This window comes from Mesorhizobium sp. M2D.F.Ca.ET.226.01.1.1 (assembly GCF_004022705.2).
GTDB lineage: Bacteria > Pseudomonadota > Alphaproteobacteria > Rhizobiales > Rhizobiaceae > Mesorhizobium.
Genome location: NZ_RZOY02000011.1, coordinates 166,229 through 222,325, shown reverse-complemented (window position 1 = coordinate 222,325; position 56,097 = coordinate 166,229). Strand labels below are relative to the sequence as shown.

General features: G+C 63.9%; 53 protein-coding genes, 1 tRNA gene and 3 pseudogenes (2 of these 57 only partly in view). 28 read left to right on the top strand and 29 right to left on the bottom strand.

Going from position 1 to position 56,097, the window contains the following annotated elements:
* Window positions 1-701: the start of a glucan 1,4-alpha-glucosidase gene (locus tag EN869_RS25135; RefSeq protein ID WP_127228973.1), read on the bottom strand. 1,717 nt of this gene lie to the left of the window's left edge; 701 of the gene's 2,418 nt are visible here — the first part of the coding sequence; it begins with the start codon at window positions 699-701; the stop codon falls past the left edge of the window.
* A gap of 197 nt (window positions 702-898) precedes the next feature.
* On the opposite strand from EN869_RS25135, the gene EN869_RS25130 reads away from it, so the two are divergent.
* From EN869_RS25130 to EN869_RS25115, 4 genes are all read left to right on the top strand, one after another.
* The gene (locus tag EN869_RS25130; protein ID WP_127228974.1) at window positions 899-1,912 is read left to right on the top strand and encodes an ABC transporter substrate-binding protein; all 1,014 of its coding nucleotides are present in this window, start codon (window positions 899-901) and stop codon (window positions 1,910-1,912) included.
* Between the two features lie 141 nt (window positions 1,913-2,053).
* Window positions 2,054-3,517: a sugar ABC transporter ATP-binding protein gene (locus tag EN869_RS25125; protein WP_127228975.1), complete on the top strand. Its 1,464-nt coding sequence runs from the start codon at window positions 2,054-2,056 to the stop codon at window positions 3,515-3,517.
* 1 nt (window position 3,518) lies between these two features.
* Complete coding sequence (locus EN869_RS25120; protein ID WP_167498657.1) at window positions 3,519-4,496, top strand: ABC transporter permease; 978 nt, start codon at window positions 3,519-3,521, stop codon at window positions 4,494-4,496.
* A gap of 3 nt (window positions 4,497-4,499) precedes the next feature.
* On the top strand, window positions 4,500-5,447 hold the full coding sequence (locus tag EN869_RS25115; protein ID WP_127228977.1) for an ABC transporter permease: 948 nt from the start codon (window positions 4,500-4,502) through the stop codon (window positions 5,445-5,447).
* Here EN869_RS25115 and ppa read toward each other — a convergent pair whose 3' ends face one another.
* From ppa to EN869_RS25090, 5 genes are all read right to left on the bottom strand, one after another.
* Window positions 5,448-5,984 (bottom strand): inorganic diphosphatase, encoded by a 537-nt coding sequence (gene ppa / locus EN869_RS25110; protein WP_127228978.1) that lies wholly within the window; start codon window positions 5,982-5,984, stop codon window positions 5,448-5,450.
* A 225-nt stretch (window positions 5,985-6,209) separates the two neighbouring features.
* On the bottom strand, window positions 6,210-6,719 hold the full coding sequence (locus EN869_RS25105; RefSeq protein WP_127228979.1) for a GNAT family N-acetyltransferase: 510 nt from the start codon (window positions 6,717-6,719) through the stop codon (window positions 6,210-6,212).
* 99 nt (window positions 6,720-6,818) lie between these two features.
* Window positions 6,819-7,457: a TPM domain-containing protein gene (locus EN869_RS25100; RefSeq protein WP_127228980.1), complete on the bottom strand. Its 639-nt coding sequence runs from the start codon at window positions 7,455-7,457 to the stop codon at window positions 6,819-6,821.
* 6 nt (window positions 7,458-7,463) lie between these two features.
* Window positions 7,464-8,264, bottom strand: a complete 801-nt coding sequence (locus EN869_RS25095) for a YgcG family protein (RefSeq protein ID WP_135907149.1) — start codon at window positions 8,262-8,264, stop codon at window positions 7,464-7,466.
* A gap of 222 nt (window positions 8,265-8,486) precedes the next feature.
* Window positions 8,487-9,134 carry a LemA family protein gene (locus EN869_RS25090; RefSeq protein WP_127228981.1) on the bottom strand — a complete coding sequence of 216 codons (648 nt, stop codon included), beginning with the start codon at window positions 9,132-9,134 and terminating at the stop codon, window positions 8,487-8,489.
* Window positions 9,135-9,287: 153 nt separating this feature from the next.
* On the opposite strand from EN869_RS25090, the gene EN869_RS25085 reads away from it, so the two are divergent.
* The 6 genes from EN869_RS25085 (at window position 9,288) to EN869_RS25060 (ending at window position 14,556) form a co-directional block, all read left to right on the top strand.
* On the top strand, window positions 9,288-9,539 hold the full coding sequence (locus EN869_RS25085) for a hypothetical protein (protein WP_127228982.1): 252 nt from the start codon (window positions 9,288-9,290) through the stop codon (window positions 9,537-9,539).
* 12 nt (window positions 9,540-9,551) lie between these two features.
* Entirely contained in the window at window positions 9,552-10,436 is an 885-nt protein-coding gene (gene pdxY, locus EN869_RS25080; RefSeq protein WP_127228983.1) for a pyridoxal kinase PdxY, read from the top strand.
* Window positions 10,433-11,200, top strand: coding sequence for a DUF429 domain-containing protein (locus EN869_RS25075; RefSeq protein WP_127228984.1), 768 nt, complete (start codon window positions 10,433-10,435; stop codon window positions 11,198-11,200). The genes pdxY and EN869_RS25075 overlap by 4 nt, the downstream gene beginning before the upstream one ends.
* 152 nt (window positions 11,201-11,352) lie before the next feature.
* The gene (locus EN869_RS25070) at window positions 11,353-11,994 is read left to right on the top strand and encodes a carbonic anhydrase (protein ID WP_127228985.1); all 642 of its coding nucleotides are present in this window, start codon (window positions 11,353-11,355) and stop codon (window positions 11,992-11,994) included.
* A gap of 10 nt (window positions 11,995-12,004) precedes the next feature.
* On the top strand, window positions 12,005-12,421 hold the full coding sequence (locus EN869_RS25065) for a nuclear transport factor 2 family protein (protein WP_127228986.1): 417 nt from the start codon (window positions 12,005-12,007) through the stop codon (window positions 12,419-12,421).
* Between the two features lie 86 nt (window positions 12,422-12,507).
* Window positions 12,508-14,556, top strand: a complete 2,049-nt coding sequence (locus tag EN869_RS25060; protein WP_189341261.1) for a M3 family metallopeptidase — start codon at window positions 12,508-12,510, stop codon at window positions 14,554-14,556.
* 115 nt (window positions 14,557-14,671) lie between these two features.
* Here the strand turns inward: EN869_RS25060 and EN869_RS25055 are convergent, their stop codons facing one another.
* From EN869_RS25055 to EN869_RS25040, 4 genes are all read right to left on the bottom strand, one after another.
* Window positions 14,672-16,216, bottom strand: coding sequence for a M81 family metallopeptidase (locus tag EN869_RS25055; RefSeq protein WP_127228988.1), 1,545 nt, complete (start codon window positions 16,214-16,216; stop codon window positions 14,672-14,674).
* Between the two features lie 19 nt (window positions 16,217-16,235).
* A complete protein-coding gene (locus EN869_RS25050) occupies window positions 16,236-17,060 on the bottom strand; it encodes a carbohydrate ABC transporter permease (protein ID WP_127228989.1) in 825 nt (274 codons plus the stop codon).
* Window positions 17,057-17,926: a sugar ABC transporter permease gene (locus EN869_RS25045; protein ID WP_127228990.1), complete on the bottom strand. Its 870-nt coding sequence runs from the start codon at window positions 17,924-17,926 to the stop codon at window positions 17,057-17,059. Before EN869_RS25045 ends, EN869_RS25050 begins: the two co-directional genes overlap by 4 nt.
* A gap of 399 nt (window positions 17,927-18,325) precedes the next feature.
* On the bottom strand, window positions 18,326-19,552 hold the full coding sequence (locus tag EN869_RS25040; protein WP_127228991.1) for a sugar ABC transporter substrate-binding protein: 1,227 nt from the start codon (window positions 19,550-19,552) through the stop codon (window positions 18,326-18,328).
* Window positions 19,553-19,727: 175 nt separating this feature from the next.
* Here EN869_RS25040 and EN869_RS25035 point away from each other — a divergent pair, with 175 nt between their 5' ends.
* The 3 genes from EN869_RS25035 to EN869_RS25025 are packed head-to-tail and all read left to right on the top strand — an operon-like array spanning window position 19,728 to window position 22,454.
* The gene (locus EN869_RS25035) at window positions 19,728-20,498 is read left to right on the top strand and encodes an SDR family oxidoreductase (RefSeq protein WP_167507073.1); all 771 of its coding nucleotides are present in this window, start codon (window positions 19,728-19,730) and stop codon (window positions 20,496-20,498) included.
* A gap of 2 nt (window positions 20,499-20,500) precedes the next feature.
* Window positions 20,501-21,565, top strand: coding sequence for an ABC transporter ATP-binding protein (locus EN869_RS25030; protein WP_127228993.1), 1,065 nt, complete (start codon window positions 20,501-20,503; stop codon window positions 21,563-21,565).
* A 7-nt stretch (window positions 21,566-21,572) separates the two neighbouring features.
* Window positions 21,573-22,454 carry a MurR/RpiR family transcriptional regulator gene (locus tag EN869_RS25025; RefSeq protein WP_127228994.1) on the top strand — a complete coding sequence of 294 codons (882 nt, stop codon included), beginning with the start codon at window positions 21,573-21,575 and terminating at the stop codon, window positions 22,452-22,454.
* A gap of 203 nt (window positions 22,455-22,657) precedes the next feature.
* Here EN869_RS25025 and EN869_RS25020 read toward each other — a convergent pair whose 3' ends face one another.
* Together EN869_RS25020 and EN869_RS25015 are read right to left on the bottom strand one after the other, a co-directional pair.
* Window positions 22,658-22,969 carry a DUF167 family protein gene (locus EN869_RS25020; RefSeq protein ID WP_127228995.1) on the bottom strand — a complete coding sequence of 104 codons (312 nt, stop codon included), beginning with the start codon at window positions 22,967-22,969 and terminating at the stop codon, window positions 22,658-22,660.
* A complete protein-coding gene (locus EN869_RS25015) occupies window positions 22,969-23,268 on the bottom strand; it encodes a YggT family protein (RefSeq protein ID WP_127228996.1) in 300 nt (99 codons plus the stop codon). Before EN869_RS25015 ends, EN869_RS25020 begins: the two co-directional genes overlap by 1 nt.
* A gap of 165 nt (window positions 23,269-23,433) precedes the next feature.
* Here EN869_RS25015 and EN869_RS25010 point away from each other — a divergent pair.
* The 5 genes from EN869_RS25010 (at window position 23,434) to EN869_RS24990 (ending at window position 26,251) form a co-directional block, all read left to right on the top strand.
* Window positions 23,434-23,509 (top strand) — tRNA-Ala (locus EN869_RS25010).
* A 177-nt stretch (window positions 23,510-23,686) separates the two neighbouring features.
* Window positions 23,687-24,130 (top strand): hypothetical protein, encoded by a 444-nt coding sequence (locus tag EN869_RS25005; RefSeq protein WP_127228997.1) that lies wholly within the window; start codon window positions 23,687-23,689, stop codon window positions 24,128-24,130.
* Window positions 24,131-24,667: 537 nt separating this feature from the next.
* Complete coding sequence (locus tag EN869_RS25000) at window positions 24,668-25,105, top strand: curlin (RefSeq protein ID WP_127228998.1); 438 nt, start codon at window positions 24,668-24,670, stop codon at window positions 25,103-25,105.
* A gap of 56 nt (window positions 25,106-25,161) precedes the next feature.
* Window positions 25,162-25,563 (top strand): curli-like amyloid fiber formation chaperone CsgH, encoded by a 402-nt coding sequence (gene csgH / locus EN869_RS24995; RefSeq protein WP_127228999.1) that lies wholly within the window; start codon window positions 25,162-25,164, stop codon window positions 25,561-25,563.
* A 271-nt stretch (window positions 25,564-25,834) separates the two neighbouring features.
* Window positions 25,835-26,251, top strand: coding sequence for a curlin (locus tag EN869_RS24990; RefSeq protein WP_127229000.1), 417 nt, complete (start codon window positions 25,835-25,837; stop codon window positions 26,249-26,251).
* Between the two features lie 259 nt (window positions 26,252-26,510).
* Here the strand turns inward: EN869_RS24990 and EN869_RS24980 are convergent, their stop codons facing one another.
* Together EN869_RS24980 and EN869_RS24975 are read right to left on the bottom strand one after the other, a co-directional pair.
* The gene (locus tag EN869_RS24980; RefSeq protein ID WP_127229002.1) at window positions 26,511-26,843 is read right to left on the bottom strand and encodes a hypothetical protein; all 333 of its coding nucleotides are present in this window, start codon (window positions 26,841-26,843) and stop codon (window positions 26,511-26,513) included.
* A 208-nt stretch (window positions 26,844-27,051) separates the two neighbouring features.
* Complete coding sequence (locus EN869_RS24975; protein ID WP_127229003.1) at window positions 27,052-30,096, bottom strand: AsmA family protein; 3,045 nt, start codon at window positions 30,094-30,096, stop codon at window positions 27,052-27,054.
* A gap of 297 nt (window positions 30,097-30,393) precedes the next feature.
* Here EN869_RS24975 and EN869_RS34570 point away from each other — a divergent pair, with 297 nt between their 5' ends.
* A complete protein-coding gene (locus tag EN869_RS34570; protein WP_167498660.1) occupies window positions 30,394-30,570 on the top strand; it encodes a hypothetical protein in 177 nt (58 codons plus the stop codon).
* A 171-nt stretch (window positions 30,571-30,741) separates the two neighbouring features.
* A complete protein-coding gene (locus tag EN869_RS34565; protein ID WP_167498661.1) occupies window positions 30,742-30,909 on the top strand; it encodes a hypothetical protein in 168 nt (55 codons plus the stop codon).
* Between the two features lie 21 nt (window positions 30,910-30,930).
* On the opposite strand, the gene rtcR is transcribed toward EN869_RS34565, so the two are convergent.
* Window positions 30,931-32,532, bottom strand: a complete 1,602-nt coding sequence (gene rtcR / locus EN869_RS24970; protein WP_127229004.1) for an RNA repair transcriptional activator RtcR — start codon at window positions 32,530-32,532, stop codon at window positions 30,931-30,933.
* Window positions 32,533-32,741: 209 nt separating this feature from the next.
* Here rtcR and EN869_RS24965 point away from each other — a divergent pair, with 209 nt between their 5' ends.
* Complete coding sequence (locus EN869_RS24965; protein ID WP_127229005.1) at window positions 32,742-34,301, top strand: TROVE domain-containing protein; 1,560 nt, start codon at window positions 32,742-32,744, stop codon at window positions 34,299-34,301.
* A gap of 1,220 nt (window positions 34,302-35,521) precedes the next feature.
* Window positions 35,522-36,924, top strand: a pseudogene (locus tag EN869_RS24960) (RtcB family protein).
* Window positions 36,925-37,005: 81 nt separating this feature from the next.
* Here the strand turns inward: EN869_RS24960 and EN869_RS24955 are convergent.
* The 5 genes from EN869_RS24955 to exbB form a co-directional block, all read right to left on the bottom strand.
* Window positions 37,006-37,497: a hypothetical protein gene (locus EN869_RS24955; protein ID WP_127229006.1), complete on the bottom strand. Its 492-nt coding sequence runs from the start codon at window positions 37,495-37,497 to the stop codon at window positions 37,006-37,008.
* A 95-nt stretch (window positions 37,498-37,592) separates the two neighbouring features.
* A complete protein-coding gene (locus tag EN869_RS24950; protein WP_127229007.1) occupies window positions 37,593-38,987 on the bottom strand; it encodes a multicopper oxidase family protein in 1,395 nt (464 codons plus the stop codon).
* A 73-nt stretch (window positions 38,988-39,060) separates the two neighbouring features.
* Complete coding sequence (locus tag EN869_RS24945; protein ID WP_127229008.1) at window positions 39,061-40,050, bottom strand: energy transducer TonB; 990 nt, start codon at window positions 40,048-40,050, stop codon at window positions 39,061-39,063.
* A complete protein-coding gene (exbD, locus tag EN869_RS24940) occupies window positions 40,047-40,550 on the bottom strand; it encodes a TonB system transport protein ExbD (protein WP_127229009.1) in 504 nt (167 codons plus the stop codon). The genes EN869_RS24945 and exbD overlap by 4 nt, the downstream gene beginning before the upstream one ends.
* Before the next feature lie 5 nt (window positions 40,551-40,555).
* On the bottom strand, window positions 40,556-41,509 hold the full coding sequence (gene exbB / locus EN869_RS24935; RefSeq protein WP_127229010.1) for a tonB-system energizer ExbB: 954 nt from the start codon (window positions 41,507-41,509) through the stop codon (window positions 40,556-40,558).
* Window positions 41,510-41,616: 107 nt separating this feature from the next.
* On the opposite strand from exbB, the gene EN869_RS24930 reads away from it, so the two are divergent.
* From EN869_RS24930 to EN869_RS24920, 3 genes are all read left to right on the top strand, one after another.
* Window positions 41,617-41,838 (top strand): hypothetical protein, encoded by a 222-nt coding sequence (locus EN869_RS24930; RefSeq protein ID WP_127229011.1) that lies wholly within the window; start codon window positions 41,617-41,619, stop codon window positions 41,836-41,838.
* Between the two features lie 181 nt (window positions 41,839-42,019).
* Window positions 42,020-42,334: an antibiotic biosynthesis monooxygenase gene (locus tag EN869_RS24925; protein ID WP_167498663.1), complete on the top strand. Its 315-nt coding sequence runs from the start codon at window positions 42,020-42,022 to the stop codon at window positions 42,332-42,334.
* Window positions 42,335-42,343: 9 nt separating this feature from the next.
* The gene (locus tag EN869_RS24920) at window positions 42,344-43,240 is read left to right on the top strand and encodes an RNA polymerase sigma factor (protein ID WP_245489556.1); all 897 of its coding nucleotides are present in this window, start codon (window positions 42,344-42,346) and stop codon (window positions 43,238-43,240) included.
* Window positions 43,241-43,333: 93 nt separating this feature from the next.
* Here the strand turns inward: EN869_RS24920 and EN869_RS24915 are convergent, their stop codons facing one another.
* From EN869_RS24915 to EN869_RS24895, 5 genes and pseudogenes are all read right to left on the bottom strand, one after another.
* Complete coding sequence (locus tag EN869_RS24915) at window positions 43,334-44,272, bottom strand: LLM class flavin-dependent oxidoreductase (RefSeq protein WP_127229013.1); 939 nt, start codon at window positions 44,270-44,272, stop codon at window positions 43,334-43,336.
* Window positions 44,273-44,426: 154 nt separating this feature from the next.
* Window positions 44,427-44,582, bottom strand: coding sequence for a hypothetical protein (locus EN869_RS24910; RefSeq protein WP_127229014.1), 156 nt, complete (start codon window positions 44,580-44,582; stop codon window positions 44,427-44,429).
* 761 nt (window positions 44,583-45,343) lie between these two features.
* Window positions 45,344-45,499: pseudogene (locus tag EN869_RS35190) on the bottom strand (GMP synthase); the annotation flags it as partial.
* 65 nt (window positions 45,500-45,564) lie between these two features.
* Window positions 45,565-45,795 (bottom strand): hypothetical protein, encoded by a 231-nt coding sequence (locus tag EN869_RS24900; protein ID WP_127229015.1) that lies wholly within the window; start codon window positions 45,793-45,795, stop codon window positions 45,565-45,567.
* Between the two features lie 139 nt (window positions 45,796-45,934).
* The gene (locus EN869_RS24895; protein ID WP_127229016.1) at window positions 45,935-47,005 is read right to left on the bottom strand and encodes a cyclic nucleotide-gated potassium channel; all 1,071 of its coding nucleotides are present in this window, start codon (window positions 47,003-47,005) and stop codon (window positions 45,935-45,937) included.
* Between the two features lie 443 nt (window positions 47,006-47,448).
* Between EN869_RS24895 and EN869_RS24890 the strand changes: the two genes are divergently transcribed.
* The 3 genes and pseudogenes from EN869_RS24890 to EN869_RS35185 all read left to right on the top strand — a co-directional run.
* Window positions 47,449-48,555 carry an efflux RND transporter periplasmic adaptor subunit gene (locus EN869_RS24890; protein ID WP_167498668.1) on the top strand — a complete coding sequence of 369 codons (1,107 nt, stop codon included), beginning with the start codon at window positions 47,449-47,451 and terminating at the stop codon, window positions 48,553-48,555.
* Window positions 48,552-51,755, top strand: a complete 3,204-nt coding sequence (locus EN869_RS24885) for a multidrug efflux RND transporter permease subunit (RefSeq protein ID WP_127229018.1) — start codon at window positions 48,552-48,554, stop codon at window positions 51,753-51,755. Before EN869_RS24890 ends, EN869_RS24885 begins: the two co-directional genes overlap by 4 nt.
* 41 nt (window positions 51,756-51,796) lie before the next feature.
* Window positions 51,797-51,947: pseudogene (locus tag EN869_RS35185) on the top strand (MFS transporter); the annotation flags it as partial.
* 121 nt (window positions 51,948-52,068) lie between these two features.
* Here the strand turns inward: EN869_RS35185 and EN869_RS24875 are convergent.
* The 4 genes from EN869_RS24875 to EN869_RS24860 all read right to left on the bottom strand — a co-directional run.
* Window positions 52,069-54,153 (bottom strand): adenylate/guanylate cyclase domain-containing protein, encoded by a 2,085-nt coding sequence (locus EN869_RS24875; RefSeq protein WP_127229019.1) that lies wholly within the window; start codon window positions 54,151-54,153, stop codon window positions 52,069-52,071.
* Window positions 54,154-54,803: 650 nt separating this feature from the next.
* A complete protein-coding gene (locus EN869_RS24870; RefSeq protein ID WP_127229020.1) occupies window positions 54,804-55,520 on the bottom strand; it encodes a glutamine amidotransferase in 717 nt (238 codons plus the stop codon).
* An 18-nt stretch (window positions 55,521-55,538) separates the two neighbouring features.
* A complete protein-coding gene (locus tag EN869_RS24865) occupies window positions 55,539-56,018 on the bottom strand; it encodes a TerB family tellurite resistance protein (RefSeq protein ID WP_127229021.1) in 480 nt (159 codons plus the stop codon).
* 44 nt (window positions 56,019-56,062) lie between these two features.
* Window positions 56,063-56,097, bottom strand: the 3' end of a protein-coding gene (locus tag EN869_RS24860) for a heme biosynthesis protein HemY (protein WP_127229022.1). It continues 1,534 nt past the right edge of the window; the window shows 35 of its 1,569 coding nt (coding positions 1,535-1,569); its start codon lies off the right edge, out of view; its stop codon occupies window positions 56,063-56,065.

Here is a 56,097-nt window from a genome sequence, read left to right as displayed (position 1 = left end):
AGCAAGGTGGTGGTCTTGCCGGCCGAAAAGCCAATCTCGCCGGCCAGCGCGACATTGCCGTTTTCGGCGGCCTGGCAGGAAGGGTCGAGCGCGCCGTTGTCGTGCAGTTGCTGCCAGCCGTCCGAAAAACCGACATAGCCGGCCGAACCTTCGCCCCAGGGCAAGGACGAGCCAAGCGCCAAAGAGACACCGCGTCCGGTGGCGAAGAGAATGCGCTGCCCCTTATGCTCGCCGAACCAGGCAGTGTTGCCCATGCCGGCATTGACCAGATGCGGCGCCAACAGCGCGTAAACGCGGTAGTCGGCGGCCGTACCTCTGAGCGCGGTGAAAGTGGTTTCCTGCAGCAGCACAGGGCGTTTCGGATCCGTAACGATGCGTTTTTCAATCCGGTAAGCGCCGTCGGAAGCGATGTTGGCCAGCCTGTAGCCAGGCACTCCGTCCTCGAAGTGTTCGACGGCATGGGCCGCATCGCGCTTTTCTTCGGAAAAATAACCGCCGGGACCGGTGACGACCAGCCCCAGGTCGCGCGTGCAGGCGCTGTCGAGGCGCGGATAATAGATCTCGTTAAGAATGCCATGGCTGATGGTGAACCAGAGCCGGCTTTTTGCTGAAAGCGCGGTGCCGACGCCGCTTTTGGCGCTTGACGTCCAGCGCGCCGGAATCCCGGGCGCGCCTTTTGCAACGGTCGGCGTCACTGCCATCAAATTCTCTCTCCTGCCGCGTTCCTAGACCATCCGCCTGAGGTTTTTCAATCGGCGCACCGCAAGTTGATCGCGTGGCCCAAATGCTTTGCAGTTGACAGCTTGCGGTTCCTCTGAATTTGTCTGACAATAGATAAAAAACAGGCAATTTGCGTTATGACTATCCATTAAGACCAGCAACCTCGGGAGGAACCGACATGAAGAAACTGCTCGTATTGAGTGTATTCGCAGCGATGCTCGCCTCGGGCACCGCGCTTGCCGACACCAGCGGCAAGAAGATCGCCTTCTCCAACAATTATGCCGGCAATTCCTGGCGCCAGGCGATGCTCGACAGCTACGGCATCGTCACCAAGAAGGCGGTCGAGGACAAGGTGGTCGCCGCCGCCGACGTTTTCACCACGGCTGACAAGGAAGTGCCGACCCAGGCCGCCCAGGTGCAGAACCTGATCCTGCAGGGCTATGACGCCATCGTCATCAACGCCGCTTCGCCCGATGCGCTGAACGGCGCCATCAAGCAGGCCTGCGATGCCGGTATCGTCGTGGTCTCGTTCGACGGTATCGTGACCGAGCCTTGCGCCTATCGCGTCGTTGTCGATTTCAAGGACATGGGCAAGCAGGAAGTCGAGCAGATGGCCAAGTTCCAGCCGAAGGGCGGCAATCTGCTGGAGATCCGCGGCCTCGCCGGCACCTCGATCGACGATGCCATCCATGCCGGCATCCTCGAGGGCGTCGCCGCCCATCCGGAGTTCAAGATCGTCGGCTCGGTGACGGGCGACTGGGACCAGACCACGGCGCAGAAGGCAGTGGCGACCATCCTGCCGTCGCTGCCGGATGTCGTCGGCATCGTCGACCAGGGCGGCGACGGCTATGGCGCAGCGCAAGCCTTCGCCGCCGCCAAGAAACCGCGCCCGACCATCATCATGGGCAACCGCCAGGACGAATTGAAGTGGTGGAAGGAGCAGAAGGAGAAGGACGGCTACAAGACCTGGTCGGCCTCCATCGCGCCCGGCGTGTCGACGCTGGCCTTCTGGGTGGCGCAGCAGGTGCTCGACGGACGCAAGGACATTCCGCACGACCTCCTGGTGCCCTATCTCGCCTTCACGCAGGACGATTTCGAGGCCGCGCTGCCGAAGATCAAGGAAGGCGGCGTCGCCACCCACGAATACACGCAGGAAGAGGCTATCGCGGCGATCAAGGCCAACATTAAATAACAGGGCATGATCCCGAAAAGTGTGCGGCGGTTTTCGGAAAAGATCATGCTCAGAAGAGAAGTGGGATGACGTTTCGAAGAAAGGTCATCTCACTTTCATGATCGCATTGCCGTCCGCATCGCCAGCCGGGTATCGTTGAGCATGCTCAAGGCAAACACCGACATCGTCCGGCTGAACGGCGCCGAAAAGCATTTCGGCGCCGTTCGAGCCCTTAACGGCGTCGACTTCCATGTCGGCGCCGGCGAATGCGTCGGCCTGGTTGGGCACAACGGCGCCGGCAAGTCGACGCTCATGCATATGGTGGCCGGCACGCTGCGGCCGGACGGCGGGCAGATCGCGGTGCGCGGCAATGCCGAGGCAAGCTATTCGGTGGCGCGCGCGCTGGAGCTCGGCATACGCTGCGTGTTCCAGGAATTGTCGCTCTGCCCAAATCTCAGCATTGCCGAGAACACGCGGATCAACCATCCCGCGCTCAAGGGCTTCGGCTGGCGGCGCAAGGCCGCCGATCTCATTCGCGCCAAGCTCGACGAGATCTTTCCGGATCACGGCATTTCGGAGGACGACATCGCCGGCGACCTTTCGATCGGAAGGCGGCAGATGGTCGAGGTGGCGCGCGCCTTCACGCTGACCAGCGAACCACTGCATCTGGTCATCCTCGACGAGCCGACCTCGTCGCTCGACGCACATACGGCAGGGCAGTTGCTTGCCTTCGTGCGACGCTTCGTGGCCGCCGGCGGCAGCTGCATCCTGATATCCCATGTGCTTGGCGAGGTGCTACAGAACGCCGACCGCATCGTGGTGATGCGCGACGGCAAGGTGGTCGCGGCGGATGCCGCTGATGTCTTCGACCGCGACAGGCTGGTTGCCGCCATGGGCGGCGCCGAAGGCCATCAGAAGGCTGCCGCCGAGGCCCGCAAGACCGAGCCCGGCGCGCTCAGGGTGCGGGCGCGCCCGGCCAGGCAGCAGGACGGCAAGGAGCTCGTTGCCCGCGCAGGCGAGATCATCGGGCTGGCCGGCCTCGCCGGCCATGGCCAGACGGATCTGCTGCTGGCGATTTTCTCGGCGGCCGCCCGCGCCAAGGCCGGCATCGAGGTGACGGCGCCCGTGGCGCTGGTCGCCGGCGACCGTCAGTCGGACGGCATTTTCGCGCAATGGTCGATCGCCCAGAACATCGGCATCCGCTCGCTGACCCGGCTGCGCAACGGCTTGCTGATTTCGCCGCAGCGCGAGGCCGATCTCGCCGAATTCTGGAAGAACAAGATCGGCATCCGCACGCCGGACATGAACAACAACATCTTCTCGCTGTCGGGCGGCAACCAGCAGAAGGCGCTGTTTGCCCGCGCGCTCGGCTCCGACGCCGAGATCGTGCTGATGGACGACCCGATGCGCGGCGTCGATATCGGCACCAAGCTGGAAGTCTACGACCTCGTGCGCGAGGAGGCCGCCAAGGGCCGCACCTTCCTCTGGTACACGACCGAAACCGAAGAGCTCGACAATTGCGATCATGTCTATGTCTTCAAGAACGGCCGCATCGTCGCCGATCTCGGGCGCGACGAGCTGACGGAGGAAAAGATCATCCAGTCCTCGTTCGGCGATGCGGGTTGATATGACCGCGATTGCTCCCGGCACGATCCCAAGATCCTCGCCGCGCGGCGGTGCCGCCAGGGCACGCATGTTGCGCGGTCTTTTGCCGGCTTTGTCGCTGGCGCTGGTGCTGATCGCGATCGCCTGGCTCAACCCGCGCGCCATCAGCTATTTCGGCTTCAACCTGATGCTCAATCTGGCGATCCCGATCGCGCTGGCGACGATCGCGCAGATGTTCGTGATCGCCGGCAACGAGCTGGATCTGTCGATCGGCACGTTCGTCGGCTTCGTCGGCTGCGTCACAGCGACATGGCTGAGAGATGCGCCGCTCATCGGCATTGTCGTGCTTTTGGGCTCGATCGCCGTCTACGCGCTGCTCGGCGCGCTGATCCATCTGCGCAACCTGCCGTCGATCGTGGTGACGCTGGGCATGAGCTTCGTCTGGCAAGGGCTTGCCATCCTGGTCCTGCCCAAACCCGGCGGCAAGGCGCCGGACTGGCTGCTTTCGATCCTGTCCTTCAAGCCGCCTTACATCCCGTTCCCGATCCTGGCCGCGCTCATCATCGCGGCGATCGTGCATTTCGGCCTGATGCGGACCTCCTATGGCGTGATCCTGCGCGGTTCCGGTGGCAACGCGGCGGCGCTCAGGCGCGCCGGCTGGTCGCTGCTCAGGACCAAGATCGTGCTCTTCGCGCTGACCGGGCTGTTCGGCGTGCTTTCCGGCATGGCGCTGATCGGGATCACCACCTCGGCCGACGCCAATATCGGCAATGGCTACACGCTGTTGTCGATCGCCGGTGTCATCCTGGGCGGCGGCGAGTTCGTCGGCGGCCGCGTGTCGCCAATCGGCGCGGTGCTCGGGGCGCTAACGCTGGCGCTGGCCGCCTCGCCGCTGCTCACCTTCATGCATATCCCGCCCGACTGGCAGGTCGCCGCCAATGGCGCGATCCTGATCATCGTGCTGGCGGCGCGCGTCCTGATCAGCCGCAGGGAGCGGTAAGCGATGACCTCGGTGCGCACGCTGCTGGAAAAACCCTGGATCTGGTCCTTCGTCGGCGCGCTCGTCGTCTGGCTGGCGACGGTCGCGTTCACCGGCGGCTACGGCGCCGGCGGCATGGTCACGGCTGCCTTGTCGCTTGCCGTCTTCACCGTCATCGTCGGCGTCGGCCAGATGTTCGTCATCACGCTCGGACCCGGGAATGTCGACCTGTCGCTGCCCGCCAATATCGGGCTGGCGAGCGCCGTCGCCATGAAGGTGATGGGCGGCAGCGATTCCATGATCGTCGTCGGTCTGCTCGCGGCACTTGCCACGGGTGCCGCGATCGGCGCCATCAACTATCTGCTGATCTGGGCGCTTCGCATCCCGCCGATCATTGCGACGCTGTCGGCCAGCTTCATCATCCAGTCGGTCGACATCAGCTATGGCCGCGGCCTGCAGATCAAGCCGCCGCCCGGCTTCGCCGACTTCACCAACTGGCAGGTGCTGGGCATCCCGGTGCTGGCGATGCTGACGGTGGTCTTCACCGTCGGCGCCGCACTTGCGCTGCAGCGCATGATCTATGGCCGCTCGGTGCTGGCGATCGGCCAGAACATCCGCGCTGCGTGGCTGGCCGGAGTCCATGTCGGCCGCATCCGCTTCCTCACCTATACGTTGTGCGGCGCGCTGGGCGGCATCGACGGGGCGCTGCTTGCCGGCTATTTCCGCGGCGCCAATGTCGATATCGGCAACGAATATCTGCTCGCCTCGATCGCGGTCGTCGTCATCGGCGGCACCTCGGTCGCCGGCGGCAAGGCCAACGTGCCCGGCGTGTGGGGCGCCGGACTGTTCCTGGTGCTGCTGCTCACCATGCTTAACACGTTCGGCGTCAGCGCCGGCGTGCGGCTGGTGCTGACGGGGCTGATCATCGTCGGCGTGATCACCGCGGCCGGCGGCGAGAAGGCGGTGCGGTAATTAGGCTTTAGCCGCCTTTGCCCGCTCGATCGCATCGACGATCATCTTCTTGGCGTATTTGGAATCGTGCCAGCCCTCGATCTTGACCCATTTGCCGGGCTCGAGATCCTTGTAGTGCTCGAAGAAGTGCTGCACCTGCTGGCGCGTTATGTCGGGGAGATGCGTGTATTCGGTGACGTTCTCGTAGCGCAGCGTCAGCTTGGGCGAGGGGACGGCGATCACCTTCTCGTCCTGGCCGGCATTGTCTTCCATGATCAAGACGCCGATCGGCCGCACATTGATGACGCAGCCCGGCACCAGCGCGCGGGTGTTGCAGACCAGAACGTCGATCGGGTCGCCGTCGCCCGACAGCGTGTGCGGCACGAAGCCGTAATTGCCGGGATAGCGCATGGAGGTGTGCAGGAAGCGGTCGACGAAGAGCGTGCCGGCTTCCTTGTCCATCTCGTATTTGATCGGCTCGCCGCCGATCGGCACCTCGATGATGACGTTGACGTCGTCAGGCGGGTTCTTTCCGGTTGGCACGGCTTCAATACGCATGGCTAAATCCCTCTCTCGATTGACAAGACCGATAGCGGGGGACGCGTCATGGTGCAATGCGTCGAATAGCGCCGGACGCTAATAGAAGCGCACAGTTTGTGATCACTTGTAACTTAGAGGCGATGCAAGAGCGGTTCACCGTTCCACGGAACGGCGAACCGCTCTATCTCATCGTTTTCACGCAATTCCGGGCGGAAAACCGCCCACACTTTTGCTGGAATTGCTCTAGTCGTTCCAGACGAAAGCGACTTTCTTCAGCGCCTTGTGCTCGAACACCTCGACGCCTTCGGCGATATCGCGGCCGCCATTGCCGGCATAGAACGCCAAGGCGTTGTGATTGTCTTCCAGCGCCCACACCACAAGGCCCCGCAGACCGTGGTCGGCGAGCCGGGCCTTGGCCGCCTTGAATAGCCGGCTGCCGAGCCCGATGCCCTGATATTCCGGCCGCAGATAGAGCTCGTAGATTTCGCCCTGCTGGCGGAGCTCGCGGGCGCGGTTCTTGCCGATCGTGGCGTAGCCGGCGACGGTTCCGCCGATCTCGACCACCAGCACGGTGGCGGCGCGGCGGATCGCGTTGGCCCACCAGTCGACGCCGCGGCGGTTGATCATCGAGGTCAGCGTGCGGTGCGGGATGATGCCGGAATAGGCACCGCGCCAGGCCTGCTGGTGCACCTCGGCGATGGCGCTCGCGTCGCGAGGCTCTGCTTTCCGGATGTCGATCGTCAGCGTGTTCATGATTGGTTAACCATAGACCCGCATCGGCCGATTGCAAAGAGTCCGGCATGCCACGTTGGCGATTTCGCACAGGCGAAAAAGTCGTGGGCAGGAGAGATTTCAGATTTCGACGAGGTGGTCGTCGAGCTCGTTGGTGTCGCCTTCGGTGACCGGGAAATGCTGGGCGAGCACCGCGCCGACAGCCTCGATCGCATGGACAAAACCATCGGCCAATCGGTCGTCGGCGGCATGTTTGGTCAGGTCGCGTACCACGCTGTCCCAGACATGCTGATCGACCTTGGCGTTGATGCCGGCGTCGGCGACGACCTCGGCATAACGCTCGGCAATGGAGACGAAGACGAGCACGCCGGTGCGCGCGCTCGTGCGATGAACGTTGCGCGCCAGGAACTGCTTCATCGCATTGGCGTGCGCCGCCTCATAGCGCAGCCTTCGCGGCACGAAATGAATACGCAAGGCGGGCAGGAACCAGAGCAAGGCAAGCGCCGAGACGAACGCGAGCAGTTGCGCCAGCACGAAATGCGGCAGCCGGATGGTCAGCCACAAACCCTCTAGCCCGTAGGCGACGGCGAGGCTGGCAACGAACAGGCCGAGTGTCGCCGTGAAGGCGGCCGGGAAGAAATAGCCGTCGCTCGAATGCGCGACGACGCAGTAGATTTCGCCGTCGGTCTTCAATTCGGCGCTGCGAATCGTCTCGGCGATCCGGTCATGATCCTCAGCGCTGATCGATCGCGTTGCCATGGTGCCTCACCAGCTTCCCGAGGAGCCGCCGCCGCCCGACGAGCCGCCGCCGCCGGAAAATCCGCCACCACCGCCTCCCGAGGACCAGCTCCCGCCGCCTGAGGACCAGCCGCCGCCACCCGACGACCAGCCACCCGAAGAAGAGCGCCGGTTCTGATCGAAGGTCATGCCGAGCCAGCGGTAGCGGCCGGGTCCGATCTTCTGGCCGAAAATCGGCGGCAGCACCGTCATCGCGATGCCGCCGAAGAAGATCAGCGCCCAGATGGTGATGAAGATGGCGAAGAACAGGTCGTCGGAATTGAACGGCGCCTGCTCGCTGCGCTTGCCGCGCGCCTCCAGCTCCTCCGGATTGCCCTCCAGCACCATGATCATGTCGTCGACGGCCTTGGTGATGCCGCCGGAGAAATCGCCGGCGCGGAAGGCCGGCACCATGTCGTTCTCGATGATCAGCTTGGTGTGCAGGTCGGTCAGCGTGCCTTCCAGCCCATAGCCGACCTCGATGCGCATCCTATGGTCGTTCGGCGCCACCAGGAGCAGCACGCCGTTGTTTTGCTTGGCTTGGCCGAGTTTCCAGAAGCGGAACAGCCGGTTGGCGTAAGGCTCGATCTCCTCGCCGCCGAGGCTGGGAATGGTGGCGACGACGATCTGGTCGGAGCCTTTGGTTTCGAAGTCGGCGAGTTTTTGCGTCAGCGCCACGCGGGTGCCGGCATCGATGATGCCGGCATTGTCGACGACGCGGCCGGTGAGGGCGGGGAGATCGGCGGCCAGGGCGGCGAGGGGGAGGAGAAGCGAGAAGATGCTCAGCAAAACGCCATAGAAGGCATTCTGTCGCGCCCCCCTCTGGCCTGCCGGCCATCTCCCCCACGAGGGGGGAGATTGGCGGTTTGGCCGCCGGCTCTCCCTTTCAGACCTTGGCGATTGGCGAAAGCCGACGCGACATCCGATCTCCCCCCTCGTGGGGGAGATGTCCGGCAGGACAGAGGGGGGCGCGAAGGAACGCAAAGCTGACAAACTCAATTGAATGTCCGCTCACCCGCCCTGCTTGGTGGTGCTCGTGCCGAAATCGACCTTCGGCACCTGCATCTTGTCTTCGTCGACGGTGAAGTTGGCGAAGGGCTCGTTGCCGCGGAACCAGAAGGTCGCCCACAGCACGGACGGGAAGGTCCTCAGCGTCAGATTGTAGTCCCTGACCGCCTGGATGTAGTCACGGCGCGCGACGGCGATACGGTTCTCCGTGCCTTCGAGCTGCGCCTGCAGCGCCAGGAAGTTCTGGTTGGCCTTGAGATCGGGATAGGCTTCCGACACCGCGATTAGCCGCGACAGCGCGCTGGTCAGCCCGGCCTGGGCATCCTGGAACTTCTTCAGCGCTTCGGGATCCTTCAGCGTCTCCGGCGTCACCGTGATCTGCGTTGCCTTGGCGCGCGCCTGAACAACCGCGTCGAGCGTGTCCTTTTCATGCGAGGCATAGCCCTTCACCGTCTCGACCAGATTCGGGATCAGGTCGGAGCGGCGCTGATATTGGTTGAGCACCTCGCTCCAGGCCGCCCTGGCGTTCTCCTCCGCCGTCGGAATGGTGTTGTAGCCGCAGCCGGCAAGCAGCGGCAGCACGAAAGCCATCATCAGCAAGGCAGGCAGGGCGCGGAAAAGGGAGGGCGGTGAGAGGCGCTCGGTAATCATGATTGGTCCCTCGACAGAAGTTGCGTGCGAAGCATTACCACAATCCACGCGCAAGAAAATGTCCGGCTCATGACACCGGCTCCGGCTCGTTCATGCGCCTCTGTGAATACTTGCGCGAACAGGCTAAGCTGCGGGCAGGAAAGGGCAATTGCCATGGCTGAGCGCCGGGACGACGAGACCGAATCGCGCCGCATCCTCGAACGCGTCGAGCGCGAGACGGCGCCAGGCGGCGCCTCGTTCATCGTGCGGGCGGCGAAGGACGCACGCGACCGCGTGACCGCCGCCGATGCCGACCGTGCCGACCCGATCGAATATTGGGGAACCCGCATTGGCCGAACACTCGGCTTCATCATCGCCATTGGGCTATTGGTCTGGCTGGTGTATGTCGCAACGCGTGGCGGCTAGGACTCAGATTCCATGAATGCAGAAAAAACCGACGCGCCGCGCGCGGTCATCGTCATCTCCAGCCATGTCGCGCGCGGCTCGGTCGGCAACCGCGCCGCCGTCTTCGCGCTGGAGACCCTGGGCTTTCCGGTCTGGGCGGTGCCGACCGTCATCCTGCCCTGGCATCCGGGTCACAGCCGCGCCACGCGCATCGTGCCGCCGTTCGATCAGTTCAAGGCGCTGATGGCCGATCTCGAGCGCGCGCCCTGGTTGGGCGAGGTGCGGGCCGTGCTGTCGGGCTATCTCGGCGAGGCGGGCCAGGCGGAGGCCGTCGCCTCGCTGGTTGCCGCAGTCAAGGAGAAGACGCCGAACGCGCTTTACGTCTGCGACCCGGTGATGGGTGATTCCGGCGGGCTTTACGTTCCGGAGGCGACGGCCGCCGCCATGCGCGACAAGCTGATGCCAATCGCGGATATCGCGACGCCGAACCGCTATGAGCTGGAATGGATGGCGGGCGCGCCGCTGCCCGACATCAAGGCGGTGACGGCGGCGGCCCTTCACGCCGGCCCGTCCACCATGCTGGTGACTTCCGCGCCGGCGATGATGACCGGTGGCACCGGCAATTTCCTGCTCGACGGCAGCCAGGCGCTGCTCGCCGAGCACCGCGTGATCGAGAAGCCGCCGAACGGACTCGGCGACCTGACCGCCGCGGTCTATCTGGCGCGCGTGCTTTCCGGCCAGCCGCCGGTCAAGGCGCTGCAATCGACCACGGCGGCCGTCTACGAGATCCTCGCCCGCACCGCGAAGCGCGGCGGCGATGAGCTGCAGCTCGAAACCGACGCGCAGAGCCTGTCGCATCCGATGGCGATGGTGCAGCTGCGTCATCTTTTGCATCCTGGACGGGACAAGCGGGCGTGAAACCGGCCGGCCACGCGCTGGCCGGCGTCGACGGCTGCAAGGCCGGCTGGATCGCCGTCCACCGCATGGCGGGCGCGCCGCCTTCGGTTTCCGTCTTTCCGAGATTCGAGGCGCTGCTCGACGCGCTGGCGGATGCGACCATCGCCGTCGACATGCCGATCGGACTGCCGGATTTTTCCAGCAAGGGCGGACGCGGACCGGAGGCGCTGGTGCGGCGGCTGCTCGGGGCGCGGCAATCAAGCGTGTTCGCCATCCCGTCACGCGCGGCGCTCTACGCCGATACCAGCGACTTCACCACGATCGAGGCCTGGTATGCAGCGCACCGGCGGGCAAGCGCGGTGGCGATGGGGACCTCCGACCCGCCGCGCGGCGTTTCCATCCAGGCCTTCGGCATCTTTTCGAAGATCCGCGAGATCGACGCTTTGCTGATCGCAAAGCCGGATTTGCGCGGCCGTGTCTTCGAATCGCACCCGGAAGTGGCCTTCTGCCGGCTGAATGGCGGCACGGCGATGGCGCTGCCGAAGAAGATCAAGGGCTCGGTCAACCCGGCCGGCATGGAGGAACGCAAGGCGCTGCTTTGCCGGCATGGCTATGAAAAAGCCTTCCTCGATCAGGCGCCGCCACGGGGTGCTGCGAGCGACGACTTCCTCGACGCGGCGGCGATGATGCTGATTGCCGGGCGTATCGCCAGCGGCGTGGCGCGGCCTTCGCCCGATCCGCCTCTGACCGACCGCTTCGGCATCCCGGTCGCCATCTGGGCTTGAGGCAAAATCGGCCTGTGCAGCTTTTTGCGGCATGCGATTGCGACGCCGCCATCCGCAATTCGGCATTGCCCGCGACCGGCATTTGCCGCTAGAGGCTTTTTTCGATCGCAACGAGCTGCCGCCTCCAACCCCCGGAAAGGCTCTAGCCGCCCATGCCTCACCTCCCCGAGCACCTCCTCGCCGGCTATCGCAACTTCATGAGCGGCCGCTACCCTGCCGAAAGCGACCGCTACCGCTCGCTGGCGCGCGACGGCCAGGCGCCCGAGACGATGATCGTCGCCTGCTGCGATTCGCGCTCGGCGCCGGAAGCGATCTTCGATGCGGGGCCGGGCGAGCTTTTCGTGCTGCGCAATGTCGCCAATCTGGTGCCGCCCTACGAGCCGGACGGCGAGTATCACTCGACCTCGGCCGCGCTCGAATTCGCCGTGCAAAGCCTCAAGGTGAAGAACATCGTGGTGATGGGCCATGGCCGCTGCGGCGGCATCCGCGCTGCGCTCGACACCAACTCCGCGCCGCTGTCGCCCGGCGATTTCATCGGCAAATGGATGAGCCTGATCGCGCCGGCCGCGGAGACCGTGGCCTCCAGCACGATGATGACGGCGACCGAGCGCCAGACGGCGCTGGAGCGTATTTCCATCCGCTATTCCATCGCCAATCTCAGGACTTTTCCCTGCGTCTCGATCCTCGAAGGTAAGGGCAGGCTCTCGCTCTACGGCGCGTGGTTCGACATCTCGGCCGGGGAGCTGTGGGTGATGAACAAGGAAACCGGTGATTTCGAGCGGCCCGAACTTTAGCGGAGGCGTGATGCAGCGCAGCTGGTGGAGGATCTTTGTCGCGGCGGCGCTGCTGTTGACGTCGATCGTTAGCGCCAGCGCCGATGACGGCGCCATCATCGATCGCTGGTATTCGGCGCTGCTGGCCGCCGACCGCACCGAATTGTCCGATCTCCTTTCCGACGACGTGCGCATGAAGCTAGACGACATCGGCGTCGTCCAGACCAAGGAAGATTTCATCGCTTCGATCGACGAATGGCGAGCCACGGTCGCTGGCGCCGCGATCCGCCATCGCATCGAAAAGAGCGAGAACGGCGAGACCACGGTGCTCGCCTGCTACGATTTTCCCAACAACGACGCGCTGATGCGCGAGACCTTCACCGTCGCCGGCGGCCGCATCACAGCGAGCACGCAGACGACGGTGGCGCAGGATTGCAGCGGCTACTAGTGCGAAGCCCGAGTTGCGCGATGCGCGGCATCGCCCTACATCCGGGACTGCCCGCCGCCTATCGAAACTCCCAATTGGATTTACCCATGTCAAAAGCCGTCGACCTAGCCGCCCATCCGCTGACCCTTTGGCAGGGGCCGCTCGGCCTGCCGGATTTCTCGCGGATCGGCGACAATGATTTCGGACCGGTGTTCGACGCGGCGCTTGCGGCGCACCAGGGCGAGATCGACGCGATCGCCGGCAACAGCGAGGCTCCGACCATCGAGAACACGCTGGCCGCGCTAGAGCTGGCCGGCGATGCGCTCGACCATGTCTCTTCGATCTTCTGGTGCCGGGCCGGCGCCCACACCAACGACACGATCCAGGCGATGGAACGCGAGGTTTCGCCAAAGATGTCGCGGCATTTCTCGGCGATCTCGATGAACGAGAAGCTGTTCGCCCGCATCGACGATCTCTACCAGCGACGCGAGAGCCTGAAGCTCGACGCCGAAACGTTGCGCGTGCTGGAAAAGACCTGGAAGGGTTTTGTCCGGTCGGGCGCCAAGCTCGATGCCGAAGGCAAAAAGCGGCTCGCCGCGATCAATGAGGAGCTTTCCTCGCTCGGCACCAATTTCGGCCAGAACGTGCTTACCGACGAGCGCGACTGGGCGCTGTTCCTCGACGAGGCCGATCTGGCCGGCCTGCCGGATTTCCTGAAGAGCGCGATGGCCGAAGCGGCCGAGATGCGCGGCCAGAAGGGCCGCTATGCGGTGACGCTGTCGCGCTCGATCTACGAGCCGTTCTCGACCTTCTCCGAGCGCCGCGACCTGCGCGAGATCGCCTTCAAAGCCTTCATCATGCGCGGCCAGAATGGCGGCGCCTCCGACAACACTGATGTCGTACGCGACATGCTGAAGCTGCGCGCCGAGAAGGCGAAGCTTCTGGGCTACGATTCCTTCGCGGCGCTGAAGCTCGACGACACGATGGCGAAGACGCCGAAGGCCGTGCACGACCTGCTCGATCCGGTCTGGGAAAAGGCGCTGGAGAAGGCCGCCGCCGACCAGAAGGAGCTGGAGCGGCTGGCCGCGGAAGCCGGCAGCAACGAGAAGTTCGCGGCCTGGGACTGGCGCTTCTACCAGGAGAAGCTGCGAGCCGAGAAATTCGCCTTCGACGAGGCGGAGCTGAAGCCTTATTTGCAGCTCGAACGGGTTATCGAAGCCTGTTTCGATGTGGCGACACGCCTGTTCGGAATCACCTTCGAGGAGAAGAAGGGCATCGCCGCCTGGCATGCCGATGCCAGGGTCTTCGTCGTGAAGAACGCCGATGGCAGCGAGCGAGGTCTGTTCCTGGCCGACTATTTCGCGCGACCGTCAAAACGCTCCGGCGCCTGGATGAGCGCGCTGCGGTCCGGCTACAAGCTTGGGCCGGGCGCTAAGCCGGTGATCTACAACATCATGAATTTCGCCAAGCCGCCGGCCGGCGAGGCGGCACTTCTGTCGGTCGATGAGGCGAAGACGCTGTTCCACGAATTCGGCCATGCGCTGCACGGCATGCTGACCGACGTCACCTGGCCGTCGGTTTCCGGCACGTCTGTCAGCCGCGATTTCGTGGAATTGCCCTCGCAGCTTTACGAGCACTGGCTGACGGTGCCGGCGGTGCTGGAAAAGCACGCGCTGCATGTCAAGTCCGGCAAGCCGATGCCGAAGGCGCTGCTCGACAAGATGCTCGCCGCCCGCACCTTCGGCGCCGGCTTCGCCACGGTCGAGTTCACCGCCTCGGCGCTGATCGACATGGCCTATCATGCGCGGCCAGACGCGCCGCAGGAGCCGCTTCGGTTCGAGGCCGAAACGCTGGAAAAACTGCATATGCCGGAGACGATCGCGATGCGCCACCGCACCCCGCATTTCGGCCATGTCTTCGCCGGCGACGGCTATTCAGCCGGCTATTATTCCTACATGTGGTCGGAAGTGCTCGACGCCGACGCCTTCTCGGCCTTCGAGGAGACGGGCGATGCCTTCAACCCGGACCTGGCCGAGCGGCTGCTGAAGAACATCTACGCCGCGGGTGGGTCGAAGGACCCGGAAGAGCTCTACACGGCGTTCCGGGGGAAGATGCCTTCGCCTGAAGCGATGATGGTGAAGCGGGGGCTGGTATGATTGGCTGATCTCCCCCTTGTGGGGGAGATGGCCGGCAGGCCAGAGGGGGGCGCTGTCCCGCCGACGTTTCAGGCCCTCAAAGTCGCGCCGACACGTCGGTTGGTTTTTACCCAAGCTACGCAAGGTCGCGATCCTTCGCGCCCCCCTCTGCCCTGCCGGGCATCTCCCCCACAAGGGTGGAGATTGGCTGTTTCCACGGATCCGCCACCCGCGGCCAAATCGGCCGCGTCAGCTTCCTGTAGTCCGTCACCGCCGGATTGCTCGGATAGGAACTCGGCGCCGCGACATAGATGATTTCGGCGGCGATCGGTTCGAAGCCGGCGTAGAAGTGGTTGGTCGACTTGATCAGCAGAATATCCTTTGCCATCGGATCGATGCCGATGTTGGAGAAGATATCCGGCTCGAAGGTCTGGGTGCGGTTGGTGTTCAGGATGATTTCGACCTCGGTGCCTTCGATGCGTACCACCGCTGACGGCCCCAATGTCACCCGACTCGGGCCAAAGCTTTGCCAGCCTTCGCTGACAGCCTTCAACACCGTGACACGCGCATCGATCGGTTCGCCGGCCTGAGGGCCGGCCTTGCCGCCGAAGCGCAGGTCGATGACCGCGCCCTCGCCGGCGGCATGGCAGAAGGTCACCGCGATCGGGTCCCAGATGGTCGCGACGCCGACCCTGTTCACACCGCGCTCAAGCAGTTCGCGCAGCACGAAGGTGCCGTCACCCGGCACGCCGCCGCCTGGATTGTCCCAGACGTCGGCGATCACCACCGGCTTGTCCTTGCGCTTGGCCCGGACTGCAAGCGCCTGCTCAATGCCTGCTGCTGCGGACAGCATCGTCATCGCCGTCTGTTCGCGCAGCGCATAAAGCTCTCGCCCCAGCGTTTCCGCGAGCTTGTCGCCCTTTGCCTTGTCGTTGTCGGTGACGACGAGGACGCGCGTGCCCATCTCCGGCACGTCGGCGGCCATGAAGCCGTGGACGACCGAGATAGACAGCACGTCGTCCTTGCCGTGCAGCGTCTTGATCCTGTCGACGAAGGAGCGCATCGGCTCGCGGCTGGTCGGCAGCACCTGGATCATGCGACAGTCGAAGGTGGAGATCACCGGCTTGATATCGCCGCGCGCCGCGGCAAGACCGAGCTCGACGACATGCTCGCCCCGCTCGTAGAAGTCGGTGTGCGGGAATTCGAGGAAATAGGCCATGACATCGCAGGCCGCGACGCGTTTCGGGGTCAGGTGGCTGTGCGGATCGAATTCCGATGCGATCACCACTTTCGGCCCCACGATGGCGCGGACACGCTCCAGCAGATCGCCTTCGCAATCGTCATAGCCTTGCGCGACCATGGCGCCGTGCAGGCCGAGGATCACCGCATCGACCGGCAGTGCGGCCTTGAGCTGATCGAGTATCTCGTCGCGCAGCGCCTCATAGGTCTGCCGCTGAACCAACCCGCCGGGCTCCGCCCAAGTCGCGGTGCCTTCGATGACGGTCAGCCCTTCCCTGTCCGCGCGCTTGCGTAAAACCACGATCGGCGAGGAGCAAAGCGTCGGCGTCTCCGGGTGCTTGCCCGGACCGGCATAGAAGGCGATCTCGAACGAGGCCCGGTCGGTCGGCACCGGCGAGAAGGTGTTGGTTTCGGTCGCCAGCGAGGCGGTGAAGATGCGCATGAACTTTTCCTAAGTGGAGCTATTTGACGGCCCCGAGCGCGAGGCCTCGGACGAGGTAGCGCTGCAGCCAGATGAAGAGGATCGCCACCGGCAGCGTGGCCAAGAGCGTGGCCGCCATGACGTGATGCCATTCGATCGTGTAGCGGCCAGCGACGAGCGAGAAAACCTGGATGGGCAGCGTATAGCTTTCCTGGCTGCGCAGCATGGTGAGCGCGACCACGAATTCGTTCCAGGCGTTGATGAAGGTGAAGATCGCCGTCACCGCGATGGCCGGCAGGCAGAGCGGCAGGAACACTTTGCGCAAGGTCAGCCAGCGGCCGGCGCCTTCCATCCAGGCTGCCTCCTCGAGGTCGCGCGGGATGGTGTCGAAATAGCTCTGCAGCATCCACACCGTGAAGGCGACGTTGAAGGCCATGTAGATGAAGCCGAGCGCGGTGGTGCTCTCGACCAGGCCCCAGGCGGCCATCAGCCTGAAAAGGCCGAGCACCAAAACGATCGGCGAGATCATCTGCGAGATCAAAAGGAACTGGCGGAAGGCGCCATAGCCGGCAAAACGAAAGCGCGACATGGCATAGGCCGCCGGCACCGAGATCAGGATCGCGCCGATCGTCGCCAGCGCCGAGACGTAAAGCGAATTGAGCAGCGCCTGGCCGAAACCGGTCGCCACCCACATGTCGGCAAAATTCGACCAGTGGAATTCCCTCGGCCACCAGGTCGGCGTCAGCACCTCGGTGCGCGGCTTGACGGCGGTGAGGAACATCACCGCGAAAGGAAAAATCGTCACGACGATCAAGGGAGCCAGCAGCAGCCAGGCGATGACGGTGCGCTTCAGCTTCGGCGTCATGCGCGCCGCTCCCGCATGGCGAGCCGCACATAGATCATGGTGAAGACGAGCAGGATCGCGAACATCACCAGCGACACGGCGGAAGCCTCGCCCAGCTTACCGATGCGGAAGGCGAGCTTGTAAAGATGCGTGACCAGAATGTCGGTCGAGTTCGCCGGCCCGCCTTGCGTCATCACCCAGATGATCGGGAAGGAGTTGAAGACATAGATGGTGTTAAGCACGATCGCGATGTTGATGAAGGGTTTCAGGAGCGGAAAGGTGATCTCGCGGAACTGCTGGAAATGCGTCGCGCCTTCGAGCGCCGCCGCCTCATAGAGATCGTCGGGGATCGACGACAGGCCGCCGAGAAAGATCGTGGTGGTGAAGGGCACCGTCACTAGTATGCCGATCAGCACCTGCATCGGGAAAGCCGTCTCGGCGCTCGCCAGCCACTGGATGTTCTGGCTGATCAGGCCGAGTTTCATGAGCGCCGAATTCAGCATGCCGCTTTCGCCGTTGAGGGCCCAGCGCCAGACCACCGCCGTCATAGTCAGCGACACCGCCCAGGGCAGCATGATGATGACGCGGGCAAGGCCGCGGCCATAAAAATCCATGTTGAGGATCATCGCCACCGGGATCGACAAGAGCAGCGCGCCGCCGACCACCAGCACGGTCCACAGCCCCGTGCGCCAAAGTGCTGCGACGAAATCCGGATCGGCGGCGAGCGCCCAGAAATTGGCCAGCCCACTAAACTCGCGCAACTGGCCGAAGCGATTCACGTCATGCGTCGAAATCTGAACGAGGTCCCAGACCGGCCAAAAGATCACCACCGCCGCCAAAAACAGGCTGGGCAGCGTCAGCAGATAGGGCAGGAGACGATTTTGCATCGGCGGTTTGTACTGCGTTGCGAGGCATCAATGCGCTGGCTTGCCAGCTAACTAATCCTGACCTGTTCTTCCTGGGCGCTCAATCTCGAGCCTTCCGGCGTCGGAGCTACCCCTCATTGTCTGCCCTCCTCCGCGGCGGTTGCGGAAGGAGCCCTTCCTCTCCCCCGTCGATCGGGGGAGAGGTGTCGAGCGAAGCTCGACGGAGTAGGGGTCGACCCCTGGGCGCAAGGCGATGTTTGCGCCTAGCGCCCTTCGTATTTCTGTTCGCCGCGGTTGCCAGGTGGTTCCCCGACTCCGTCTCGGCTTCGCCGAGCCACCTCTCCCCTTCCAGAGGGAGAGGAAGAAGGGGTGGCGCGCCCCGCGGGGGTAGGGCGCGCCACGGGCGCAGGGAGGTACGCCCTATTTCTTCAGCACGCCATTGGCCTTCACCGCAGCGTCCTTCAAACCAGCCTCGGGGTCGCCGCCGAGATAGATCTTCTGCATGGCGTCCGACGTGATCTGGGCAATCTCTTCCCAGCCGGGGATGACCGGCGCGAAGCGGGCGTCGGGCAACAGCGCGGTAAAGGCGGCGAGGTCGGCATTGTTGACGTAATAGTCCATCTTGGCCTCTTCCTTGTTCACCGGTAGGAAGCCTTCGCCCTGCGTGAACTTGGCGCGCTGCTCCTTGGTGAACAGGAAGTCGAGCACCTTCCAGGCCTCGTCCTTGTTCTTGGAGTTCTTGAACATGATGATGGAGTCGGTCACGCCGTAGGTGCCGCGCGCGCCGGTCGGGCCGGCGGGAATGGCGGCGACGCCATATTTCAGGCTCGGCGCTTCTTCCTTGATCTGGTTGGACAGGAAGGGCGCGGTGATCATCATGCCGACCTTGCCCTGCTTGAACAGGTTCTGCACGTCCTCGCGGTTGTTCGAGGTAACGCCCGGTTCTGTCAGGCCTTCGTCGATCATCGACTTGTAGAGCTTGGCGGCTTCGAGCGCGCCCGGCGTGCCGAGGCCCGACGTGCCGTCCTTGTTGAGGATCTCGGTGCCCTGCGACCACATCGCGTAATAGTAATAGACGTCGGTCTCGATCTCCTTGCCCTGCAGGCCGAAGCCGAAAGCGCCTTGAGCCTTGATCTTGCGGGCATCATCCTGCAGTTCGGTCCAGGTTGCCGGCGGCTTGGCGATGCCGGCCTTCTCGAACAGCTCCTTGTTGTAATACATTGCGCGCGCCGAGGCGGCGATCGGCAGGCCGTAGGTGTGGCCATCCATGATCGAGGGCGACAGGAAGGTGTCGATGAAGCGGTCCTTGAACTCGGGCTTGATGTAGCTGTCGAGCGGCTCTGCCACGCCCTGCTGGACGAAGTCGATCAGCCAGCGTGTACCGATGATCGAGAGGTCGGCATTGGTGCCGGCGGTGATGTCGGTGGTGAGCTTCTGCAGGAGCACGTCCCACGGCACTACTTCGTACTTGATGGTGATGCCGGGATTAGCCGCCTCGAATTCCTTCTTGACCGCTTCGAAATAGGGGCCGGTCTTGGCGCTGTATTCGGCGACGGTGACGCGCACTTCGCCCGCATAGGCCGGCGCGGCAAAAGCCAGCATGCTCATTCCGGCCAACAGGCCGACAGTCCATTTCGCAAGGCTCATCTGATCTCTCCCATTGATGCGCAGTCGCGCCCCTGGCTCTTATGAACTCAGGATTTATGTGACTTTCCTACATTATCCCTCATTTCGCGATACGCAAGCAGTTTATCATGTTGCTTAATTACATTTGCTTGGCTAGCTTTCTAGGCTCAAAATGAGGAATGGAGGAGCGCGCAGCGTGGGTTCGACAGTCGAATTCGAAGGCAAGACCGCGGTCGTCACCGGCGCCGGTGGCGGCCTCGGCTCGGCGATCGTCGCGCTCATGGCCGGGCGCGGCGCGCGCATCGTCGGCTGCGACCAGTCGATGGAGGCGCTGGTCGGCCCGCACATCGCCTCGCGCCATGTCTTCAACCTGCTTGACCGGGCCTCGATCGAAGCGGCGATCCCCCGCCTGCTCGACAAGGACGGCGTGCCCGACATCCTGATCAACAATGCCGGCTGGACGCGCGCCGAGACGTTGAAGGCGCTGACGACGGCGAAAATTGAGCAGGAGCTCGATCTCAACCTGACCGGCGTCATGATTTTCGCCGATCCGTTGATCAAGGCGATGGCCGCGCGCGGTTCGGGCAGCGTCGTCTTCATCTCCTCGGTCAATGCCATTTCGCATTTCGGCAACCCCGCCTATGCGGCGGCCAAGGCCGGCATCAACGCCTATGCCAAGTCGATCGCCGTCGAGCTCGGCCGCAGAGGGTTGCGCGCCAATGTGGTGTGCCCCGGTTCGATCCGCACCGCCGCCTGGGACCATCGCCTGGCCAAGGATCCGGAAATCCTCGGCCGGCTCAAGCGGCTCTATCCGCTTGGCCGCATCGTCAATGCTTCGGAGGTGGCGGAAGCCGTGGCTTTCCTTGCCTCCGACCGCGCTTCGGGCATAACTGGCGCCGTGGTGCCGGTGGACGCCGGACTGACAGCCGGCTACCTGCCTTTCATCGACGACATATTGGGAGCGTGAGCATGACCGACGTCCAGTTCCGCAACCTGTCGAAGTCCTTCGGCCAGCACAAAATCCTCGAGGACATCAATCTCGACATCCGGACTGGCGAGTTCGTCGTGCTGGTCGGCCCGTCCGGCTGCGGCAAGTCCACGCTTTTGCGCATGCTGGCCGGGCTGGAGACGATCTCCTCCGGCGACCTCGTCATCGGCGGCACGCGTGCCAACGACCTGCCGCCGCAGAAGCGCAATATCGCCATGGTGTTCCAGTCCTACGCGCTGTTCCCGCATCTGAAGGCGTCGGAAAATATCGGCTTCGGCCCGAAGATCCGCGGCGAGAACCGCGCCGCGATCGACGACAAGGTGAAAAAGGCCTCGGGCGTGCTCAACCTCTTCTCCTATCTCGACCGCTATCCAAGGCAATTGTCGGGCGGCCAGCGCCAGCGCGTCGCCATGGGCCGCGCCATCGTGCGCGAGCCATCGGTGTTCCTGTTCGACGAGCCGCTCTCCAATCTCGACGCGCAGCTGCGCGTGCAGATGCGCACCGAGATCAAGGCGCTGCACCAGCGGCTGAAATCGACCATCGTCTATGTCACCCACGACCAGATCGAGGCGATGACCATGGCCGACCGCATCGTCGTGATGGATCACGGCCGCATTCAGCAGGTCGGGCAGCCGCTGGAGCTCTATGACCGGCCGGCCAACAAATTCGTAGCCGGCTTCATAGGTTCGCCGTCGATGAGCTTCGTTTCGGGCGCGCTGAAGACGACCGGAGCTCAGTCCTGGTTCGAGACGAAGAGCGGCCGGCTGGCGCTCGCCGGCAGGGCCGCTTCCGCCGGCGACACGATTGAGGCCGGTATCAGGCCCGAGCACTTCGTCGTCGGGGCAACTGACGATGCGATTGCGATCAAGGTCGATGTCGTCGAGCCCACCGGCTCGGAAACCCATGTCTATGGCTCGGTCGGTGACGATACGGTGCGCGCGGTGTTCCGTGACCGGCTGCAGGTCAAGCCCGGCGACCGGCTGCCGGTGAGCGTCGACCCGCGCAACATCCACCTGTTCGACAAGGCGACGGGCCTGCCGCTGTGAGAAGACGATGAAGAGCCCGGCCGACATCATCACCCGCCTGCAATTGATGTCGCAGGACGGCACCAAGTCGGACCGCCGGCTGGCCGGGTTGGTGCTTTCCGACCTCGACTTCGCCTCCAAGGCGGCGATCTCCGAAATTGCCGCTCGTGTCGGCGTCAGCGAGCCGACGGTCACCCGCTTCTGCCGCAATCTCGGCTGCGAGGGCCTGCGCGATTTCAAATTCTATCTGGCGCAGGCGATCGCCATCGGCGGCCAGTATCTGTCGCCGGAGCCGCTCAGCCGCGACGCGCGCGAGCAGCGCATTGCTTCGGCCATCACCGAGGCGGCGATCGCCGCCATCCAGCGCGCCAGCGAAAACCTCGACATGACGACGCTGATGGCTGTCGCTGCCCGCATCGCCAGCTCGGGCAACATTTTGTGCATCGGCTCCGGTGGCATTTCCTCGATGATGGCGACAGAGATGCAGAACCGGCTGTTCCGGTTGGGGCTTTCGGCGCTGGCCCAGGTCGACGGCCAGCTGCAGCGCATGTATGCCGCCGTCGCCACGCCGGAAACGACGCTGGTTGCCTTCTCGGTTTCGGGCTATGCGCGCTCGGTGATCGAGGCGGTCGAGGTGGCGCAGCAATATGGCGCGGCCACCGTCGCCATCACCGCGCCGGACTCGGCGCTGGCCAAGGTCGCCGACACGGTCATCCTTCTGCAGTCGGTCGAGGACGGCAACATCTACAAGCCCACCTCGTCGCGCTACGCGGTTCTGGCCATCGTCGACATGATCGCCACCACGGTGGCGGAATCGCGCGGGCCGAAAGTCTTGGAGAACTTGCGCCGCATCAAGCAGAGCGTGAACACGCTGAAGGTGGACGATCCGAGGCTGCCGCTGGGGGATTGAGTGATTGCAGCGGCTTTGCGCCGTCGAAGTAGGCGATCCTTCGCGCCCCCCTCTGGCCTGCCGGCCATCTCCCCCACGAGGGGGGAGATCAGATGTCACGCCGGCTTTCGCCAGTCTCCAACGTTGCTGAATAAGCAGGACGCCGAAGCTGCCAATCTCCTCTCGTGGGGACGCCGTCCCGCCAGCATCTCGAAATTTTGGATTTACCCGATCAGCGCCTCGACGCTTTTCGCCAACTCAGCCGCATCTCCCACCACCCGTACCGTCTTCAGCCGCGAGGTGCCGCCGGCAACCACCGAAACGGCCGACACAGGCACACCAAGCACCTTGGCCATCATCCGTTCCAGCGCTTCATTGGCGGCGCCGTTCTCCGGCACGGCGCGCACGCGGGCTTTGAGGTGGCTGCGGCCGTCGGCGGCGGTCTCGACACCGTCGACCCAGTCGAGCGCCGCCTTCGGCGTCAAACGCACGAAGAGGTCGATGCCATTCTCGCGCAGCCGAAACGGCGTGCTCATCAGGCGCTGGTCACGACCCAGGACCAGACGGTGGTGACCAGAAGCTGGCGGATGAAGAAGATGATCAACAGCAGGATGATCGGCGAAATGTCGATGCCGCCGAGATCGGGCATGAAGCGGCGTATCGGGCGCAATGCCGGCTCGGTCAGCCGATAGAGCATGTTGCCGACGGTGCCGACGAACTGGTTGCGCGAATTGACGACATTGAAGGCGTAGAGCCAGGAAAAGATCGCCGAGGCGATGATGATCCACCAGTAGATATCAAGCGCCATGACGATGGTCTGAATAAGGGCAATCATGCCGGTCTCCAAATTGTCGCCGACATGTAGCCATTGCTTGGCGTGCGGGCAAGGCCCGCGGCTTGGCGAGCGGGCAAGGCCCGCAGGCTTCGGCACATAGCATCAGGCCATCGTTTCGCCTTGACATCAAACGGCCGCGACCGATACAAGCCGATCCGCTGGAACGGGGCTGTAGCTCAGCTGGGAGAGCGCATCGTTCGCAATGATGAGGTCAGGGGTTCGATCCCCCTCAGCTCCACCAGCCAGCACAAGCATTTGCCTCCCGGGCGGCTTCGTCCCCGCTCCGCATTTCGTGAATGTTGGATTTCAGGCCGCATGCCTGGAACCAATGGCGGGTCGAGACTGTTCAGCTAAGGTTTGATACGACGCTGACGCGCCCGGCCGGTTGGGCATGCGGCGATCCCCGAGGAGGTCCATCATGCAGATTTCATCCAGGTTCCGTTCCGTCGCGGTAGCCGCAATCGCCGCCGCAGGCGTGAGCTTTGCCAGCGCCGCGCATGCCGACAGCGGCTCGATCCGCTTCTCCGTCTACAAGGCGGCCTTCTTCATCGGCGGCTCCGGCGGCGAAGGCACGCTGACCTTCCATGGCAAACGCTATCCGATCTCGATCGGCGGCGTCTCGGGCGGGCTCGCTTTCGGCGCGTCCAAGACCTATTTCCAGGGCACGGTGCGCCACATCCGTCGCGCCAGCGATGTGACGGGCGTATATGGCGCGGCCGGCGGCGGCGGCGCGGTCGGCAAGGGCGCCCAGGTGATCGTCATGACCAATGACAAGGGCGCCCAGCTCGAGCTCACCGGCAGGCAGGTCGGCCTGCAGGTCAACGCCGATCTCAGCGGCATCAGCATCGCGCTGAAGCGGTAAGAGCCGCAGCTCCGCTCGTGCTTCCTAGGGGGGCCGGCAAGGGCGCTGCCTGGGCGCCGAATGTCGGCCATTGCGGGCCAAGAGACCGCAAGCAGGTCGCTTGGCAGACGAAGGGCGACTCCCGGCTTAGAGCGGTTCACCGTTTCGCGAAAACGGCGAACCGCTCCATCACTTTGTTTTGTCGACATTTCCAGGCGGAAAACCCGCCGCTCACACTTTTCCTGAAATTGCTGTAACCGAATATGCTGCGCATTTTCAGGGTGGTTTGAAATCAACTTTGTTTTGTCGCGCGGGTGGGTCAGTGCGCCACCAGCGCAGCCCCTCCAGCGCCAATTCTCAGTCAAACGCCTCATCGGCAGAGTGTTCCTTTATCGTCGCCTCGCCTCACCGAATGGCTGAGTGCTCCGGTCCTGGAACGTCTGAACGAAGCGGTCATGAACTTTCGCTGAATGGAGCCTTCAGCCTCCGTTCCGAGCGACTTCCCTACAAAGGGGCCGTTCAACCCGCGGTCCCCTGCCGCATCGAAGGAGAAGTCCTATGACCCGCACATCGATCATCGCCACGGCCTTTGCCGCCCTCGTCGGTTTCACCGCCGTCGCGCCCGCCATGGCCAACGACGTCAACATCGAACAATATGGCTGGCGCAATTCCGCAGGCGGCGCCCAGCACGGCTACCGTAATCGCGTCCATTTCCACCAGGATGGCCGCTTCAACACCGCGATCGGCCAGCAATACGGCCATCGCAACCTGTCGGTGATCGGGCAGCAGGGCGTAAACAATTACGGCGCGACCTACCAGTACGGCAACCGGAACGCCGCGGGCATTGCCCAGTTCGGCTCGAACCATACCGCGATCCTGACACAGGACGGCAACGGCAACATCGCCGCCGGCGTTCAGGTCGGCCACGGATGCAATGCCGATGTCAACCAGGGTGGCAGCGGCAATGTAGCCGCTTTCGTCCAGGATTGCCCCTGAACCATGGTGGCCGGCAATGGTTTGCCGGCCATCCTGAATGGCGAGGAGATCCATCCATGACCAAAATGGACAGACATACGGCAGCGGCATCGGCCGCGCTCCTGGCTGTGATCGCCGCCGGCGCGACCGGCGCGACGGCCGGCAAGGATGGCTCGACTTCCGGGCCGCTGCGATGCGAGATACGAGATACGATTGAAGCAGACGCCATCCGGCTGGAGCCCCTGGCCTATGCCGACAAGAGCGCCAGCGGCACCTACACGGTCAGCGTCTCCGGAGGTGGCGCGTCCGGCTTCGCCAACATCCGGCAGGGTGGCGCCTTCGAAGCCGGTCCGGGCAATCCCGCGTCGCTCGGCCGGATGAGCCTGGCGTCAGATGGTGCTGCCTACGACGTCAAGCTGAAAGTGACCGCAGGCGGCACGAGTGTCAGCTGCGTCAAACAGGTGCCCAGCGCGACCTGAACCTGGTTCTCCGGGTCGGTCAATCGAAAGAACGGCTCCGGGCAACCGGAGCCCTTCGCCATTTCCGGCAAGCCTTGAAGTAGTCCCTGAGAAGGAGCGGTGCCTTGCCGTCCGGATTTACACAAAGACAAATGTCTGGAGCCGCCGGCGATCTGTCGAAGGCTGAACCACTCAGGGTCTTGAATGGCTGCTGAACGACCCCTTCCGTCATTGTTCAGCTTGGTTACGCGACTGTCCCTCATCAACGGTCGAACCCGCCAGGAGACGTAACATGAACCGCCAGATCACGAAGCTCATCCACGCCACCGCGCTCGCTGCCGCCATCGGTCTGCCCGTTGCTTGCGCTCCGGCAAAAGCGGGCGGTTCAATCGGGTTTTACTACTCGCCTCGGACGGCCCGCGATGCGCGGGCGCTGGATCTCGGTCTGCGCGCCTATTCGCTCTATAGCGGGCTGCGCAGCGGCGCCCATATCAGACAGTTCGGGCGGAACAATCGCGCGGGCATAGGTCAGGACGGCGCCGGCAACCTCGGCATAATTCGACAGGAGGGCAGCGGGCACTCCGCCACCTTGCGGCAGGGCGGCGACGACAATTCCTACGGCATTTTCCAGTTCGGCAGAAACACCGACGCCAACGTCGCGCAGGACGGCGACGGCCAGAGCGGTGCGGCCGTGCTGTTCGGCTGGTAGGCGAGAAATCGCCGGGTCGCGGATACGTGGCGACTGTCCGGCCTCATATCCGCCGTCGATCGTCTTCGTCACATCCCGCCAGGCCTGCAACCGACCTCCGCAAAGCGCAGGGCGGCTCCGGGCTTGGAGCGTTTCACCGTTTCACGGAAACGACGAACCGCCCTATCTCTTTGTTTTGACGCAATTTCCGGCGGAAGGCTACGGCGAAGTCGCCGGGCCTAACCGCTTCACACTTTTCCTGGAATTGCTCTAGACGGGCTCAATCGTCCCAATCATCCCAATTGTCTTCGTCTTGCGTCGGGTAGTTGGGGACGACCCGGATGATCGGCCGCGGACGCTGATAGCGCCAGTAATACTCGTCCGGCTGCGGCTCATAGGTGCGGTAGGCGGGCCTGTAGTAATGTTGCCGCTTCCAGTACTTGTGCTTTTTGTGCGGCCGCACGCAGTAGCCGTCCTCGGTCAGATAAGCGCATGTGACATGCGCCTCCTGCACCAGGTTGTTTCGAGCCGGCACGCCAATCATCGGCGCCGCCTCGACCGCCGGCATCACCGCCAGCATGGTCCCGGCAATGGCAAGAACAGATAATTTCATCGACCTCTCCAACGTCTCCAGATCAAGGCCGGAAGAACGTCGTGATTGGGGGCGATTTGCGGCAGCCGAGATCACTTTGATTTTCGGCCGCACATATGAGCGTTAGATGATGTATTGCGCCGGCATGCCCGAAGCCCGCTTCAGCGTGCAACTCGCGCGAGCGACCGGTGTCACGCCATCCCCGCGAGCCGGGCGAAATCCCGCAATGCTAATTCGCCAGCTGATCGAGAAGCGTGTCTATTTCCCCTTTCTTTGGAGGCTCGGGCGAAGCAGGGTCGGCTTGCGGCGAGGCTTGCGGGTCGACTGCGGCGGGTTCCACCGCCGGCGCGGTGGCCTCGGCTTCGGTCTTACTGCTGGTGTCCGAACCTGGCGGCGGCGCTGCGTTTTCCGTATTGCCGTTGTCTGGCGCCGCGGCTGCTGCGGGAGCGGCGGGCGGCGCTTTGGGCCGGGGCGCGGCGTTGCGCAGAATGTTGCCGATCAGATCCGCCGCTCCCTTGCCGGAGCCGTCGCCGTCTGTTTGGCCCGGAATCAGCTTGTCGAGTTTCAGTTTTCCGGTCGGCAGCCCAAGGCGGCTCAACATGTCCAGCGCGCCCTGCGGGTCCTTTGCCAACGCGCTCAGGTCCGGATAGGCTCGGGGCGCGGACAGCGGGCCCTGGACCACGATCGGCACCCCGATGCCCTTCACGCCAACGTCGCCGCCCTGGCCGGCAAGGGAAGCGACGACGCGAGGGTTGAGCCGCATGTCGAGCGTCTGTTCGGCGAGGTCCATCTTGCCCGAGCCGTCCATTCGCACCAGCGGGCCCAGCAGGCTGATGTCCGTCGTCTGCGCGACGCCGTTCTCGATCGCGAACGAGGCGCCGAGTTCCGTGAACGTCGTCTTCTTGGCCTGATCCTGCTTGAAACCGCCGGCGAGCAGTCCGACGAGGTTGTTGTAGACCTCCGCTATGTCGATGCCGCGGAAGGCGCCGTCGCTGAATTTGGTTGCCGCTTTGCCGCCGAGAGAACGGGCAAGCGATTTCGTGGTCTTTCCAGCGCCTGAAACCGCGACCGTCGCATCGAGCGTTCCTTCGATGCGGTCAAAATCCGCTGCGTCATGAAGCAAGGGCGCCGCGGCCGCGCCGGCGATTGCAGTGTTAAGGTCCAGGGAAGCTGCGTCGCCGGAGCCGTCGGCGGTCATTTCCGCGGCAATCGTGCCGCCGTAGAAGGGGCTTTGCGGCACATTCAGGTGGGTTTTGCCGTCAGCCACCGTCAGGACGGTCGCGACCGGCCCCGCGAAAACCTTGCCATAGCCGAGCTTGTCCGCCGCGACCTCGATCCTGGCATCGATTCCTTTGAGGAAGGAAAGATCGACCGGGGCGTCGGCTGCGCCGCCCGCTTTCTGCTTGCCGCCAGCCGGGACTCCGCCGCCGGCAAGCGCCGCAAGGTCGAGTTTGGCGAAATTGAGTGATGTCCGGATGGTGAGAGGCTGCCCCAGTTTCACCGAGCCTTGCCCCGCCGCCTTGACGCCGTTCAAAGCGACGGTGGCCTTCTGGAAGGAGAATTGCCTTGGGCCGGCATCGACATCGCCTTTGAAGGCAAAGTCCTGCAGGCCGCGCGAAGCGCCTTGTCCCAGCCATTGCGTCAGCTTGTCGAGTGAGGGCGATGTGGCCGAGACCTGGCCCTTGAACGTGCCGGCGCCCCCGGCAACGCCGTTTATGCTGCCTTCGAGGTATTTGGAGGAAACCGAAAGGCTGATCGGCCCGGACGCATCGGCGACCGAGGCGCGGCCAAGAAAAGATGCGGGCGCGATCTGGGACTTGAACGCAACGGCCTGTCCCCGCCAGGCGAGCTTGCCTGTCAAATCGATCGGTTTGCCGATACCACGAACCTTCGCGTCAAGATTGAGCCCGGTGATGTCGTTGGCTGTTCGGTCCTGGGCATCGGCAAATGCTGCAAGCGGAAGCTTGCCCTCGCGAATCCCGACCGTTCCCTGCAGATTGACGCTGTTGTGGATGCGTTCCGCGGTGAACCCGCGAAAAGCGAATCCCATATTGGCCGTGAGCTTGCCGGACAGCGGCACGGATTGTCCGGCCAGCTTCGCTATCGAGCCGATGTCCAGTCCTGAACTCGCAATATTACCCCGTATGGTGAGAGGTGTTTCACCGACATTCGTCGACGCATTCGCGGTGAGGCTTCCCGCGTCGAGCCCGAAATGCTCCAGCTTTGCCTCGAGATGGCCGTCCCTCAATATTGCTGCAAGCTGGACGTCGGAAGCCCGTATCTTACCGCCGATCAGTTCATCGATTGTCACGCTGATGTCAGCGTCGAAAGCGGCCAGCATGGCAAGCCTGGGCTCTGCGGAACCGGCCGGAGCTTTGCCCGCACTGAAATTATCCTCTCCAAGATCGCTCAAGGCGTCGATGTCGACGCGCTTGGCCGCCAGGTCGGCGAAGAAGTGATGCCGCGTCCCAGGCTGAAAGAGCGCGTCCATCTGGAGGCTCTGGTCGCCAATATCGAACTTTCCGCCCTTGATCTGATAGCTGCCATTGCCGTTGAGCTGAATCTCGCCGCTGGCATGCAAGGAAGAAAATTTGGAAACCGGCGCCGGGTCTAGCCGCGCCTCGACGGTGATTTGGGCCGGGAGCTGCCGCAGGATCGGCCGCAGCGCGGAAAGGCTACCGCTCATTTCAACGCGGCGGCCGTTGCTGGTGCCGGCCAATGAAAACGAAGCCTCCCGGTCGAGGTCCGGGACCCTGAAATCGGCGTCGATCGCCGTCACCGTGGCGGACTTGCCGGTCGAAGCGCCGGAGGTAAGGGTGCCATTCGTTATAGTCAGTTGGTTGATCGCCAGCCGTTCGAGCGTGTTGACAATCGCCGCGAACGGATCGGCCTGAACCTGCGTCGGTTCCGGAGCCGGCCCCGCGTTCGCCGAAGCCTGGATCGCGATTGTCGGTTCCGTCAGCGCGACGGACTGTATCTCGAGCTTTTTCGACCATAGCGACGACAGGGTTATCGAAGTCGAGAAGCGCGGAGCGGATATGGCGATTTCGCCCGTGCCGGTCGAGAGCGAGATATCATCCGCGACCACCGCCAGCCTGGGCAGCAGCGACAGTCTGACAGGTCCGTCCAGCCGAATGGTCATTCCGGTTGCGGACGACAGTTGCCGGCTCAATTCGGCACGAACCCAGTCAGTCGAAACTAGTGCGGGCAAAAGCAAGAGCAGCCCGACGACAAGAACCACAGCTACGGTGAGTGCAGCGACGATTTTTCTCACATCGACCCGCCAAAATGATCGGAAGAATCAGTATTGTTGAGCATACATGCTTCCGGCGCCCGACTGAATCCTGCCGAACCACGGGCTTCGCGCCGGACGAATTTCGGACTGCTCCACCGGTTCGCTGACGCTTCGCCGTGAGTCCTCGCGGCCAGGCCATTTGCATGCAAATGTTTCGAAGCGCACGTGTTTGGAAACGATCAGCCGTTCTCCGAGCCATTCCCGCGAAACAGACCGGACGCATTCATCCCACTTCCGACGGCCCTACGCGGTCTCAACGGAACAGGAAATGCGACGATGTCGATGCTCGGAAATCTCGGCCGCTCCATCATGCGCCAACATAGAAACGCCAAGACCAGAAACCTGATGAACAGCCTGTCGCCTGAGCTTCAGAAGGATGTCGGTTGGGAGGTCACGCCGAACGACCGCGAAAAGTCGCGGCTCGCGCAGATCGCTTTTGCCGGCAAACGTTGAGTTGCTCCAGCCCCTCGCCCGATTCGACGGGGGGCTCCAACTCTTTGTTTTTTAAGAAATTCAGGACGGAGGGCTACGGCGAAGGCCCCGAGCCTGGAATTAATCAAGACCGGCGGTCCCGCCACGCCCTCGGACAGCGACATATCAGCCAATCCAATGGAGGAAGTGCCAATGTCAGTGCTCGGGATCCTGCTTCATTTCAGCCGCACGGTCATTGAGGCTCACAACAATGCCAAGGTCAGAAACCTGATGGATGCGCCGCACGCACGGACCGAAGCCGGCAAAGAAAGGCCAGCGACGGACGGCGAGGGGCTGTCCGCGCAGCGGCGCGACCGATGATCGAAGTAGCAGCCAGGCGCTTCACTGCCGGGCAAGGTCTTCGAAGCTCAGGTCGAATCGCATCAGATATTTGCGCAGCCGGTCGGCATCGTTGCCGCTGGTCTTTTTCAGGCGCGAGACGGCGAAGAGCTTGCGTCCGGCGGCGCTGAGCGAATTGCTGTCGCGACAGGCCTCGACCACCGTGGCGAGCTGAGCGCGGTCGAACGGATCGATTTCGGCAAGGCGATCGGATCCCAGCACGTCGCGCAGCAGCGCGTCCGGATCGTTGTCGCCGCTGCCGCCGTCACGCCAGAGCTGGCCGAGCCGTGCGATCTCGTCGCGCACCGCTTCCTCGTTGATGCGGCCGAGCGGGGCAAGCGTGGCCATGCGCGTCACCGAGGCGGACAGGTCGCGAAAATTTGCCCGCCACTGCGCTTCCGGCGTCATGGCGAATTTCAGATAGAGCTCGCGCGCTTCCTTGTTGAAGGTGACGTTCTGTCCCTCACGCTCGCCGAAGCGGCGCAGCTCGAATTCGAGGTTGGGCTCGATGTCCTCCTTGCGGTCGCGCAGCGCCGGCAGCTGGAACGTCCAGAGGTTGAGCCGCGCGAACAGGTCCTCGCGGAACTTTCCCGCCTTCACGTCGATCGAGAGATCGCGATTGGTGCCGGCAAGCAGCTGGAAATCGGAGGTCACGTCCTGGTCGGCGCCGACCGGGAGGAAGCGCTTTTCCTCGATCGCCCTTAGGCACATGGCCTGTTCGTCGGGGCCGAGCTCGCCGATCTCGTCGAGAAAGAGCACGCCCTTGTTGGCCGACTTCATCAGGCCGGCGCGTTCGTTCTGCGCGCCGGTGAAGGCGCCCTTCACATGGCCGAACAGTGTCGACATCGCCTGGTCGCCACGCAGCGTCGCGCAATTGACCTCGATGAAGCCGCCCGACACCTGGCGCTGCGCCTTCTTCAGCTCGTAAATGCGCCGCGCCAGCTGCGATTTGCCGGCGCCAGTCGGACCGGTCAGCAGCACCGGGGCGCGCGAGCGGATCGCCACCTTCTCGATCTGGTCGATCATGCGGTTGAAGGCCACATTGCGGGTGGCAATGCCGGATTTCAGGAACGAGGTCGCCTCGTCGCGTTCGGCGGCGAAGCGGGTGGCGATCGCGTCATAGCGCGACAAGTCGAGGTCGATGATCGAATGGCTGCCGGTGGGATAGTCGCCTCCCTCCTTGCGCGGGGAAAGCTGCAGCAGCCGCGCCGGGATGAAACGCGCTTCGGTGAGCAGGAACCAGCAGATCTGCGCCACATGCGTGCCGGTGGTGATGTTGACCAGATAATCTTCCTTCTCGGGGTCGAAGGCATAGGCGCGGGCAAAGTCGCGCAGGCCGGTATAGACCTCGGAAAAGTCCCAGGGATCCTTCATCGGGATGACATGCCGCCTGACCTCCGTCGCCGGCGAGACTTCCTCGATGTCGGCGATGACCTGTCTGGCCAAACGCTCCGAATTGTCACCATGGATCAGCTCCAGCCGGTCGATGAACAGGCCGGGCTGCTGGCAGAGCGCGACCGTCGGTCGCCATCTTTTCCAGCGGTCCTCGCGCCCGCTGGCGTCGAGCGTCGTGCCCAGTATCCCAATCGCTACGCGTCGTCTCATTCTTATCTCATCGTATAAGGGTCGATATGCATGTATCACATATTGGTGTAGCCGGAAATAGAGCTTGCGGGTGGCAGCTCGAATGCCTGGATTTTTTAATTATTTGAAAACAATAGTTTAATGGAAATAAACCGGTTCGCCAGCGCCACCGCGCTCAAACTGGCACGCGGCTTGTAATGATCCTGGCGTTGACAAGAAGGATCACGACAATGGCAAACAAATCCGTGTTTGCGACGTTTGCAGGAAAGCTGCTCCCGCCGGCTGATGCCAGGAACCATGAGGGCGCCCAGGCCTACCGCCTGTCGCCCGAGCAGGCCCTGGCTCAGCTGGCGGCGACGGGAACGTTCAACGCCACGTTCTACGCCGAGCCGCGCGAGCAGCTCGACGAGGTGCTGAAGCTCGCCTGGCAGGTCGAGCCGGCCTTTCTGGCGAAGACCGCCGTCCATGCTTTCGAGCAGGGCTACATGAAGGACATGCCGGCGCTGTTGCTGGCCGCGCTGTCCTTGATGCAGGGCGACGCGTTCAACCGCGCCTTCGTCCGTATCGTGCGTAACGGCAAGATGCTGCGCAACTTCGTGCAGGTGATGCGCTCCGGCGCCACCGGGCGCAAGTCGCTCGGCTCGCGGCCGAAGCGCCTGGTCCAGGCGTGGCTCGAGCATGCGTCGGACTTCGAGATCATGCGTGCCGCGGTCGGCAACGACCCGTCGCTGGCCGATGTCGTGAAGATGGTTCACCCGAAGCCGGCTTCGGCCTCGCGTGAAGCGCTCTACGGCTATCTCATCGGCAAGCCGCATGACGTCGCCGCGCTGCCGGACGTGGTGAAGGCCTTCGAGGCCTTCAAGCGCGATCCGTCGCTGCCGGTGCCGGCGGTGCCGTTCCAGATGCTGACCTCGATGCCGCTGTCGCGCGAGCATTGGGTGCAGATCGCCGAGACGGCCAGCTGGCAGATGCTGCGGCAGAACCTCAACAGCTTCGCGCGCAATGGCGTGTTCGAGGTGGAGGGTTTTGCCGAGAAGCTCGCGGCGCGCCTCAGCGATCCGGACGAGGTCCAGCGCGCCAGGGTGTTCCCGTACCAGCTGATGGTGGCCTTCACCATAGCCGAGGCGGGTGTGCCCGGGGTGGTCAAGGATGCGCTGCAGGACGCGATGGAAGTCGCGCTCGGCAACGTGCCGCAGGTCGAAGGCAATGTGGTCGTCTGCCCCGACGTATCGGGGTCGATGGCCTCGCCGGCGACCGGCTACCGCAAGGGCGCGACCTCGGCCGCGCGCTGCATCGACGTGGCTGCCCTTGTGGCCGCCGCGCTGCTGCGCCGCAACCCGACGGCGAGGGTGTTGCCGTTCGAGAACGATGTGGTGGATGTCCACCTCAACGCTCGCGACACGGTGATGACCAACGCGGCGAAACTCGCGGCCATCGGCGGCGGCGGAACCAACTGCTCGGCGCCGCTGGCGCGGCTGGTGCGTGAGAAGGCGAAGGTCGACCTGGTGGTGTTCGTTTCGGACAACCAGTCCTGGGTGGACGCGACGCAGAACGCGCATCAGGGCACGGCGACGATGCAGGAGTGGCAGAAGCTTAAGGGGTTGAACCCGAAAGCCAAGCTGGTCTGCATCGACATCCAGCCCTACGCCACGACGCAAGCGAAGGGGCAGGCCGACATCCTGAATGTCGGCGGCTTCTCCGACCGGGTCTTCGACGTGGTCGGCGCGATGCTCGCCTCCGGCGGCGACCCTGACCATTGGGTCCGCGCGATCGAGGCGGTGGAGCTTTGAGAAATGGTGTCGGCGGCGCGTCCGCCGGCACCGCAAGAACAGGGCATGACGAATGCCGATGGAACTACAGGCTGTCACCCTCCAGGTCGCGGGTTCGAATCCCGTCGGGTCCGCCATCCTGCTTCGCTTTTCGAGCTTCGCAGGACAAGTCCAAGCCTTCGCACGAAGCAGGATGCCCTCCGAAGCTTCAGCGAAGGAGGGCAGCTATGGACCCGTAGCTCAGCGGTTAGAGCAGGACCTGCCGCAAGGCAGGGAGATGTTTCATCACCCTTGTCGTCATGCCCGACGACTTTTGCACGGCTCCATCGAGCCTCGAAAAGAAAGGAAACTGAACAAAAGGCATGACGGATGCCGGTGGAACTACAGCTTCAGGTGCTCCTCACGCGGGTTCGATTCCCGCCGCGCTCGATCGAGCGCGTGGCCGAATGGTTAAGCGGGAAACGTTTCACCAACACCTTGCCGTCATGACCTTCGAACAAAGCCGCGGCGAATGCCCGATGGAACTACAGTAGCAACCAAGCGGGATGCTCCGTGAGGTTCGACTCCTCACCTTGCTGGCGCTCTCTGGCACGAGCGGGACTCCCGGGTTTCATCCTATTTTGTCGCCGCGGCACGACGAACGAATGGCGAATGCAGGCAGGACTACAGGTAGCGCGTCCGCCGCAAGGCGGGAGGTCGGGTGTTCAAATCACCCCCTCGCTCTCTCGAGCGGGGTGGCGCAGTCAAGCGTCGTCTTGCCGATCCTTGTCGCCAGCCGATCGGATAGGGCGAATGCCTGCGGGAATACATCTGGTAGCCAGGTGGTTCAAATCCACCGTCGATCCCCGGATCGATCGGTTTCTCGCATCGACTTGTCGCCCGCCCTTGGAATGCAGTTGAGAGTTGAATGACGAATGGCGAATGCAGGCAGGACTACAGGGATAGAGCGTCCGCGACGGATGTCGTGGAAGGTCGGGTGTTCAAGCCACCCCTTCCATCCTTCGGGTGGAAAGTAGCTCAGTAAATTGTCTTGTCGCCCCTTGTCGCCAGACCATCGAGGACGAATGCTACGGGACTACAGGTAGACGCAGCCTGCTCAGAAAGTGAAACGCCGAGAGCGGGCGCCGAAAGGCGTGAGGGTTCGTGTCCCTCCTTCGCAGGACACTGCGACGTGGCGGAAAAGCGTCTCGTGACCCTTGTCGTCCGTTGATTTCAATGACGACCGACCGAAAGTGAAAGACATGACCGAGATCGTAAGCGGACAGGATTTGATCGACGCCGGAATGCGGCAGGGCAAGTGGTTTGCCCGGGCGCTCGTGGCGGCCAATGACGTGCTGGAGAAGGGCGGGTCGCATGCGGATGCGATCGAGGCCGCGCGCGCCTTCGCGCCGCCGCCGGCGATGCCGCTGCACGCGAGGGGCGCGCTGCCGCTGCATCTCAACATCCTGGCCGAAAACCAGCATGAGGCCGACAATGTCGAAGCGGTCACGCGCAGCATGACCGAACTGATGCGCACGCCCGTGGTTCGCGCCGGCGCCGTCATGCCGGATGCCTGCCCGGCGGGCTCGCCCGGCACCATCCCGGTCGGCGGCGTTGCCGTGTCCGAGGCCATCCATCCCGGCATGCATTCGGCCGACATCTGCTGCTCGATGGCGATCTCGGTGTTTCCCGGCGTGGCGCCTGCCGTGCTGCTCGACGCCGTGCACGCCGTGACCCATTTCGGGCCAGGCGGGCGCCAGCGCGGCCAGCAGTTCCGGCCGGCGGACGCGTTGTTCCAGCGCTTCGAGGCGAATGACATGCTGCGCGACCTGAAGAGCGCGGCGATCGAGCATTTCGGCACGCAGGGCGACGGAAACCATTTCGCTTATGTCGGCACGCTGAAGTCGAGCGGCGAGACGGCGCTGGTGACCCATCACGGTTCGCGCGCGCCGGGTGCCCGTCTCTATGCCAAGGGGATGAGGATCGCCGAAGGCGTGCGCAAGACGCTGTCGCCGGAGACCTTGCCGCAGAACGCCTGGATCCCGGCCGACACGCGGGAAGGCGATGAGTATTGGGAAGCCCTGCAGGTGATCCGCGAATGGACCAAGGGCAACCATATGCTCATCCATGATCTCGCGGCCGAAAAGCTGTCGGCGAAGGTCTCGGACCGGTTCTGGAATGAGCACAACTTCGTCTTCCGCCGCTCGGACGGGCTGTTCTACCACGGCAAAGGCGCCACACCGGCCTTCGACGGCTGGGCCGGCGACGCGACCGATCTGACGCTGATCCCGCTCAACATGGCGGAGCCGGTGCTGATCGTGCGCGGCAAGAAAACGGGCTTGGCTTCTCGCCGCATGGCGCCGGGCGCAATTTCTCGCGCACCCAGCACCGGCGCATGCAGGCCGGGCGCAGCGATGCCGAGATCTTCGCCGAGGAAACCCGGGGTATCGACGCCCGGTTCTTCAGCGGGGTGACCGACATTTCGGAGTTGCCCAGCGCCTACAAGAACGCGGCTTCGATGCGCCGCCAGATCGAGCATTTCGGCCTGGCGGAAATCGTCGACGAGGTGCTGCCTTACGGCTGCATCATGGCAGGAGACTGGGAGGCCAACGCGCCGTGGCGCAAGAAGAGGGAGCGGCGCGAGGCCGAGGCCCGCCGCCAGTAGTCGCCAAAGGATGCGGGCAGGAATGCCCGCATCCGGGTGGTGGCGAATACATTTGCTCGCCGTAGCTTCCCCTCGTTCCACTCACCTTACCGCCGTCGCTTTGTGATTGCGTTGGCGCGCATAGGCCACGCAGGCGTCGACCGTGCTGACACAGAGCGCATCGACGCTGTTCGGCAGATTGTTGTCGCCGGCGTAGGCCACTTCGGCGACATGGCCGCCGACCATGCGAATCTGCGTATTGCAGTAACCGCCGGGGGCGACATTGACGGACCCGCCGACAGCGGGGATCGCGCCCACGGCCATGGTTGGCACCGCAATGCTGAGATTGCCGCGCTGCACGGTGCGCTGATAGGTCCAGATCTGGCCGGACGCTCCCATATCGGCTGTCGCGGTCGGAAAGCCTGCGCACATGCGGACATCGGCCTCGCTGAGACCGACCATCTCCTTGCGGGCAGCGGCCGTGGTGGGGTCTACCTTGGCGATGCTCGACGTATCGTCGGGAATGACGCAGGAGGACAGGATGGGAATACCCGCCGCAACAAGGGCAAGTTTTCGAATGCGCAAAAATGTCATGCCGTCGGTCGGAGTTGCGTGTCGCCCGCATGCCCAGTTGCCTACCTAGGCAATCAGGCGGCGCGGTCAACCCACCTCACAAAAACGAGACGCCGTCACGCCACCCGAAGATAGCTCGTCATGCCCGTCTTCTGGTGCTCGATGATGTGGCAGTGCAGCAGCCAGTCGCCGGGATTGTCGGAGACGAAGCCCAACTGCACCTTCTCATTGGGCTGGATCAGATAGGTGTCGGAGACGAGCGGCTGGACCGCCCGCGTCGAAGACGACAGCACCTTGAAACTCATCCCGTGCAGGTGGATCGGGTGCGCGTGCGGGGTGAGGTTTTCCATGTCGATGATGTAGCTCTGGCCGAGCTTCAGTTCCGCCAGCGGTGCGGTCGGGTCCGGCGTGTCGCCCGGCCACGGCACCTTGTTGATCGCCCAGAAACTGTAGCCGAGCGAGCCGCAAATGCCGTCGGCGGGCACGTTTTCGGCCGTGGCGCTCAGCGCCAGCGGAATGCGCTTGGCGCCGGCGACGTCTACCTCCGCCACCGGATTGGCTTCGAGCGGGCCGAGATCGCGAAGGTCGCGCTTGAGCGATTTGCCGACCGAGCGCAGGGTCGCCAGGATCTTCGGCTTGGTGCCGCGCACGTCGCGCAGGCTGACGATCGCGCCTTCCTCGTCCGGCATGCGGATGGCAAGCTCCAGCCGCTGGCCAGGACCAAGCTGCAGTGCATCCGGGGCAAAGCGTTGCGGCACAAGGTTGCCGTCGAGCGCGATCACGGTCGCCTCGGCGCCGTCGACGCGAAAGGCATAGATGCGGGTGAGGTCGGTGATGGCGACGCGCAGCCGCACGAGACCGCCGGCCGGGGCGTCGAATTGCGGCTGGTCGAGCCAGTTGGCGGTGCGCACCGTGCCGAACGTGCCGGCCTTGGCCGCGTCGCGCGGCCTGAATGGCTCGATGAATTGGCCGTCGTCACCGAGCCGCCAGTCGCGCAGGTTGACGACCATCTCGGCGTCGAAGACCGGGTCCTTCGGGTTCTCGACCACGATCACGCCGGTCAGCCCGTGTCCCATCTGGATCAGTGTGTTGCAATGAGGATGGTACCAGAAGGTGCCGGCGTCGGGCGGCGTGAACGCATAGTCGAAATGGTCGCCCTGATAGACATAGGGCTGCACAAGGAACGGCACGCCGTCCATCTTGTTGGGAACCCGGATGCCGTGCCAGTGGATGGTCGTCGGATCGTCGATACCGTTGATCAAGCGCGCGGCAAACGCCTCACCTTTGCGCATCCTGACGACCGGCGGCATGCCCGCTTCGCCGTAGGTGAGCACGTTGTTCGTCGGTGCGCCGTCCGTCAGCCGCGCCTCAATTCTTGCGGTCTTGAGGACCAGCGGCTCGGGCTTTGCTGCTGCCCAGCCGGCAAATTTGCCGGCTGCCGAGAGGCCGACGCCGGCCGCGCCGGCGACAGCGGCGGTTTTGAGGAGGTTGCGGCGAGTCAGCATCATCATCTTGATTTCGGCGGGGAGCATGCCGCGGCAAAGTTGAACAATTCAGGCGCGTACCACCATCCGTCGCGCCGGCCTAGTCCCGCAGGCTGAACACAAATGGTGCCGTGCGGGTGACGCGAGCGCCAAGTTCCGCCGGCGGCGCCGGCACCGAGGCGCCCTGCAAGGCGGCGAGGGCTGCGCGGTCGAGATCGCCGTCGCCCGAGGATCGCGCCAACCTGGCCGAGACCACCTTGCCGGACGTATCGACCGTGAAGGTCACGATCGGCGTGCCTTGCACCCGCCTGAAGCGCGCCGCGCCCGGATAGCGCGTGTGCCGCGTGATCCAGGCCGCCAGGCTGGAATTCCAGCGCGACGGACTGACGCTCGATCGCTGCGCCGCATTCGAGGACTGCGGCGCGGCGACCTTTGCCGCCACCTTGGTGTCGATGCTGGCGGTGGTCATCGTCCTGGATGGCGACGCCTTTTCCTTCCCGACCCGTTCCTTCGGCTTATCGACCGGTTTCTTCTCGGTCTTTTTCCTAGCCTCGACCGGCTTCTGCGCCTTCACCTCCGCGTCCACAGCTTTCGGTTTGGGCAGCGGGATGACGACGTCCGGAGCGACCGCCTCGACGGGATCCGGCACAACCTCGTCCAACGGCGGCTGCTCGCTCAGCGCGGCCATCGCCTGCTCAGCTGGGTCGGCCTCTTGCGCCTTGTCGGCATCGATCGGCGGTTCGGTAGCCGGCTCTGTCCGCTCGATCATCGGTTCCGGCAGCGGGTCGGCCACCGGTCTCACGACGGCCGGCTTTTCCGTCTCCTCGGCTGCATCGGGCGGTCCGGATGTCACCCTGTCCAGCATCGCCGCCTCTTCCGGCACCGCGGGCGCGACGACTAGCGGCGCCATCTCGACCGCCAGCGCCGGCGGCGGGCCGCCATCCGGTATCTCCGCAAAGCTCAGATCCTGCACCGCGTAGGCGACCGCCACATGCGCGGCCAGAATGATCGCGGCCGCACTCGTCCACAGACCGACCTCGCGTACGCCGAAGCGCGGCTGCGAAATCCCGGAAAGGGCGGCGACGGTCATGGCGCTGAGCTTCCATCCGCTGCTTGGGAGGGGTTCGCGCCGGCCGCAGGCGTTTGCGGCGCAGCCTGCCCGCCGGCGCCGCCCGTGGTTTCGAGCCCGACCAGCGCGACCTTGAGATAGCCGGCGGCGCGCAGCAGGTTCATCACCTCCATCAGGTCGCCGTAGCCGACGGTTTTGTCGGCGCGCAGGAAGATGCGCGTCTGCCTGTCGCCCTTGGTGCGGCTGTCGAGCACCCCGGCAAAGGCCGGCCGCGGCACGCTGTCATTGCCGATCGCCAGCGTCAGATCGCTTTTCAGCGTCAGGAACAAAGGTGTCTCGGGCCGCGGCATCGGCGTCGCCGTCGAACCCGGCAGGTCGACATTGACGTCGGCAGTGGCAAGCGGGGCCGCGACCATGAAGATGATCAACAGCACCAGGATCACGTCGATAAACGGCGTAACGTTGATGTCGTGGCTTTCCTCGAGATCGTCGTCGGACGTCTCGCGTATCCGCGCCGCCATCGCCGTTACTCCGCCGCGATCGCCGTCGCCGGCGGCGCCGTGCGGAAATCGAGATCGCGGCTGACCAGCCGCTCGACGCCCGCGGAAGCATCGGCAAGGATCTGCCTGTAGCCGGCTATCGAGCGCGCGAAGACGTTGTAGATAACGACCGCCGGAATGGCCGCGACCAGGCCCATGGCGGTGGCAAGCAACGCCTCGGCGATGCCGGGCGCCACGACGGCCAGATTGGTGGTCTGCGCCTGCGAGATGCCGATGAAGGCCTTCATGATGCCCCAGACGGTGCCGAACAGGCCGACGAAGGGCGCCGTCGAGCCGATCGTGGCGAGCAGGCCGGTGCCGCGCGACATGCGCCGGGCCGCCGCCGCCTCGATGCGCGACAGCCTGGAGGCGACGCGCTCCTTGAGGCCGTCGCCGGACGCATGGTCGAGCGCGCCGGCCGAAAGCGCCCGTTCTTCTTCCGCCGCCCGCACCAGAAGCGCACCGGGACCGCCGCCATGGCCAAGTTCCCGACCGGCCTGCATCAGCGTCGCGGCATTACCGATCGCGTCGGCGATGCGACGGGCCCTCAGCTTGCCGCCGAAGACCTCCAGCGACTTGGCGAGCCATATCGTCCAGGTGACGAGGGAAGCGAAGGCGAGCCCTACCATGACCGCCTTCACGACGATGTCGGCATTCATGAACATGCCCCAGGGCGACAGGTCATGCGGCAGCGTCAGCGAGATGGAAGGCTCTGCACTAACGGCTGCGTTCGGAGCCGGCTGGGCGTCTCCGGGCGCGGCCGGCGTCTCTGCCGCGGGTGTTTGTGCCGGGGGTGTTTGCGGGGTCGGTGCGGCCGGCGCCTGCTCAACCGGCGCAGGTGCCGATTGTTCCTGCGCCGCAGCGATGCCTGCCGAAAGAGCGATGCCTGCCGAAAGAATGAGTGACGCGGCCAGCGCCGCCAAGAGACGGTTTCGGGACAAGGCTCGTCCTCGCTTCATCGTTGCAATGTGGCGTCCGCCGTCCATACAGACGCCAGGCGGCCATCCCGGTTGATTATGAAACATGACATTGCGAGTCAACTATAAAGATGACCGTGCTGCTCAACAATTTATGGCGACCGATTGTCCCGTCTGCGCAAGCTGCGGGTCTGGACCGCAAGGCAGTTCCCGGGCACGATGCGCATGAGCAAGGATTCTTCGCGCAATTGCGGACGGAGGTTACGGAAACGTGCCGAAGCGAAACCGCTGCGCTTTTCCTGGAATTGCTCCAAGGCAGGCGGCCCATGATCAAGGCGTTTTCGGAACGGTGAGCGGATTTTTGCCGGACCGTCGCTCGAAATGTCCCAGGGCGGCGCCCGGCCGGCTCACTTCATTGCCCGCCAAAAAATTTTCGTCTCACCGTTCCGTTTCCGTTTCCGGCTTCGTCTTGAGGGTCACAACAGGTGCGAGAGCTGCAACGGCCTCCGCCATCAGGACAAACGGAGCCAAGCCATGTCGACCACAGTGACCTTGATCAATGTCTTCACCGCCAAGCCTGGCAAGCAGCAGGAACTGGCCAACACGCTTGCCGAGGGCACGCGGAATTTTTTCAGCAAGCAACCTGGCTCGCTGTCTTCGTCGGTGGTCGTCGACGGCGACGGCAGCAAGGTCGCCAACATCTCGCAGTGGCGCTCGGCCGACGACATCGCGGCCTTCCGCGGCGATCCGCGCTTTTCCGAGTACATGAAGAGCATCATCGAGCTGGCCGCCGGCGAGAGCATGATGGGCCACACGACCTATTCCCACACGGGTGGGGTGGAGAACTAAGGAGGCTGCGTGACCGTTGCGGCGACCGAAACCAGGCTTCGCGCCTTCGAGCGCGAGGCTGCGTTGCTGCGAGCCAAGCTGCACCGCTACACTTCGCGCATGGTCGGATCGGTCATCGATGGCGAAGACATCGTGCAGGAGGCTTTGGTCAAAGGGTTCGTGGCGATCAGGAATGGCGACATGCCCGACAGAACCGAACCCTGGCTGTTTCGCATCGCGCATAACGCGGCGCTCGATTTCCTGCGCAAGCGGGCTCGTTCGCGCGGGCGCGAAAGCGAGATCGAGCTCGACACGCTCGCCGACGAGAATTCGGCGCTGGATGCGCGCATTGCCGCCGAGGCGAGCCTGGCCGAACTGATGCAGCTGCCGCCAACGCAACGATGCACGGTCGTGCTGAAGGATGTGCTGGGCCACAGCCTGGAGGAGATCGGCGAAATCCTCGAAACCTCCGACACAGCGATCAAGGGCGCGCTGCAGCGTGGCCGTGAGAGCCTACGCCAGCTGGCGGCCGCCCCCCGGATGGTGTCGCCCCGTCCGGCGCTAGACCGGCAGGACATGCGCCGCTTGGGCGACTATGTGGCCGCCTTCAACGCAAGGGAGTTCGATGTGCTGCGCGGTCTTCTGGCCGAGGACGTCAAGCTGGAGCTGGTCAACCGCCTGCGCGCCGACGGCAAGGAATATGTCGGCAATTATTTCGGCCGCTATGCCGACGAAACGCATTGGCATTTCACGACCGGCCTCGTCGAAGGCCGGCCCGCCATCCTGGTCACCAGCCCGGACCGTCCGGACGGGCCGCCGCGCTACTTCATCCTCATCCATTGGGAGAATGGCCGGATCGCCGGCATCCGCGACTTCCTGTTCGCGGACTATGTGATGGACGGTCTGGATTACTCCGACGCGCCGTGACCTTAGAGCGGTTCGGAAATGCCGAACCGCTCCAAGTATTTGCTTCTAGGCAATTCCGGACGGAAACCGCCAGACACTTTTCCTGGATTTGCCCTAGCCGGCGCGGTGTTCGGCAAAGGGATTTGCGGCAAACGCACCCGGCTGCGGGATCTCCGCTTCGCGCCGCGCCAGCGAATTCGCGATCAACGTGATCGTCTCGCGCCCGATGCGGGCGATCTCGCCTGGGCGGTCGATGCCGCTCAGCATGAACTCCTCGATGCCGAGCGCCGCATAGGGCAAAAGCGCCAGGGCGAGCCGCGCCGGCGGTCCTGCGATCTCGACCGCCCGGTGATCCGGGGTGCCGCTCCAGCCGTCCGCATGGATGCGCACCGGAAGCGCAAACCGTAGCCTGCCGGCGCGGCCGTGCTCGGCGGCGGCGCTGCGTGCACGTTCGATCAGCTGCCGCACTTCGTCGGGCGAGCCGGCGGCGAGCTCGAAGATATCAGCATGCTTGCCGGCGACCTTCAGCGCCGTGCCGGACTGGCCGCCGAGGCGGATGACAAGATCGGCGCCATGCGGGCCCTTGCGCGGCACGAAGCCGCCCCGGACACTGTAGAAGGCGCCTTCATGGTCGAAGGGCCTGTCGTTCGACCACAGCCGCTTCAACAGCACCAGATACTCGTCGATGCGCTGCCAGACCACGCCGTGGCCGATCGGCCGTGCCTCGGCATCGCTGTCTTCGAGCGGCTCGCTCAGCATGCGCAGCGACAGGCGACCGCCACCCCGGCGATCAAGCGCCGCGAGCTGCCTTGCAGCCACCGTCGGCTCGATCACGCCGGCCCAATGCGTCAGCACGATTTCGAGCGCGCTGGTGCGGTCGAGCGTTTGCGCGGCGATGTCCATATTGGTGAGCAGGCCGGCCGGATCGTCGACCACCAGCTTGCGAAAGCCGGCGTCCTCGATCAGCGACAACTTGGTCGCCGTCTCGGCGAAATCATAGAAGAAGCTGCCATTGGCAGCCTTACCGGGAACATGCGTGAACTCGATCGGCATTGCCATCTCCTCCATCACGTTGGCTTGCCCCGCTCCAAGGCCTTCGAACCAAATCCGCGACGCAAGCGCGCGACAGCCCCCTGCGCTCGGCCAGCTTTCCACTCCGGTTACGCAACTCAGGTTGTTTGACGGCGGGTCTCGGCCCGCCTTGAAATCAGGGGATCAGCCCCAGCACCACCGCGCCGGTGAACACGAATGCGAGCGCGAAGACGAGATAGGCGAACGTGCCGCCATAGGCGGGCCTCCAGCTCTGGTCGGCGGTCAGCCTGTGTCCCTTGCGGGCGGTCTGAGCGTTCTGGATATAGGACATATCGGCCTCCGTCTCAGCTGTTAATCTATAAAGTTAGTAGACTTTGTCGATTGCTATTTTTCGAGAATTTTTGGGAAAACGTTCTCAGAATAAGGCTTGACCGGGTAATCATTGCTCCCTCGAGACAGAATATCCGGGCGGGAACCGATGCAGGCAGGCACGGCAATCCCTGGAACCATGGTTTTTTCGGCGGCAACCGCCTCGCTGTTTCACGCTTGCCATATTCGACCCTTCCGGGGGGATCGTAGAGCCCAGCGGAAGCTGGATGCTGTCAAAAAAGCTCTCAATTTTGTCGGCCGCCGATGTTGCCTCGGAGTGCAGCAGGGCACTGAGGATCGCTGGTCGACATAGCTGAACCACGTGTTGCTGACGCCACCAGCAACCATCGGAAAAATGGCCGCCGCGAACAAGACCAAGAAATACTTCTGAAATAGCGATCGACGCATCGACGCGGCTTGAGATTGGGGGAAGGTCTCCCACGTGATGCGACCCGACCATAGGTCGCGACAGCTCAATCCAAGGAAGGTAACCTAAATTATTGCGTCTTGGTATGGCTAAGCCGTTCCCACTCATGGTCGCGTCTCTTGCCTTCCACGGGGATTGGATAAAGGAATGTTTCTCGGATCGGGGAAAGTCGCAATCACGATTCAGGGCAACGACGAACTTTACCTGTTAGGCCGAAATGCGGCGCAAAGCGGCCATTGGGTGTGCTCAAGGCATAGGGCTGCTTCCGGTTGGGCCAGCCGTTGGTTTTTACCCACCGCCCGCCTGCCGAAAATCAGCGCCAAGAACTCGCTCCGCCGCGGCTTGAGATGCATATCCCAGATGAGCCGGCGGTCGAGATAGTCCCGGCCAGGCTGGGCACAGGATAGTTCGACGCGGTACGCGCCGCGCACGACTCGGCGCTGGCACAAGACCTAGTTGCATAGGATTTCGGTGTCGCCAGCCGACGGCGCTTGAGATCACCCGCGCGTGGACTCTGCTACTCCGAAAAGCTCACGCTGACTCCGCGCTGCCGAAAATAAGCCTGCATCAACTTGCGGCCGGCGCGGTTGTTCTGCACCAGCCTTGTCGGATCGAACACGGCCTGTTTCTTCCCCTCTCGTGCCAGCGCAGCCTTGAGGGTCGCGATATGCGCATCGAGATCGGCATTATCCGCTCGAAGTGAGGCATAGATATTCTCAATCGCCTCGGCCAAGGTCAGTTCGCTCACAGCTGTCTTCCTTTGATTGATCGGGCGGCGCCTTAGCACAGATTCGCGGCTCCGCCGATACCGGCCAGACCGGCAATACACAGCGCCGGCGGCGAAAGCCGATGCATTCGCCAGCGCCTCGGACCTCTAGCAACGACACTTATTCGGACGGCTGCGCCGCGCCGCGCCGCTCAAGCGCGGTCGTGCGGATGATTTCAGCGATCTCCGGGCTGCTGCTGCACAGCATCTGGAAATCCGACGAGTGCAGTGACAGGAGTGACACCGATGTTGCGGCGCTGACGGTCGCCATACGCGGTTCACCGGTGATCAGCGCCATCTCGCCGAAAAAGGCGCCAGGGCCGAGCTCCACGGGGTTCGGCATCGCGACGGTGACGCGCCCCTCCACGACGAAGAACATCCGATCACCGGGCTCGCCGCTGCGGCAGATCACGGCGCCCGCCGGCACCGTGCGAGGTCGTAACGCGCGCACGATCTCGATCAGCACGGCCGGGCCGAGTTTCTGGAACAACGGCACGGCGGCGACCAATTGCCAATTGCGGACGAAATCCCCGCGACGGACTTCTTGAGCGAAGCCGGTAGCAAGAATACCGGCCCAGAGCGCGAAGATGCCGATGCCGCTCATCATGACTATCCCGGCAAGGACGCGGCCGGCGAAGCTTTGCGGAATGGCGTCGCCATAGCCGGTGGTGGACAGCGTGACCACCGCCCACCACATCGCCTGGGGAATGCTGCCGAATTTTTCCGGTTGAATGTCGCGCTCGATGACATAGGCCATGAGCGCAACACCGAACAGAACGACGCCGAAGACCGTGGTGACGCCGATCAGGTTTCGCGCTTCGTTGGTCAGGACCCTGCCCAGCAGCGGGAAGAAAGTCGAGTCGCGTAGCGGTTTCAACAGCCAGACGGCACAGTAGAGGCTCCAGTCGGGCGTGCCGACGAGCACAAACGCGGCGAGTGGAACCAAAACCGCCAGCACATCGATGGCGACCGCCGGCGTCCTGTCCCGAACGTCTCCCGCCCAGCGCTTGAGCACCGTCGCGGCCATCTGCAGAAGATAAGCGCCCCAAATGACCGCGAGCACGGCAACCAGAGCCAGTCTGCCTCGTCCGGACATGTCCGGTATCGTGAGCGCAGCCACGGCCAGAAGTCCCGGCGCAGCCAGCACCGCGTTGAGCGGCATGTAGAATCTTGAGAAAGGCAATATCGACATTCTGTACCCACCAGCCGCGACCACCCTCCAAAATAGATGCCTTAAAGGCAAGCGCAACGGTGCTTGCTCTCCTGCAATGTGCATCATCACCAAACGGTGAACTCGGATGTCCGGGATTGCTTGGTGACCGGACGTCGCCAGGGCGAGCACGAACTTTGACTCGTGGCGTGAAGTGGCCGTAGCGCGGATGGCGATGGGCAGCCACGGGGTGGACATTTCAGCCCGCATGGAAAATGATCATGTTGCTGTGCACAACGCTGCAATGCTGATCTCCACGAGAAGCCTGAGCGTGAAGCGGATCAACCGACCTCCGGGTCCAGCGAGCGGGGACGCAAATGGACACCACAGGGAATGGGCAATTGCATCGCGACGCGGGTGGGCGACCCCGTCGATCGGCCAACTGGCTTGCCCGCGCCGCCGTGTCGGCGGCATTCCTGCTCGGCATGGCTTTCGGCAGCACTGCGTTTGCGCAGGACCAGCAGCTACCAGCGGTGACGGCGGCCAGGCCGGTGGTGCGTGAAATCGTCGAAGACGACGAGTTCGTCGGGCGCTTCGAAGCCGTCGACCAGGTCGCCGTCCGTTCGCGCGTCAGCGGCTATCTGGATAAGGTCAGCTTCCAGGACGGCGCACTGGTCAACAAGGGCGACCTGCTCTTCACCATCGACCAGCGTCCGTACCAGGCGGCTTATGATGCCGCCAAATCGCAAGTGGACGTCGCCAAGTCACTGCTCGAATTCACCAAGATGCAGCTGGATCGCGCCAACGAACTTGCCAAGACTGGCAACATCTCGCCTGCCACGGTCGACGACCGCCGGCGGGAATACCTTGCGGCGCAGGCGCAGATGCAGGGCGCGACGGCTGCGCTGACGACGGCCAGCCTGAACATGGAATTCACCGAGATCAAGGCGCCTTTATCCGGCCGCATCGACCGCCGGCTGGTGTCGGTCGGCAACCTCGTGCAGCCGGATTCCACCTTGCTGACGACCATCGTCACGCGCGACCCGATCGACTTCTATTTCGACGTCGATGAGCGCCTGTATTTCAGCTACGCCCGCGACGCGAAGGCGCGTGGCGGCAGCATGCAGGAAGGCGCCGGCGGGCTCGATGTGGAGGTTCATGTCGCCGACCGCGCGGAGGCGGTGTTCAAAGGCAAGCTCGATTTTGCCGAGAACCGGATCGACAACGCGACCGGCACCATGCGGGTGCGTGCGAGATTTGCCAATCCCGACGGTATTCTCCAGCCAGGCATGTTCGGGCGCATTAACGTGCCGGGGTCGCTGCCGCATAGCGGCGTGCTGGTGCCCGACGACGCGATCGGCGCCGATCAGGATCGACGCATCGTCTTCCTGGTGGATGAGGCCGGGATGGTGTCGGCGAAGCCCGTGCGCACCGGCCCGCTTCTCGACGGCTACCGGGTGATCCGCTCGGGCCTGACCGGCGGCGAGACGATCATCGTCAAAGGGCTGATGCACGCCAGGCCTGGCACCAAGGTGAAGGTCGAGATGGTGACGTTGCCGCCCAAGGCCGAGACCGCCGGGTTGCAGCAATGAGGTTCGCACATTTCTTCGTCGACCGCCCAATCTTCGCATCGGTCGTTTCGATCGTCCTGCTGATCCTCGGCGGGATTGCTTATACCCAGCTGCCGGTCGCGCAATATCCCGAGATCGCGCCGCCGACGATCGTCGTTCGCGCGCAGTATCCCGGCGCCGACGCCCAGACGGTCGCAGCGACGGTGGCAACGCCGATCGAGCAGGAGATCAACGGCGTCGAGGGCATGCTCTATATGTCGTCCTATTCGTCGGGCGACGGGTCGATGGCGCTGACCATTACCTTCAAGCTGGGCACCGATCTCGACAAGGCGCAGGTGCTTGTGCAGAACCGCGTATCGGTCGCCGAGCCGCGCCTGCCCGAAGAAGTCCGCCGCCTCGGCATTACCACCACCAAGAGCTCGCCCGACCTGATGATGGTCGTGCACATGCTGTCGCCCGACAATACCTACGACCAGCTCTACGTCTCGAATTACGCCCGCTCGCGGGTGCGCGACATACTGCTCAGGTTAGACGGCGTCGGCGACCTCATCATCTTCGGCGAACGCGAATACTCGCTGCGCATCTGGCTTGATCCGGAAAAACTGTCCGCCCTGGGGATGACCTCGGGCGATGTGGTGCAGGCGCTGCGCGACCAGAACGTCCAAGTGTCGGGCGGCTCGATCGGCGCGCCGCCGACCGGCACCGGCACGGCGTTCCAGTACACGGTCACCACGCAAGGCCGCTTCAACGACGCCCGCGACTTCCGATACGTGATCGTCAAATCGACCGACGACGGCCGCCTGATCTCGCTGCAGGACGTGGCTCGCATCGAGCTTGGAGCCAAGGATTACGCCACCAACTCCTATCTCAACGGCAAACCGGCGGTGGCGCTCGCCATCTTCCAGCGGCCGGGCACCAATGCGCTCGCCGCGGCCGCCGAGATCCAGGACAAGATGAAGGAGCTTTCCCGCGACTTCCCGAAGGGGTTGAACTACGACATCGTCTACAATCCGACCGAGTTCGTCGCCGAGTCGATTCAGGAGGTCTACAAGACGATCCTCGAGGCGATGTTGCTGGTCATCGTCGTCATCATCGTCTTCCTGCAGTCGTGGCGCATGGCGATCGTGCCGATCGTGGCGATCCCCGTGTCGCTGATCGGCACGCTGGCTGTGCTTTACGCCGCCGGCTTCTCGCTCAACATGCTGACGCTGTTCGGCCTCGTTCTGGCGATCGGCATCGTCGTCGACGATGCGATCGTCGTGGTCGAGAACGTCGAGCGCAATATCGCCAGCGGGCTGGCGCCCAATCCGGCGTCGCACCTGACCATGAACGAAGTCGGAACGGCCATCATCGCGATCTCGCTGGTGCTGATAGCCGTGTTCGTACCGACAGCCTTCATCCCCGGCATTTCCGGGCAGTTCTACCTGCAGTTTGCGATCACCATCGCGGTGTCGACGGCGATCTCGGCATTCAATTCGCTGACGCTTTCGCCAGCGCTGGCCGCACTGCTGTTCAAGTCGCACCACGCCGCGGCGGCGCCGCCACGCTTTTTCCTCGCACGGTTCGGACGGGCGCTCGCCGACGGGTTCAATCGCGGCTTCGACAGGGTCGCCCATTGGTATTCGAGCATCATTCGCGTGCTGGTCGGCTCGTGGATAACGATCGCCGCCATGCTGGCTGTTTTTGCGGGCCTGATCTCCGCCACGGTCTATATGGCGCAGGCGGTGCCGCGCGGTTTCATTCCGTCGCTCGACCAGGGCTATGCGATCGTCGTCGTCCAGTTGCCTGACGGCGCCTCGCTGTCGAGGACCGATGCGGTCATCCAGCAGGCGTCGCAGATCATCCAGAAAACGCCTGGCGTCGACTACGCAGTCGCCTTCGCCGGCTTCTCCGGCGCGACCTTCACCAACGCCAGCAACCAGGGCGTGATCTTCGCCAGGTTCAAGCCATTTGACGAGCGGCTGAAAGCCGGCCAGTCGGCGGCCAAGGTCATCGGCAATCTGTTCGGCAGCCTGCAAAGCATCAAGGAAGCCTTCATCATCGCACTGCCGCCGCCGCCGATCCGCGGCGTCGGCAATGCCGGCGGCTTCAAGCTGCAGATCCAGGAGCGCAACAGCGCCGACATGCGGCAGATTCTGGCGCTTGCCTACGAAATCGCCGGCAAGGCCAACAAGACGCCGGGGCTGACGGGCGTGTTCACCACGTTCTCCGCGTCGAGCCCGCAATTCTTCCTTGCGATCGATCGCGACAAGGCGCGCATCCTGAACGTGCCGATCCCCAACATCTTCGAGACGCTGTCGATCAATTTGGGCACTGCCTACGTCAATGACTTCAACGCTTTCGGGCGCGTCTACCAGGTGCGGGCGCAGGCCGACCAGGCGTTCCGCCTCGATCGCGCCGACATCTTGAAACTGAAGGTCCGCTCGGCGACCGGCGCGCTGGTTCCGCTCGGCACGTTGATCGAGATCCGCGACGTCACCGGCCCAGCGCTGGTCCAGCGCTACAACATGTACGTCTCGGTGCCGCTGCAGGGCAACGCCGCGCCCGGCGTTTCCACGGGCGACGCGCTGGCATTGATGGAAGGGATCACGGCAAAGACGCTGCCGGCCGGTACCTCCTATGAATGGACCGAGCTCGCCTATCAGGAGCGCAACACCGGCAATGCCGCTGTCTATATCTTCGGATTGTCGGTCTTGTTCGTGTTCCTGGCGCTGGCGGCGCAATATGAAAGCTGGGTATTGCCATTCGCCATTGTGCTGGTGGTGCCGCTCGGCGTGCTCGCGGCGTTGCTCGGCGTGACTTTCCGAGGGCTGGACAACAACATCCTCGTGCAGATCGGCCTCATCGTGCTGATCGGGCTCGCCGCCAAGAACGCGATCCTGATCGTCGAATTCGCGCGGCAGGCGCAGGAACGCGGCCTGACGGCCGCCGAGGCTGCCGTCGAAGCCTGCCGGCTCAGGCTGCGGCCGATCCTGATGACCGCCTTCGCGTTCATCCTCGGCGTCGTGCCGCTGATGATCGCAACGGGCCCGGGGGCAGAAATGCGCCAGTCGCTCGGCACCGCGGTGTTCTCCGGCATGCTCGGGGTCACCTTCGTCGGGCTGTTCCTGACGCCGGTGTTCTACGTCACGCTCAGATCGCTGTTTTCACGGCGCAAGCCCCGTGCCGAAGCCGAGCCTTCGGGGCCGGCAGAGGCGCCATCGGAGACGGCCGCCGAGTAGGGTTACGAATTCGCCGCGTCGGGCGCAGCTTTTCACGCCAGAAAGTCGGCGAGTTCCGCGCCGGTAGCGGCGCTGATCGGTACTGTGCCGGCCGTTGCGATCGGCGGTGTCGGCGCGATTGCCGTGGCTGGACTCTCGGACCGCCTGTTTCCGCAGCTGCGCAGGGTGCGGCTTCCCAACGAGCGAAACTGATTGAGAACCGGAGCCAAGCCCCTCGATCCGGTACTCAGGCTAAACAGGCTGCGCCGACGACGGCTGAGATGGGCCGGAGGCCGCCAGTCCGCTTTTGCGGGCGAAGGGCGACAAGCTGCCATTAAAATCTCAATACCCAGGCTTCCACTTTTCCCTTGCCTTTGACATCGATAGGGCCGCGAGGCTCGAAGACAAATTGGTCCTTGAGCTGTTCATAGACTGGGCGCGTCACCTGAACAGAGTCGGGAACTCCGCCAGACTCCATGCGGCTCGCCAGATTCACTGTGTCACCCCATAAATCATAGATGTACTTACTCTTCCCGATGACGCCGGCGACCACTGGCCCGCTGTTGACGCCAACCCTGAGCTTCATCGAGACATTGTGTTCCATCGCGTGCTCGCGAGTAATATGGACCATGCGGATGGCCATCCGGACCATGCGCTCGGCGTGGTTGGCCACCGGCACGGGCAGGCCGCACACCGCCATATAGGCGTCGCCCACCGTCTTGATCTTCTCGATGCCGAGATCATGGGCGGCAACGTCGAAGCGCGTGAAGAGTCCGTTGAGAAACATCACGACATCGTGCGGCGGCATTTCCGATGTCAGTGTCGTGAACCCGACCAGGTCTGCGAAGGCGACCGTGACCTCGGCGAAGCCGTCGGCGATCCTCTCCTCGCCAGCGCGCAGCCGATTGGCGATCGGTGCCGGCAGGACGTTGAGCAGCAGCAACTCGTTCTCGCGGATTTTGTTCTCGATCACGACATTCTTTTGGTGCAGATCCTCAACCATGCCATTGAAAGCTGTGCAGAGCTCCCCAATCTCGTCGCGCGTGCGGACCGGCACGCTGGTCGCATAGTCGCCGGCAGAGAAGCGTTTCACCCCGGCAGTGAGATCGCGGAGCGGTCCGAGCAGCGCGCGCGAAAGCCAGGCGGCGGTGGCCGCGACCACGAGCATCGCCAGTCCTCCGACGAGCAACAGATCCCGGCGGAGTTCGGCGATCGGTGCGAAGGCCTCGGCGCTGTCGATCTTGGCGACGAGAGCCCACTTGACATCGGAAATCGCGAGCGGTCCCCATGAAGCGAGCGTCGGGACGCCACGGTATCCCATGATCTCGCCCGTGCCCTCGACACCGGCGAGCGCGGCATGGGAGGCCTTGGTGTCGATGCGTTGATGCAGCACTGGTGTCCCGTAACGCTGAATGGCGGCGATCTCCGCGTCTGAAGTGCCGACGGACTTGAGGTCGGCGAAGAAGCTGTCCCGGCTCTCGTAGAACGCCCGCGGGCCAGAGCGCGCCAGATAGTCGGGGCCGACGAGATAGGCCCCACCCGTGTCGCCGAACCCTTCCTGCCGCCAGCGGCGGTTGCCGGTGACAACGTTGTCGATCTCATCATTCGACAGTTTCGCGACGAGTACGCCGATGACGACGCCCTGGGCAATCACGGGTGCTGCCATGAAGGCGATCGGTGCGCCGCCTGATGGCGCATAAGGGGAGAAATCTTCCAGGCAACTGGCTGATGGGTCTGCGATCTGCGAGCAGCGGGCGACGGCGGCCGCGACGTTGGCGCTGCGGTACGGTCCCGATTGAAGAGACGTGGTGAAATCCACCTCCTTCTCGACCGAGTAGATCAGGCGACCTGATTTGGGATCGGCAATCATGAGATCGAAAAAGCCGACCGTGGTAGCCGCCGCGCGCATCAATGGATGGTATATGGCGTGCAGCCTGGAGTATTCGCTTCCATCGCCGGAGTCGTCGAGAAGCTTGCGCCGCTCTGCGGGATTGGGATTGTCGACAATGTAGTGATACTGCAGATAGTAGGGGGCACCGCCGACCGGCAGGTAGTCCGACAGGGCTGATTGCCTGCCTAGAGTGCGCGTCATGCCGGGGATGAAATTCTCAGCGTACCAATCGCCGACCTTCTGCCGCAGTTGCGGCGGCGCGCCTGCCTGGTCGAGCTGGTCGACCGCGGCCCGGAACTCGCGTGTCGCATCGACCACCATCTTGGAAGTGGCAAGCAGGCCCAGTTCCGCCTGGATCGTGCGGAAGTAGGTTTCGACCTGGCGCGTCTTGGTCTGGCGGGCGACCGTGAGTTGGTCGAAGACTGTTTTTTCGAGAGCGTCGCGGGCGCGGAAGTAACCGAGCGCCCCGGTGACCAGGACCGCGATCGCACCAAGAAGGACGAGTGTTGTAAAAAGCTTTGCGGCCAAGCCCCAACGTGTGGGGCGGGATGAGCCGGTCACATCAGGAGAAGATATAAGATCTGACATTGCTTTTGCATCACGTCGCCGCGAACGGGAGAGTCGGCGTCAAGTCGGACAGCAAGCCAAGATTGCGTTTCATCTGTTACCCCTCCCTTGCATATGCATACCAACTTTACTGCGAGACGTGTACGGGGATGCGCTGTCGATTTGCCCGTGGGACCGCACGGCACGGAAGCGTCGCGGTCGCACGGACACCGTCCCCTCGTTCTATCGCTGAGTTTAGGAACTATACTCTCCAAATGCATGGCGCCGCACCCGTGCGCCGTGCCACGCCGACGAGCAAACGGTTACGGCCGTGGCCCCGCGCTTCGGCTGCTCGCATTTAGGCAACTTTCAGCCGAGACCTGGCGCCAGCTTGCGGAACCGCCCTCGTTGAAGCTCGCCAAAGGCGCGGGGAACGGGTCAGCCCGTCGCGAACCGCACTGCAATTGGGTCGAGACGGAATTCATTCCGGCATGAGCCGACCGTCTGCTTTCGGGAAACGACCAGGGAGGCCTAAATGTCGGATATGAGGCGCAAAGCCGTCGACCACGCCTTGGCAGATGTAAGCCACCCCCGGGATCAAGCCCAGCCGTTCATGGCAATCGGCTTACACCCTACCTCACCGCCGGCCTGCCAAAAATCAGCCCCAGAAACTCGCTCAGCCAGCGCTTGAGATGCATGTCCCAGATCAGCCGGCCGCCGAGATGGTCGCGGCCGGGCTGGGCGCCGGGGAGCTCGAAGCGATGCGCGCCGCGCACCACCCAGCGATGCATCATCACCCGGGTCAGCTCGCCATGGAACTGGATGCCCCAGGCATTGTCGCCATAGCGGAAGGCCTGGTTGGGATAGGTTTCCGCCGTCGCCAGCAGCGTCGCTTCCTTCGGCAGCGAAAAGCCCTCGCGGTGGAACTGGTAGACCATCTCCGGCCAGTGCAGCAGCTTCTTGCCGGCCTCGGTCGCCTTTAGCGGATACCAGCCGATCTCGACCAGGCCCTCGCCATGGCCCTCGACCTTGCCGCCGAGATGGTTGGCGAGCATCTGCGCGCCGAGGCAGATGCCGAGGAACGGCCGGTTCTCCTTGAGTGGGATTTGCAGCCAGTCGGTCTCGCGGCGGACGAATTCGTCCGCGTCATTGGCGCTCATCGGCCCGCCGAACACCACCGTGCCGGCGTGATCGTTGAGCGTGCAGGGCAGCTCGTCGCCCAATGGCGGCCGGCGGATGTCGAGATCGAAACCCTCTTCCAGCAGCATGTGGCCGACGCGGCCGGGGCTCGATGTCTCCTGATGCAGCACGATCAGGATCTTTGGTCTCGGCCTCGGTCTGGGTGGCATGGAAGGCGAAGGATCCTGTTATTCGTCGCTTGAACTGCCCCGCGCGCCGGGCGCCCCGGCTGCCGCCTTGCGGCGCGCCTCGATGCGGTCACGCCGCTCGACGCCGATCAGCTCGGCGACCCGCCATACCGTGTTGTCCTCGAGCTCGTGCAGCTCGCCATCGGCATAGACGATTTCCCACATCAGGCCGATGAAGGCCTTGCGCGCCTCGGCGTCGAGATCGCGCTTCAAGACGCTGGTGAAGGCATAGAGGTCGATCGCCTCATTGTCGGCGCGCTCGCCTGCCGCGGCCAGAGCGTCGAGCTCCTTCCCGCTCACCGAATAGGTCTCGGCCAGGATCTGCTTGAACCGCTCCCATTCGACGTCCTGGCGCACCCCATCGGCGTTCATCACATGATAGAGCAGCGCGGAAGCCGCGACGCGCGGATCATCGGCGCTCGGCCTGGTCTCGCCGGCAGCCGGCAGATCCCTCAGGAAGGACAATACCCGCTCGAACATCGATATCTTTCCCCTGCCCGCCAAAACCGGCCCCAGAACATAGCTTAGAACAAACGAAACCGGCGCGGCGATTTTTCCT

Bases quoted from the DNA above. Each gene is read 5' to 3' on its own strand.
- EN869_RS25130 (WP_127228974.1), top strand. From the start codon at position 899: ATGAAGAAACTGCTCGTATTGAGTGTATTCGCAGCGATGCTCGCCTCG.
- EN869_RS25125 (WP_127228975.1), top strand. From the start codon at position 2,054: ATGCTCAAGGCAAACACCGACATCGTCCGGCTGAACGGCGCCGAAAAG.
- EN869_RS25120 (WP_167498657.1), top strand. From the start codon at position 3,519: ATGACCGCGATTGCTCCCGGCACGATCCCAAGATCCTCGCCGCGCGGC.
- EN869_RS25115 (WP_127228977.1), top strand. From the start codon at position 4,500: ATGACCTCGGTGCGCACGCTGCTGGAAAAACCCTGGATCTGGTCCTTC.
- ppa (WP_127228978.1), bottom strand. From the start codon at position 5,984: ATGCGTATTGAAGCCGTGCCAACCGGAAAGAACCCGCCTGACGACGTC.
- EN869_RS25105 (WP_127228979.1), bottom strand. From the start codon at position 6,719: ATGAACACGCTGACGATCGACATCCGGAAAGCAGAGCCTCGCGACGCG.
- EN869_RS25100 (WP_127228980.1), bottom strand. From the start codon at position 7,457: ATGGCAACGCGATCGATCAGCGCTGAGGATCATGACCGGATCGCCGAG.
- EN869_RS25090 (WP_127228981.1), bottom strand. From the start codon at position 9,134: ATGATTACCGAGCGCCTCTCACCGCCCTCCCTTTTCCGCGCCCTGCCT.
- EN869_RS25085 (WP_127228982.1), top strand. From the start codon at position 9,288: ATGGCTGAGCGCCGGGACGACGAGACCGAATCGCGCCGCATCCTCGAA.
- pdxY (WP_127228983.1), top strand. From the start codon at position 9,552: ATGAATGCAGAAAAAACCGACGCGCCGCGCGCGGTCATCGTCATCTCC.
- EN869_RS25070 (WP_127228985.1), top strand. From the start codon at position 11,353: ATGCCTCACCTCCCCGAGCACCTCCTCGCCGGCTATCGCAACTTCATG.
- EN869_RS25065 (WP_127228986.1), top strand. From the start codon at position 12,005: ATGCAGCGCAGCTGGTGGAGGATCTTTGTCGCGGCGGCGCTGCTGTTG.
- EN869_RS25060 (WP_189341261.1), top strand. From the start codon at position 12,508: ATGTCAAAAGCCGTCGACCTAGCCGCCCATCCGCTGACCCTTTGGCAG.
- EN869_RS25055 (WP_127228988.1), bottom strand. From the start codon at position 16,216: ATGCGCATCTTCACCGCCTCGCTGGCGACCGAAACCAACACCTTCTCG.
- EN869_RS25050 (WP_127228989.1), bottom strand. From the start codon at position 17,060: ATGACGCCGAAGCTGAAGCGCACCGTCATCGCCTGGCTGCTGCTGGCT.
- EN869_RS25045 (WP_127228990.1), bottom strand. From the start codon at position 17,926: ATGCAAAATCGTCTCCTGCCCTATCTGCTGACGCTGCCCAGCCTGTTT.
- EN869_RS25040 (WP_127228991.1), bottom strand. From the start codon at position 19,552: ATGAGCCTTGCGAAATGGACTGTCGGCCTGTTGGCCGGAATGAGCATG.
- EN869_RS25030 (WP_127228993.1), top strand. From the start codon at position 20,501: ATGACCGACGTCCAGTTCCGCAACCTGTCGAAGTCCTTCGGCCAGCAC.
- EN869_RS25025 (WP_127228994.1), top strand. From the start codon at position 21,573: ATGAAGAGCCCGGCCGACATCATCACCCGCCTGCAATTGATGTCGCAG.
- EN869_RS25020 (WP_127228995.1), bottom strand. From the start codon at position 22,969: ATGAGCACGCCGTTTCGGCTGCGCGAGAATGGCATCGACCTCTTCGTG.
- EN869_RS25015 (WP_127228996.1), bottom strand. From the start codon at position 23,268: ATGATTGCCCTTATTCAGACCATCGTCATGGCGCTTGATATCTACTGG.
- EN869_RS25005 (WP_127228997.1), top strand. From the start codon at position 23,687: ATGCAGATTTCATCCAGGTTCCGTTCCGTCGCGGTAGCCGCAATCGCC.
- EN869_RS25000 (WP_127228998.1), top strand. From the start codon at position 24,668: ATGACCCGCACATCGATCATCGCCACGGCCTTTGCCGCCCTCGTCGGT.
- csgH (WP_127228999.1), top strand. From the start codon at position 25,162: ATGACCAAAATGGACAGACATACGGCAGCGGCATCGGCCGCGCTCCTG.
- EN869_RS24990 (WP_127229000.1), top strand. From the start codon at position 25,835: ATGAACCGCCAGATCACGAAGCTCATCCACGCCACCGCGCTCGCTGCC.
- EN869_RS24980 (WP_127229002.1), bottom strand. From the start codon at position 26,843: ATGAAATTATCTGTTCTTGCCATTGCCGGGACCATGCTGGCGGTGATG.
- EN869_RS34570 (WP_167498660.1), top strand. From the start codon at position 30,394: ATGTCGATGCTCGGAAATCTCGGCCGCTCCATCATGCGCCAACATAGA.
- EN869_RS34565 (WP_167498661.1), top strand. From the start codon at position 30,742: ATGTCAGTGCTCGGGATCCTGCTTCATTTCAGCCGCACGGTCATTGAG.
- rtcR (WP_127229004.1), bottom strand. From the start codon at position 32,532: ATGAGACGACGCGTAGCGATTGGGATACTGGGCACGACGCTCGACGCC.
- EN869_RS24965 (WP_127229005.1), top strand. From the start codon at position 32,742: ATGGCAAACAAATCCGTGTTTGCGACGTTTGCAGGAAAGCTGCTCCCG.
- EN869_RS24955 (WP_127229006.1), bottom strand. From the start codon at position 37,497: ATGACATTTTTGCGCATTCGAAAACTTGCCCTTGTTGCGGCGGGTATT.
- EN869_RS24950 (WP_127229007.1), bottom strand. From the start codon at position 38,987: ATGATGATGCTGACTCGCCGCAACCTCCTCAAAACCGCCGCTGTCGCC.
- EN869_RS24945 (WP_127229008.1), bottom strand. From the start codon at position 40,050: ATGACCGTCGCCGCCCTTTCCGGGATTTCGCAGCCGCGCTTCGGCGTA.
- exbD (WP_127229009.1), bottom strand. From the start codon at position 40,550: ATGGCGGCGCGGATACGCGAGACGTCCGACGACGATCTCGAGGAAAGC.
- EN869_RS24930 (WP_127229011.1), top strand. From the start codon at position 41,617: ATGACCGTGCTGCTCAACAATTTATGGCGACCGATTGTCCCGTCTGCG.
- EN869_RS24925 (WP_167498663.1), top strand. From the start codon at position 42,020: ATGTCGACCACAGTGACCTTGATCAATGTCTTCACCGCCAAGCCTGGC.
- EN869_RS24915 (WP_127229013.1), bottom strand. From the start codon at position 44,272: ATGCCGATCGAGTTCACGCATGTTCCCGGTAAGGCTGCCAATGGCAGC.
- EN869_RS24910 (WP_127229014.1), bottom strand. From the start codon at position 44,582: ATGTCCTATATCCAGAACGCTCAGACCGCCCGCAAGGGACACAGGCTG.
- EN869_RS24895 (WP_127229016.1), bottom strand. From the start codon at position 47,005: ATGTCGATATTGCCTTTCTCAAGATTCTACATGCCGCTCAACGCGGTG.
- EN869_RS24890 (WP_167498668.1), top strand. From the start codon at position 47,449: ATGGCTTTCGGCAGCACTGCGTTTGCGCAGGACCAGCAGCTACCAGCG.
- EN869_RS24885 (WP_127229018.1), top strand. From the start codon at position 48,552: ATGAGGTTCGCACATTTCTTCGTCGACCGCCCAATCTTCGCATCGGTC.
- EN869_RS24870 (WP_127229020.1), bottom strand. From the start codon at position 55,520: ATGCCACCCAGACCGAGGCCGAGACCAAAGATCCTGATCGTGCTGCAT.
- EN869_RS24865 (WP_127229021.1), bottom strand. From the start codon at position 56,018: ATGTTCGAGCGGGTATTGTCCTTCCTGAGGGATCTGCCGGCTGCCGGC.